The sequence below is a fragment of the Maribacter corallii genome (genome assembly GCF_047345415.1).
Lineage (GTDB): Bacteria > Bacteroidota > Bacteroidia > Flavobacteriales > Flavobacteriaceae > Maribacter_C.
On the sequence record NZ_JBLFEP010000002.1, the window covers coordinates 690,895 to 748,565 of the forward strand.

A 57,671-nucleotide genomic window follows, 5' to 3' on the forward strand; every position below is an offset into this window, starting at 1 on the left:
ATTGGGGAAGTCATGAAGACACGGTAGGGAGTTCTGATTTATACGGAATCAAATACCCCTACACGGTGCACGAAGTATTCAAGAATTACCACGACACCATACTTTTAGTCGATAAAGGCCAAAAACAGGTAAGTAGCACCGTTGGTCATGATTTAATGCACGCGCATCCTTTTGCGCAAAATCGTTTCGACCAAGCGCACGAAAACCTGACGAAGTTAAAAACGATATTGGTCGAAGGCAATCTTCCTGAGTTTGTGAAAATAGTGGAAAGTGAGGCCTTGACCTTGCATGCGATGATGATGACCAGCTTACCTTATTTCATTTTAATGAAGCCAAATACCCTAGCTATTATCAATAAAATATGGGCATTTAGGGAATCCTCGAATACGAATGTCTGTTTTACATTGGACGCAGGAGCCAACGTACATGTGCTGTATCCGCAGAATGAACATGAAGTAGTCTACCAATTTATTAAGGATGAGTTGGTTGTATATTGTGAAAAGGGACAGTACCTTTGTGATCGAATAGGTTTTGGTGCGAAAAAAATTAATAGTTAAGAATGAATAATTAATAACGTTTTAGTTCGTTGTTCATGGGTGAAAACGTTGTTAAAACGAAAAGTTTTGAATTTGCAGTTGATATTGTAGATCTTTACAAAGAACTGGCTTCCAATCACAAAGAGTATGTGATGTCTAGACAGCTTTTGAAATCAGGAACATCAATTGGAGCTAATGTGAGAGAAGCTGAGTTTGGAGTGAGCAAACCGGACTTTATTAACAAAATGTCCATTGCCTTAAAAGAGGCAAACGAAACGGACTATTGGTTAGAATTATTGAATAGAACGGCTTTTATAGGAGAAAATACGTATCTTGAATACAAGCCAAAAATAAATGAGATTATTAAATTATTGGTCAGTATCGTGAAATCAGCGAAACAGTAGTTTTTAATTATTCATTATACTTTCTTAATTAACCCTATGAAAGGACCTTTATTTTATTCGAAAATCCTTCTCTTTGGAGAATATGGAATCATTAAAGATTCCAAAGGACTTTCCATTCCCTATAACTTTTTCAAAGGTGCTTTGAAGACAGAGGATTCCTCTTCGGAAAAAGCTAAGAGATCGAATGGCGCTTTACGCGAATTCGTCGGGTACCTAGAAATGATTCAAAAGAACAGTCCGGATTTGGTGACGTTTGATTTTGAAACCTTGAAGCGTGATGTGAATGACGGTATGTACTTTGATAGTTCAATTCCGCAAGGTTATGGCGTAGGTAGTAGTGGGGCGCTTGTTGCTGCCATCTACGACAAATATGCTACGGACAAGATTACGGTCTTGGAAAACCTTACTCGTGAAAAACTATTGAAATTGAAAAAGATTTTCGGTAAAATGGAGTCTTTCTTTCACGGCAAGTCTTCCGGTTTAGATCCCTTGAACAGTTATTTAAGTCTTCCTATTCTGATTAATTCGCAAGACAATATTGAATCCACAAGTATACCCTCGCAAAACACAAAGGGTAAAGGTGCTGTATTCTTATTGGATAGTGGTATCACCGGTGAAACAGCCCCCATGGTCCAGATTTTCATGGAAAAAATGAAGCAAGAAGGCTTTCGTTCCATGCTAAAGAACCAATTTATAAAGCATACCGATGCCTGCGTCGAAGATTTTGTAAATGGAAATGTAAAATCGCTCTTCGGAAACTTAAAGCAGCTCTCACATATCGTTTTGGATAATTTCAAACCAATGATTCCTAAGAAGTTCCACCAATTGTGGAAACAGGGTATCGAGTCGAATGACTACTATCTCAAGTTATGCGGTTCAGGCGGTGGAGGCTATATTTTAGGATTTACACAAGATATCGACAAAGCGAAATCGATTCTGAAGGACTACCAATTAGAGGTGGTGTACAACTTCTAGTACAACCGTATCACAATGCTTAATAGAAAGAACAAGCTCTTACTTTTAAAGTTATTGAGTTTGTTTTCCGTCGTAAGGGGATATAATATTCTAATGATCGCCCTGGCGCAATATTTGGCATCGATCTATATTCTTTCGCCCGATCTACCCTTGCGAAAAGTAGTTTTTGATCTCAACCTTTTCTTTATTGTCCTCTCCTCGGCCATGGTCGTTGCCAGCGGTTATATCATCAATAACTTTTATGATGCCGAAAAAGATCTGATCAATAAACCAAAGAAAAGCATGTTGGACCGATTGGTCAGTCAGCGTTTTAAATTGACCACATATTTTATACTGAACCTTTTGGCGGTTATTGCGGCTAGTTATGTTTCATTTCGAGCCGTCTTCTTTTTCTCGGCCTATGTCTTTGGTATTTGGTTGTATTCCCATAAGCTAAAAAGAGTTCCTTTTATGGGTAATGTGGTCTCCGCTACATTGGCTATTGCCCCTTTCTTTGCGGTTTTCGTGTACTACAAGAACTTCCAGACCGTAATCTTCGTTCACGCAGTGTTCCTATTCTTATTGATATTGGTTCGTGAGATGGTCAAAGATCTGGAAAATATTGCCGGTGATATGGCCCAAAACTATAAAACGATACCCATTTTATATGGCCCGCGTTTTTCCAAAATGGGCATTAGTATTTTGGTGGTGCTTACATTGATTCCCTCGGTCATGTTGTTCCTATATTTTGATGTGGGCTACATGTATCTGTATTTTGTGGGTTGTATTGGTCTTTTGATCATGTTTTTGATGATGCTTTGGAGGGCCAAGACCAAATTGCACTATGTTGGCCTTCATAATATTTTGAAGTTCATCATTATACTGGGCGTATTCAGTATTCTTTTAATAGACATAGATTTAATCTTAAAACGGTTTCAACAATGGAACATCATTTAAAAGTGGCCTTGGCCCAAATTTCACCGGTTTGGTTGGATAGATCTGCGACCCTACAAAAAATAGAAACATCGATTCAAACGGCCGGAAAAGAAGGAGCTGAATTGATTGTTTTTGGCGAGGCCTTACTGCCGGGTTATCCATTTTGGTTGGCTTTGACGGAGGGAGCCGCGTGGGACAAAAAGGTAAATAAAGAGCTTCATGCACACTACGTTCGTAATTCCGTTCAGATTGAGGCAGGAGAATTGGATTCGATCTGTGCCCTTGCCAAAGAGCACCATATTGCAATCTACTTGGGAATGATGGAACGTGCCAAAAATCGAGGTGGTCATAGTATTTATGCCTCTTTGGTCTATATTGACCAAAAAGGGGAGATAAAATCCGTTCATAGAAAATTACAACCTACCTATGACGAGCGATTGACTTGGGCTCCAGGTGATGGTAATGGCCTACAGGTGCATCCTTTAAAACAATTTACGGTCGGTGGCCTGAATTGCTGGGAAAACTGGATGCCCCTACCGCGCGCGGCACTTTATGGACAAGGAGAAAATCTACATGTTGCCGTTTGGCCCGGAAGCGACCACAATACTAAGGATATCACGCGCTTTATTGCCCGAGAATCCAGGAGTTTCGTGATTTCCGTTTCCTCTTTGATGAAGAAAACCGACTTTCCGAAAGCTACGCCGCATTTGGAAGCGATACTCGCCAAGGCTCCTGATGTACTTGCCAATGGTGGGTCGTGTATTGCAGGGCCCGATGGAGAATGGATAGTGGAGCCCGTAATTCACGAGGAGGGTCTCATTTATCATGAACTTGATTTTAACCGGGTGTATGAAGAGCGACAGAATTTTGACTGCGTGGGTCACTACTCAAGGCCTGATGTGACCAAATTGGTAGTCAATCGTGAACGTCAGTCTACGGTGGAGTTCGCCAAATGAAATTGCTGCAGCAGTCCTATTCGATAAGTGAATTGGTGACCTCAATGCCGGTGTCGGCGTGCATGGAGATACTTGGATAGACTGGATACCAGCTCCCTCCAATATTATCGATAATGGTCGAATTGTCGATGCGAATGTTTCCTGAATGATCATTGCTTACAAAAAAGATGGACGAGCCATGGGCGTTCACTTCATTCTGTTGCAGTATGGAGCCCAAAACAGTAAGAGTCATCGTATTTCCATCGTTGTAAATAGCGCCGCCACTGCCACCTCCAGGAGTTCCTTCTTGTGCTGGGTTCGCGCCATTACCGGTTGCCGTGTTATGCGAAAATAGACTATTGATGATTGTCCATGATACTCCGATACTACTGATAGCACCCCCGTTAGAACCTGAGTTGCCGTAACCTGCTGCACCACCGAAGGTGCTATTTACGATGTATACCGGCAAATTGTTGAATTGACTAAAGACCCTTATTGCCCCGCCACCGACGTCCGGTCCTAAACTGGAACATATATTGTTGAAAAAACGACAATTTACGGCCTTGAATCTACCACCTCTTACCCATATGGCCCCACCTCCGTCATATATGGTCTCATTGGTCGAATTACCGTCTGCGAAAGTCAAGTTTTGAACAGTGAGCCTTGGATGATCTTGATTTTGACAATGATCGGTTGTCCAGCCTTGATCTTGGTCACAAGTGTTCATATACAATATTCTGGTCGTGCCACCACCAGTTAGCGTTACCAAGCCACCACCATCGATGACGACCTCGGTATTCGCCGCATTGACCACTTTTGCAGGCCTATTCATAAGAATGTTCACCGGGTCTGGGCCACAATTGAAGGTGATTTTACCCCCTAGGGCTACGGCATCGACAACTGCATCACAATCACAACTTTCGGGAGTACCGTCACCAATGATCGTGTCTGAGTTAGTCACGTCTTCAAGACCAGCTTCGGGGGGAATTGGAGAGTCACCCTCGGGATTACCTGCTCCAGGGCCATTTTCAGGATTCACCAAGGGGTTGAATACTGCTACATTTTCCATGGGGGCATCGTCGGAGCAACCGAACGTCACAAGACACAAAAAGACTATACATGCTAAATTTAGGCAACGACATACGGTAGGTAAAAACGTTTTCATGAGCTAGGTAATTGGTGCACTTAGCTAACGTAATTGTTCCTGAATAATTGCGAGGTGCAGTCCGTGAATGGCTTGAGCAAATGGGGTTGCACTTAGGAAAACTCCTTTCTTTTATACTTTTTTCTGAATGACAGCGGTGTGGTCTTTGTTTTCGCTTTGAATACTCTCGAGAAGTAAGCATAGTCTTCAAATCCGAGTATTTCGGCAATCTTTGCTAGGGAATTATTGGAGTGTACAATGAGTCGTTTCGCCTCAAGAAGTATGCGTTCGCTGATAAGTTCCGTTGTGGTTTTGTTTAGGGTGCTTTTAGTGATACGGTTCAAGTGTTTTTTGGTAATGTGGAGTTGGTCCGCATAAAATTTGGCGGATTTTTCGTTTCTGTAATTCTTTTCTATCGCGGCTTCCAGCCTTCCTAGTGTGTCAAGGTATGTCGTTGATTTTACGATTTCATGTGCTTCAAAAGTAGTATAACATCGGGTTAAATCGATATAAATGAGACGTGTTAGGCTGGCCAATCGTTCCTTTTTATAGGAGAAGTGCTGATGGTATTCTGCGTTTATTTCTCGAAATCTGGCTAGGATGTGTCGAAGTTCCCTAGATTTTAGTTGTAGATGTGGAGGATTTTCAATGGAGTAGTAGAATGGAAATTGTCGCAGTTTGGCATTTGAAAAACCAACTTCAAAAAATTCCTCCGTATGAAAAAAAATAAAGCCCTGCGGTTCACTGTTGAATTTCCAAAAATGAGTCTGACCCGGTTTTAGGAAAAATACACTTCCCGGCCTCACGGGATAGCTTGTAAAATCGATTTCATGCACACCACTTCCTTCTGAAAAAACAACGCAGAGGAAAAAGTCATGTCGGTGCGGAATAGTCACTAGGTCTTTGTTTTTCCTTAAGTGCAACCGTAGGTCATTGCTGTAAAAATCGGCAGTCGACTCTTCCGCTTCGAATTGTTGGATATTTAGAATCGGGATTAAGGCCAAATCGTTAAATTATGTCCTAAAAGTACAAAAAATAGAGATTATTGTATGAGAAAAGAGAATAATGCTATTCCTAACTTTGCCTATGTTTTAGCAGTTTTTCTAATCAGAATAAGGGAATATTAGAATAAAAAGGAATCTAAATAGAAAGTTATGAAGATTTTGAAAGGCACAAAATTAAACAGCATACTAAACGGCACATGTCCTGTTTGTCAAAAAGAGAGTATGTATCTCAAGGGTAATCCATACCGACTTGCAAGTACCTTGAAAATGAAGGAAAGGTGTGGCCATTGTAACACAAAGTACAAGATAGAACCTTCTTTCTTTTATGGGGCAATGTATGTGAGTTATCCGGTCGGTCTCAGTTTCGCTACCCCCACCTTTTTGCTGTCGTATCTTTTTTTTGACCTCAGTTTGATCACTACGTATGTAATCATCGTATTTGTGATGGTCATTTCCTTACCTATAATTCTGAGAGTCTCCAGAAATATTTGGATTAATTTTTTCATGAATTATCGAAAGACTAGTATAGACAGGGGGTAATAAAGGGGTTGAACCGCACCTTTCTCAAAGAATCTACATATGTATGCTTCAATTCGTTTCCGAAAGCTTTTTAAGTAGGGCTTCGTCCAATTTTAAATTCCCATTCGCCAACAACTCAGTGTACTGATCCAATGTGAATCTTTGGGTAATATGTTGCGGGCAATTCCAATCGTAAGCCTTAACGTTCATGACGATGAAACGTTCCACTTTTGCCGGATAATCGGCAGTAACCAATTTTTCATAAAGGGGATTATCTGACGCGGATATAATTTCCGTTTCGACCCAAATCTTTAACCGGCTACGAGTGCTGTAATCCATGAGTATTAGGGCGGCTTTTTTGGTGTCTTTCAAATTTCCCGTGGAAATATATTGCCGGTTTCCCCGAAAGTCAGCGAAAGCGATTTGTGTTGGGGAAAGAACCTTGAGAAACCCTTTTGGACCCCCTCGATATTGTACATAAGGCCAGCCGTTTTCTCCTACGGTTGCCATATAGAACATATCCCTATCCGCAATAAATTGAATTTCACTGATATGCAATTCATTCACTTCCATTCCATCCATACGGCTATAACTAAGCCGTGAACCATTTTCTTCTTGAAGTTGCTTCACACTTTCAGTGAACGCGATATCAGTGAAATTTTTGATCATGCTCATGTAGTTATTCGAGAATTTGGCGAATCATTTGATTCGTGAATCCCCATTCGTTATCGTACCAAGCCAATACTTTAAGTAAATCGCCATCCACCACTTTGGTCAAAGAAAGGTCAGCGATCGAAGCATAGGGACTTTTGATAATATCCGTTGAAACCAGCGGGTCAAAAGTCGCTTTTAAGACTTTTCGGTACCGGGGTGTGGCCGCTTCTTCAACCAGTATTTTGTTGACTTCATCAACGGTGACCGGCCGTTCTGTAAGTATGGTCATATCGGATAATGAACCGGTAGCAACGGGAACACGAACCGCCATCCCGTCAAATTTACCTTTGAACTCCGGCATTGCTTTCGTGGTGGCTATTGCGGCCCCCGTAGTCGTAGGTATGATATTATTGATGGCGGACCTGCCCATACGGGGATTGCTTTTTGAAGGCGAGTCTACCGTACTATTTGAGCTCGTTGCGGCATGAATGGTCGTCATAATGGCCTTTTTAATACCGATACGGCGACCTAAAATTTCGATTATAGGACTTATGTTGTTCGTTGTACAACTAGCGCAGGAGAAGATATGCGTTTCTCCGTCTTCCGTATTTACCCCATGAACGACCGTAGGTACTTCGGCACTTTTCGATGGCCCTGAGAGCACAACGTTCTTGGCCCCGGCCAGAATATGTTTTTTCGCATCTTCATAGGTGGTGAAAATGCCGGTACTTTCTATAACCGTATCAATATGAAGCTTGTCCCAAGGTAGTTCTTCGGGATTCCTTTCTTGAAGGTACTGTAGCGGTACGCCACCCACGTTCAAAGACCCATCCTCGATACGTATTTCTTTATCATATTCACCATGTACACTATCGAATTGAAGTAAATATGCGATGTTCTCGATAGGTGCGATATCATTTACCGCCACTAGTTCCAACTCAGGTGTTTCCAATATGATTTTCAAGGAAGCGCGACCAATCCGCCCCATTCCGTTTATAGCTACTCTTTTTACGATTTTACTTGCCATTTTATTGTTTTGTTAGTTTAACTTTTTGTCTACTTCGTTTATCTGGATATCGTTTATACTTGCGAACCTTTTTTTCATTAATCCATGTTCGTCAAATTCCCAGTTCTCATTTCCATAGGCTCTGAACCATTGCCCCTCCTCATTGCTGTATTCATATTCAAAGCGTACCGCTATTCGATTGTCGGTATGCGCCCAATATTCTTTTTTTAACCTGTAGTTCAACTCGTGCTTCCATTTTACGGAAAGAAATTCTTGTATCTCTTTTCTTCCACGGATGAATTCAGACCTATTTCTCCATTCACTATCGGCCGTATAGGCCATTGAAATCTTAATCGGATCTTGACTGTTCCATGCATCTTCGGCCAACTTGATTTTTTGCTTGGCCGTTTCGATGGTGAAAGGCGGTAACGGATGTTTTTGTTCCATGATTTATTTTAATAAGGCTTCCACAATTTCTTTTGCCTTTTCAACGGGCCATTGCTTACGGTATAACTGACTTTCAATAATCGCGCTCTCGAATAATAGGTAGACATGGTCCGATAGTGCGGAACCCTTTAAAAGAACCGAAAAGTGGGTTCTCAATTCGGCTTTATGACGCTGAATTACACTTAAGATCTTAGTGTTGTCACTGGGGATTTCCGATAGGATATTTAGGAAACTACAGCCCCTAAAATCCTCCTTTTCATTCATTAGCATCAAAAAATCGAAAGCGGTCAACACCTCGTCCGAATCACTTGAAGCGATATGGGTCTTCAGCTGTTCTGACCAGTAAGCATGTCTCGCTTTGAGATAGGCAATACAAACGTCTTCTTTTGACTTGAAGTTGTAATAAAAACTTCCTTTGGCCACTTTGGCCTCTTCAATGATTTGATTGATTCCCGTGGCGTTGTATCCTTGCCGATGAAAAAGGTCGGTAGCCGTAGTAATGATGCGTTCTTGTACTTTCATTTCGTGTGTTAATACGGTACAAAGATAGCTTAAATTTCTATTTTTAGACAGACTTGTCTAAAAATTAACAGAAGATTATTAATGTCGTACATCAGCAACGCTTTACTACCTTTGCCAACAAACGGAATTAATGGGCAGATCAGATTCAAATAACGGGGATAGAAAGTCAGGAAGGCAAGGGGGTACTTTTCGAAAGAAAAATTCTGCGAGGGTAAATGCACGGGTCAATAAAAAGGTAGCACCTAAAAGTTCGAATTCGAATGAAATCCGTTTGAACCGATATGTGGCTAATTCAGGGGTGTGTTCCCGTCGTGAGGCCGATATTTATATCGCTGCCGGAAACGTTACGGTAAACGGAAAGCCTATAACGGAAATGGGCTACAAGGTGAAGCTCGGTGATGATGTGCGTTTTGATGGCCGCCGTCTCAATCCCATTAAAAGAGAATATGTATTGCTCAACAAGCCCAAGGATTTTACAACTTCAGGGCGAGATGAACACGGAAGGCGTACGGCTCGAAGTCTCGTTTCAAAAGCCTCAAAAGCAGAGCTGAAACCCATAGGAAAATTGGACAAGAACACGACGGGGCTCATTATCTTTACCAATGACGGGGAAATGGCCAAACGTCTGAACAGCCCTAAAAACGGACTTCGAAAAATTTATCATATTGAGCTGAACAAAAATTTACGAAGTGCCGATTTGAAACGCATTCAAGAGGGGCTCCCCATAGACGACCGTATTGTGCGGGTTCAAGATGTCAGCTTTGTCGATAACGCTCCAAAAAACCAAGTTGGGATGGAACTTTCAAGTTCTCGGAATAACATTGTACGCAGGCTCTTTGAAGAATTGGAGTATGAAGTGGTAAAATTGGATCGAGTCGTCTATGCGGGTTTGACCAAAAAAGATCTCCCTAGAGGACATTGGCGTTTTTTGACCGAACAGGAAGTGATCAATCTCTCGATGATCAAGTAGGTTTTGTTATACCAAGCCCGTTATTGCCGCAGCCAAGCCAATGATGAACGCTATGGCGCACAAGCCTATGGCAAAGGCATAGGTTCTCATCAGTTCGGCATTGGTCGAAGTGTTCTCACTAACGTGGTTGTGTAAAAAAGGAACGCCTATGACGGTTCCGAAAATGAGAAAAAGAGTAAAGGGCAATGCCTGTATAAAAGTAGCGGGTTTTTTGTTCCTTTTCGCCGTTGCCGCCCTAGCTGCGTAATGACATACGATGGGGTAGGCAATCATGATTCCTCCGAAGTTTACGAATTCGCGAGCGGCATTTATCAGATACTTGTAATCGGTAATTGCATTTTGGGTTTCAGCGATATATTCTATCAATATGGCCCCGATATTAAAAAGAATAAAAAAGATCAGTACCATAAAGGCGATATGGAACCATTTTCGGCCTATTCCAAGTTGTGTGTCGGTAACCTTGGCAACTACGATCCTCGACCAAGCCAGCCAAATCAAAACAATTAGGGCTACTAGGATGATGTGCATTCCTAAAATGATATTGAATGCGTGGGCCTGCCCAGTTGAAGGATCTGAAATGTTGCCCAAGCTAATGGTCAGTATCGTATAGGTCAAAAACAGGAATAAAGGCCCTAGCACCAAAAAAAAGGCAAGTTTTTTTGGCGAAATAGAAAGAATATAGTCTTGAATTTTTTGCATTGTTTGGCCATTATACACCTATGATATTTTTAGTCCGTAGCATACCCTTTACCAAAACGATAGCTCAACATCAAGCCGTGAATGTTGGGTAAAACAGAATCTTTCAGGGCCATATTGTAGTGATAGATCAATCGGAAGTTCTTAATTAAATAAATGCCGGCCAAAAGGTTTACCGATGAATTACTACGATATCCCGCCCCAAGCTCGAATCGATTTCTATAGCTTACAGAAACATTGGTATCTATTTGTAACGGAGCTCCTTTTTCGCTCTTGATCAATACACTTGGCTTCAACATAAAATCTTCAAAACGATTATTATAAAAACGATAACCAAAATAGCCATAAATCGGACTTTCCAACTGTAGATTATCATCGCTAGCGAAACGGTCACCCAATACATTCGGTGTGGAGACACCGGCATAAAATCGAGCATGATTGAACAGAAAACCAACACCCACCGTAGGTATCGTAGCGTTGATATTCTGACTGAACCTCGGATCGTCCGAAATGCCAAGGTCCAATAAATTATCTTGATATTGTTGAATTCCTGCGGTAATACCGAAAGACAGCGTACCTGGCTGGTATATTTGCCAATATGGTCGGTCATCCTTGAAATCGAAAAAGATTTTATATGAATAGGCCGCAAAGGCACTTGTTGAGGTAGTTACCCCGATTTCATCACGGACAAAGCCTGCCCCAAGACCTACCTTACCTTCGTTTAAAGGGGTGTGAAAACTCAAGCTTAGGTTTCTCGGGCTACCTTCAAAAGAACTGAAGCCTGTATTGCTTGCTGTCATTTCGGTGTCGGGTAGGAGTCCGGCATAAGCGGAATTAATAATAAACGGATTGAAGTTGTATTCCGGAAAAACAGCGGTTTGTTGACCGAAAGTTGAATGGCATGTTAAGAGTGACAGCAGAACACCTAGTGCCAGCGTGCCAATTTTGTTGGTTTTCTTCATTGGTTTAGCGCTTGATTACTACGTATCCTTTGGTTTTCTTTAAAATGGTCTCCCCTTCAATTTGAATATCGAAGAAGTAGGTGCCCGACGGCAGTTTGCCTGCACCCATTTTAGTCTTGAGATTCGCATCGCCACGGAATACTGCAGCGCTGTTGTCGTAATTCTCTATGCTAAAAACCGCGTCGCCCCAGCGGTTATAGATAATCACTATATTTTCAGGGTAATACTCGATGTTTTCAATATGCCAGTATTCATTGATACCGTCACCATCAGGCGAGAAACCGTATTTGGTATTGTCTTCGGGAACCAGAGTAGTAAACGATTGTTCTTCACATTGCGTCGCATCCCCTGCACTATTATAGGGAACGATACTCACAAATATTTCCGTGTCAAAAGGAAACTCGCTATTATGATTGTAGCTTGTGGTCAAACCAAGGTCGAGATTATCAACAATATCAGTACCCCCAAGACTCGTTCCTATGGAAATACGATAGCCATCTGTTTTTTCGACTTCGGTCCAACTGATACCGCTGTCAAGCGGCACATCGATTTCGGCATTGAACGGGCTATTGAGAACGGCACATTCGGGTGCGATGATTTCCGTTTCAAAACTGTTGGAAGTACATCCAATCGCATCACCGGAAGTATTGTACGGTGTAACGGTCACATAAATGAGACTTTCAGAAGGAAGGTCTTCCGCAAAGGTATAGTTTGTCAATGAGGCCACATCTTCGTCGTTAACGATATCCGCACCATTTGGCGAGGTACCTACCGAAATGCGATATCCATCGGCATCAAAGCTGGCATCCCATGAAATATCGGTAGCGACGGAAACTTGAGTAGCATTGTTTATAGGTGAAGCCAAGTTTGTACAATTCGGAAGCGGTCTGATGGTAAAGCTTTCCGGAACACATCCGATAGCATCACCAACTTCGTTGTAGGGCACTATTGTGACCGTTACGACTTCTCCTTGGTCGAAGTCATTTGGAAACACATAGGTGGTGCCGGCAAAGTCAAAATCTGTGATATTATTGATGGTAGTGTTGCTTCCGCTGATCGTCAGCTTATAGCCATCGGCATCTGGAATCTCGGTCCAAGTGATTTCGTTCACATCGGCAATAACGGCATCATTTACAGGTGTAGTAAGGGTCGTACACATGGGAACGGATTCAATAGTGAAACTCGTTGGGCTACACCCGATGGCATCCCCGATATCATTATAGGCTACAATGGTCACTTCTACATTTTCACCTTGCTCAAAATCATTCGGTAGATCAATAGTTGTACCAGTGACATCGAAGGTTTGATTATTTCCCGTACTCACACTTGCGTTTACGGTAACCCTGTATCCATTGGCATCGCTTACGGCATTCCAGTTCAGGTCGGTTTCGACAGGTACACCGACTGCACCGTTGGTCGGCGCGATGAGGGTAGTACAGTTCGGAACCGGTTTTATGGCAAAGCTCTCATCTGCGCAGCTTAGAGCATCTCCCACTTCATTGTAAGGAATAATAGTCACCGTAACTATTTCGCCCTGCTCGAAATCATCGGGGAAATTATAGGTATTCCCGGAGGTAATGAGCACATCGGTAATGTTGTTCGCAGTACTGGTACTGCCGTTGACACTTAATCGATACCCTGTAGCATCGCTTACCGTGGTCCATGATATATCGGTATCCACTGCGACGTCAACGGCTCCGTCGCCAGGAATAATCAAGCTATTACATGAGGGTACTGCCCTAATGCTTATGTTTTCCGCGGAACATCCAAAGGCATCGCCTTGGATATTATAAGGCACCAAGGTTACGGCTACCGTTTCTCCTTGTTCAAAATCGTTGGTGAAGGTATAGGTCGTGCCCGATGGAATATCCAGGTCGGTGACATTGTTGGCCGTGCTGCTACCTCCGACGACGGTCAGTTTGTATCCGTCCGCCCCGGTACTCGCATTCCATTCAATCGTCGGCCGAAGCCCAAGATCGGTCGTAGCACTGGAAAGACTGGTGCATGGCGGTACAGGTGGGGGTACAATGGTGAAACTTTCGGAAGCGCAACCGGGGGCAGTCCCCAAATTGTTCCTTGGGATAATGGTTACGGCCACGACATCCCCAAGCTCAAAATCATTTGAAAAGGAATAACTGGTGCCCGAAGTGACGACAAAGGTTCCGTCATTAGCAGTACTACCGGACGCCGCAATCGTAATCTCATAACTATCGGCAGTTGCACTGGCATTCCAGGTAATACTCGGCACATCGATTGCAACATTGGTCTCTAGGTTCGCTGGTGAGACCAAGGTAGTGCAGGAAGGTGGTCCTTCGGTAGTGAAGCTTTCCTCGGTACATCCTGTTGCATCTCCGTTGCCATTATAAGCGGTAATATTGACATAAATGGTCGCGTTTTCGGGTAAATCGGCTACAAAATCATGAGTGGTCATAGTTCCGACGTCGCCAGAGAAAATGTCGGTTCCTCCAGAGGAAGTTCCCACGGTAAGGCGATACCCATCTGCGGTGCCCGATCCGTTCCAACTCAGATTGGTGTCAACGGCAATATTCGTCGATCCGTTGATCGGCGCGCTTAAGAGCGTGCATGATGGGGGGCTGGTAGAATCCCCTGTTCTAAAGGTTTCTTCGGTACAGTTTATTGCGTCGCCCTCGTCATTATAGGGAATAATGGTTACATAGTATAATCTACTTTCCAAAAGATCGACAGGGATATCATAGGTGGTCATGTTACCCACGTCAACATTGTTGACAACCTCTATACCTCCTGATGTGGTACCCACTACAACAAGATAGCCCGTGGCATTTGCAACCGCCGTCCAACTCAAATTGGTGTCGATGGCAATATCGGTAGCATTGTCCACTGGTGTGGTCAGGTTGGTACATATTGGAGGTACCGGAATCAATTCGGTATGGAAACGTTCTTCGGTACACAAAGAGGCATCCCCCTGGTCGTTATATGCGGTTATGGCAACAAAAATATCGCTGTCTTCAGGAAGGTCGGTGGCAAAGTCGTAAGTAATTACGTTTCCAACATCCACATCATCTAGAATATCATTACCTCCTGTAGTCGTACCCACGGTCAATCGGTACCCATCGGCATTTGAAATCGGGTTCCAGTTGAGGTCAGTAGTGACAAGCACGTTGGTCGCATTATGTAAGGGGTCGGTTAAAGAGGTACAATCAGGGGTGGTTGCTGGATCACCGGAAATTGTGAAACTCTCTTGGATGCATGACCCAGGATCACCTTCATCATTAAAGGGGGTCAACCTTACATAAACTGTATCACCGGTATTAAAATCAACGGCGAATTCATAGAAGGTTTCATCGTTAATGGTTTCGTTATTGACAATATCACTTCCCCCTGGTGTGGTTCCAACAGTCAAACGATATCCTCGCGCATATTGCACGGCCTCCCAGGTAATATTGGTGTTCACCGGCACATCGGTCGCTCCATCTAAAGGTGAAACCAATTGGGTGCAGACCGGAATGGGACAATCTCGAACGTCTAGACTAAAAGTCCACCCGAACGTATCTATCATTGATTGTCGTTCTTCAAGGGCATCACAGTAGGGGAGTCCTTCTGCACCTAAATTAATACCACTAATGGGGGTTTGTTCGGACCAAGCAATAAGGGTATTGTCATAATTCTCCCTGGTCAATGCCGTGTTGTCGAGCATATCGGTCATGTTAGAGATGCCACTGATATTCCAATCCCCTAAATATTGATTCAGGGCGGAGGCATTTTGAAAGGCCGATTGCATGCTTACGTTACCCAGGTCCCATTGATCCAAAGGCTGATTGAAGGTGCTGGCATTTTGGAACATGCCATCCATATTGTTTACGCCGGATACACGCCAGTTGTTTACCGATTGATTGAAGGTTGTCGCCCCAGCAAACATCTCTTCCATGGTATCGGCGCCCCTTACATTCCACGCATTAATATCCTGATTAAAGGAAGTAGCGTCCTTGAACATTTTTTCCATAGTGGTTACCGAAGCGGTGTTCCAAGAACCGAGTGGTTGGTTGAAAGAAGTCGCCTCTTCGAACATCGATTCCATTGTGGTGACGAAGGAGGTGTTCCAGGAGTCGATGGCTTGATCGAATAAAGAAGCACCATTGAACATTTCTTGCATCGTAAGTACTTCCCCGGTATTCCAATTCTGCATGGACTGATTGAAAGCGACAGCATCTTTGAACATCGATTCCATATTGGTGACCGAACCGACATTCCAATTACCGACTTGACCATTGAATGCTGAAGCCTCTTCGAACATAGAATTCATTAGGGTTACAGAGGAAACGTCCCAAGAATTCAAGGGTTGATTAAATACTATTGCATCTTCGAACATTGAGGCCATATTGGCAACGGCACTGACATTCCAAGCGTTTAGGGGTTGATCGAAAACTTCCGCTCCTTGAAACATGGAAGACATATTGACCACTGAATTTACATCCCAATTGTTCATGGGTTGGTTATAGCCTTCCGCCCTATTGAACATTGAATTCATGTCGATGACGCTGGTGACATTCCAGTCATTGATGTTCTGATCAAAAGTTTCGGCATACGCGAACATCGAGGCCATATTGGTTACCAAGGATACATTCCAGTTGTTCAAAGGTCGATCAAAGGCCAAAGCATTTCGAAACATATTACCCATGTTGGTTACTTGGGAGACGTTCCATTGATTTAGGGGTTGGTCAAACACTTCTGCGTAACTGAACATGGCGAACATGTTAGTGACGTTACCTACATCCCAGCTGTCTATGGGTTGATTAAAGGCGGATGCCCTGTTGAACATTTCATTCATGTCGGCAACTTCACTTACATTCCAATTATCAAGGGGTTGGTTGAACTCTCTAGTGTTCGCGAACATTTGATACATGTTGGTTACCTTGCTTACGTCCCAGCCGTCAATAGGCTGATCGAATAGATAGGCAGTATTGAACATGCGCGAAGTATTGGTCACATTGCTCGTATTCCAGTTTCCAATGGGTTGATCGAATTCCTCACAGGCAAAAAACATTCCCGACATATTTTCGACATTACCAACGTTCCATTGGTCTAGCGGTTGGTTAAAAACCCTGGCTGCGATGAGCATATAACTCATATTGGTCACATTACTTACATCCCAACCGTTCATATTGCCGTTGAACAGGCGGCAACCGGCAAACATGCTGGCCATATTAGATACGTTGGTCAGGTCAGGTACGTCCGTGGCATTGTACTCCATATTTTCACAGTAGTAGAATGCTCTTTCCATAGACTGCCATTCTTGTGTACCCCACTGGTCTATGGAGATGAGTTTGTAGTTGTCCGTATGTGAGTAATCATGGTAGGGCGCAGGAAAGTTGCCGATAATGGATACCGTATAGACCCCTGGTGCTAAATAGGTATGTGTAATGTCACCTGTAACATGGTTGTCAAATTGATCATCGCCCCAATCAATGGAGTAATCATAAGGAAGATAGGCCGGGTATCCGGTATTTGCTTCGATTTTCAACTGATTTGCAGGGGTGGTATCAGAATCCACCAAGCTGGTGTCATAAGTGAGTTTAAACGCATCAGGACTATTCACCCAAGAAGGTACTACAATAAAGCTTTCCTCGGTACACCCGGTCGCACGCTCATTACTGCTATTATAGGGCACAATGGTCACGAAAACTTCGTCGCCGGGCTCTAGCAGATCATCACCGGCCAAATTTTCAAGGTCGAGTCCTACCGTATTGCCACCAGGAACATCATGGTCATTAAATGGAATGGATTCAACACCTCCTCGAATAATTCTAACGGTGACATAATACCCTGTGGCATTTGGGGTTTGGGCCCAGGTAAGGTTGGCACTGGCCGGTACGTTGGTATCCCCATCAACAGGGGAAACGAGATTGGTACATAGTACGAAGCTACAATTGACAATATCTCCGGTAATAGTCCAATTTGAGTTGTCAATGAGGTTCTGTCTTGCATTTAGACCATCACAATAGTTTAAGTTCGTTGCTCCAAGGTTTACATTGTTTTGAACGGTCTGTGCCTCCCAAGCAATTAAGACATTATCATAATTTGCTTGTGATAAACCTGAATTGGAAAGCATGTCGGTCATATTCGTGACATTACCAATGTTCCAAGTAGCTAAGTTTTGGTCAAAGGCACTTGCATTTTGAAACAGATTGCCCATGTTCGAAACGGCGGCTGTATTCCAACTGTTCAAGGGCTGATCGAAGACCGGGTTTAGGGCGAACATACCCCTCATTGTAGTCACTTGTTCGACGTTCCAACCATTAAGCGGTTGGTTGAAAACCAAAGCTCCGTAGAACATGAGGCTCATATCCGTTACATTTCCTACGTTCCAGCCACTGATATCTTGATTGAACACCTCGGCGTTTTGAAACATCGCACTCATGTTGGTCACATTGTCGACGTTCCATCCGGTGATGTCTTGGTTGAAAACTGGGGCTCTCTCGAACATATGGGCCATACTGGTCACGTTGTTTACGACCCAATTATCTAAGGTTTGATTGAAATCCCTCGTATATCGGAACATGTAGCTCATATCGGTTACATTGGAAACATCCCATCCATTTAAGGGTTGATTGAAGGGCGTGTTTGATGAAGGCCATCCATCGAACATTCCTTGCATGTTCGTCACGGCACTCACATTCCACGCGTTTACCGGCCTGTTAAAATTGGGCATTCTTGCGAGCATATAGCTCATATCAGTAACCTTGGAAACATTCCATGCCTCAATGGGTTGGTCGAATTGGGCTTGATAGAACATGCGCGACATATTGGTCACATTGCTCACGTTCCAATTGGCGATCGGATGATTGAATGCGCTTCCGGCGAGCATTTCCGACATGTCCGTAACATTATCGACCACCCAGTTGTTCAAAGGTTGATTATAGCTACCCGTATATCTAAAAGTACCGATCATGTTGGTCACGTTGGACACATTCCAACTATTGATATTTTGATTGAACCTACTGGCTTCTGAAAAGAGATATTCCATTGTTGTAACGGCCGAAGTATTCCAATTATCCAGCGGTTCGTTGAATCGCCCTGCCCTATGAAAAGTATGTGACATGTCAGTAATTGCAGACGTATCCCATGTATCCAAAGGCCGGTTAAAAGTTGATGCTTCCTCAAAAAGTCCTGATATATCGGTTATGGAGCTTACGTCCCAACCATTCATAATACCATTAAAGGATGTTGCTTTTCTGAACATGTTCTTTAAAGAGGTCACCTGTGAAAGATCCGGCGCCCCAATGGCATCGAAGTTGACATTTTCACAGCCGTGAAAGGCATCTTCCATCGTTTGCCACTGAATGGTACCCCAATCCAAAATCTCAATGATTTTATTTCTATCACCACCATCGTTGAAGTGGATTGCAGGGAAGGTGCCACTGATCATAATGGTATAGGTGCCCGGAGCGGCATAGGTATGTGTGATGTTGCCGGTTTGATTCGTATCCGATGTACCATCTCCCCAATCAACGTTATAATTATACGTGTAAGCCGAGTTGATAGGAATGGTGATCTGATTGAGGGCTGAAGAGCCCGTACTTGTATTGGAGGTATCCCAAATCGAGTTAAATGATTGAGCGAAAACACTTGTACCTAAAAATAAGAGTACAAAAAAAGATAGCAGTTTTTGGGTCATGGTTGGTGTAGGTTATGAGACTTGAGCTTTTATAACGAGGTCAAGTACCATAGATTGTGTTAAAAGAGTACCATTCTAACGAGTGGAACCCTTTTTAGGAAGTACATGGAAGGCTGTGAAACTAGATTTTGCTGCGGAATTCTGAAGGGGTTTGGCCGGTATGCTTTTTAAAAACGCGGAAAAATGAGGTCTTGCTTTTAAAGCCTGAATCAAAGGCAATCGCAATTAACTTGACGTCTTTGTAGTTGATACTTTTCATCAATTTTTGTGCTTCGATTACCCGATAGGAATTCATGAAGTTATAGAAGTTCTGTTCGAAACTATAGTGCAATACTTCAGAAAAATGATGGGTGCTGATTCCGATTTGCCCGGCCAGGTCAGACTGATTGAGGTTCGGATTAAGATAGGGTTTCTCCGATTCCATAAAGTCGAGGATTTTCTTTTTGAATTCCTGTCTGGTGCTAGGGGTAAGTGAAGAGTTTTTATAAGGTGTTACCTGACTGTTTTCTTCAGGTTCTTTGCCTGATGATATGTTCACAGCTCCATTTTTATCCTCATTGAGGGTTTGTTGGAGACCTATATATTGTGCCCTTAACTTGGTTGTTTCGATTTCGATGGCCTTTTTTCTTTTGATAAAGAAAAACAACAGTCCGGTTAAGACAAGAAATAGCATTGTTCCTCCAATGAGTATTTGCTTTCTTTTATTTGAAAAAGCCAAAAGTTGTTGGTTGTTTTGGCTCAGTTTCTCGTCTTTTAGTACAATGTCTTTTTTTAGATCGGCATTTGAGGCCTCTTTTTTATCTTGTAAATACCTGTCTCGCAAGAGTGCATATTCTTTTTGAGCGGTATGGGATGCCTTGAAGTCCTTTTTTTGTTCATGTACCCTTGCCAGATATTCTTGGCCATACATTTCAATCTCCAAAAGCCCTTTATCTTGGGCCAGATTAACGCAGCCTTTTAAATAGTCCAAAGCAGTGTCGAGCTCGTCAACATGGTAGTTCGCAATACCCATGTTGAGCAATAGCCAACCTCTTTTTTTGGTGGGCTTCTTAGATATGGGTAATTTCAAGGCTTCCTTTCCCATTTCCAGGGCCTTGTCATATTCTTTGATGTTCAGGTAGACATCGATAATGCTATTGAAGGAAGATGCCAAAGTAATCTCATTTTTGGTTTCCTCCCCAAGAAATTTCGCCCTATTGGCATATTCCAAGGTCTTTTCATAGTTTTTCAATTCATGGTAGTTATTGGCTAATCCTATCAGTGCGGCTGCCTTTACATGGTCCGAGTTTTCGGTACGCTCCGCCACAGCGAGCACTTTTTCCATGGTCGCTATCGCCTTGTCGTAAGAACCGATATTGTTATAGGTGTTGCCCATATTGACCAATACTACCGTTTTGGACCGAAAATCTTCTGGAATTTTTTCACATTGTGCTAGCGCTTCATGATACAATTCAATGGATTTTAACCTAGAACTACGATTATTGTGAAAAACAGCCTGGTTCACCAGGGCCAAGACATGCATTTTGGTCAGTCCGTTTGCTTTTGCAACCAATAGTAGCGAATCACTGTAGGCCTTATGCAACTGGTAATCGCCATTGGCATAGTGTTGCTGAAGTAATTTTAGGTAGTGTTCCGCTAGTTTGTTGCTGGAAAGATCAATCGTGCTGTCATTGGTTATCTGGGCCGATGTGGCTTGCAACGAAAAAAACAGACAAACGAAGAATAGAATCGGTTTGGTCATTTGTATAGGGGAATTAGGTAAAATTAAAGAAACAATCGTTTGAATACAAAAGTCGATTGTTTGACACCCATTTTCTTCCCTGTAAACCGTGAAAATCAAACAGAAGAGCCAACCCCCTCATTCTTAAAAATCATTATTTTTTATGCTCCCTGAATAGAAGCCAAAGATTTGGATCGAGTTGCATAGAGGAGGGCTTTGAACTTACTTCTATTTCAAAAGTGGATGATTTACCGTTCATTTGAACGGTTGAAATGGCGGATTTCCCATTTTCATTGATTTCGACTTCAAGTGGAAAATCGAATATATGGTGTTCTTGTGTTTGCTCTAGGTTTAAAAAGACCTTTCCTTTTTCATAGGTCCAATCCCATTTGAGTTCTGGATAGCCTTTGGTGAAGATCCATTGTTTGAAAAAGCGGTCAAGATTTTTTCCGGATACTTTCTCCATCACACTTCTGAAATCAACCGTCATGGCATTTGAGTTTCGAAATTGCTTATAGTATGCGCGTATGCCGCTCCAGAAGGTGTCATCGCCGAGTTGGTGGCGTAGCATGTTCAATACCCAGCCTCCTTTTTGGTAGGTGTTGGTGCTTAATACTTTCATAGGGTCGGTAATGCTAGGGTCGACAATGGGCGACGGATTTTTTTCGTAATAGGCGATGATTTGGTCTCGGTCTAGCGCGAGTTCCTCTAGGCGTTTATCATTGCCGTACACACTTTCTTGATATAGAATGGCAAAGTAGGTGGCAAACCCTTCGCTGAGCCAAACGTGGTTCCAGTCGTTTTCGGAGGCCGAATTGCCAAACCATTGGTGTGCGATTTCGTGGGCGATGAGGCCTTCGACCTCATTTTTTCCGGTTACGGAATTTTCAAAATAAGCTATGGTACCTGCATTCTCTAAACCACCCCATTGGGTCTTGGCCTGCATATTGGCCAGCTTGGCATACGAATAGGGTCCAATGCGGTCAATGAAGTATTCCATAACCTTGGTGGCCACACCATAATCGGAAAAACCATCCAATCGATTTTCCGGATATACCCAGGCTGAAATGGGAATGCCCTCCACTTCTCCCAAAAGTCTATTGGCAAATTTGGTTACCCCAATGGTCACTACTTTCATGGCCACCGGTGCAGGTTCTTTATAAACCGTAAGTTTGTACCCATTGTCTAAATTGCTCTCTTCTATTTTTTTTCCTGTAGCGACCACATCATAGTGATCGGGTGCCGTAATGTGAAATTCTACACTGGCTTTATCGGACGGATGATCCACAGACGGCAACCAGTGTCTTGCAAGATTGGGCCAATTGTCACCAAAGAAAGAACGCTCGCCAAATTTTGTGGTATCGATGACCAAACCCCGTTCTGGAATACCCTGGTATTTGATCGTATATGTTCTCTGTTTTGAAGGCCCGGGAGATGGAATGATTTTGATTTTATTCCCGGCAAACGTATACGCTACTTTGACCGAATCTTCGAAAACCCCTTTCAGGGTCATTCCAAATGTTTCCGATTTTGCGATGAGGTCAAGGGCGAATTCGTTGACTTCATTTTTGAAATCAACCGTTAGTTCCGCTTCACCATCAATGGTATTACTTTGGTCGCTTAACTTGAGGTCAAAGACATAGGCCTGCACATCAGCTGAACTGTTTCGTTGATAGGTGTCTTGAGCTATTGTGGCTAAGGGAGACATAAGTACTGTGAACACCATAAATTTGAGACAAGCACTAGTTAAGTTTTTCATTTTTCCCGTTGTATATGGATTAAGAACTCATAAATCTACTTCGAATATACTTTATATGGCGAGATTTGCGTTGGATGCACGGGGTAATAGCTTTAAAAGATAGCCCAACATGACTAAAACAAGCTTGATTTTACTGGTTTTCACCTTTTTTTTCGGAATAGTCGGCGCTTATGTGATGTACTTCTCAAGTGTTGGTGCGGATGGATTGAGCAATTTCATCCCGCTTGTTTTTGTGGGAGTTCTCTTTGTCTGCTTTTTACTTGCGTTCATACTAAGTCTATTTTTGAATCAAAGCCCGTCTGGAAGGAAAAAATGGCTTTTAGGAGGTATCATCGCCCTCCCAATTTTAGGGTTACTATCGGTAGTAGGAGTGTTTGGGTATTTTACATTCGACTATAATTCGAGATATGCCACTCAAGTTGAGGAAAGTAAATCGGTTTTGGAGACCCTTAGATTTGAGGATAAGGATTTTGGTGTGGCATTCACGCATATTTCCGGTAGGGTGAGTACCTTCGAAAATGGCATGCCGATTCCAACGGGTATTACACCTGAAGTCCAAAACGGAATGCTGGTCGTTCCCTCAGACAACGAGACCTATCTAGAACCGGATGTGCTTATCAGCCTTGAGATACCTTCGACTAAAAAAGTATCTGGGTTTTTAGAGGACTTGAAAAAGAAGCTAGAACTTACTGATATTGGATTTGAGGAGGTTTCTTTGAAATCCTTCCCGAGATTGCCTTCTTCTACCGAGCTTTGGGTAGCCCAAGAACCGCAAGTTTCTTATCAAGACCGCCTAAAATTAGTAACCCATTTTTTGCCCGAACGAACTGACTTTCCTGATCTTATTTATTTTATAAAATCCCAAGAAAGGCCTGAACGGCTATGGGTTTTAGTGGTGTCAGGAAAAGTATTCAGCGCCCCGGCGTCCGTGGAAAAATTAAGTACTACGAACTTTGAAGATAGAAATCTCTGGTTTCACACACTTCGCTTTGTCCAATAGAATCCGATTCGCTCAAGAAGCAATTATTGCTTTGTTTTAAGATCAATAACGTTTGACTTCAATACCGTTATCTTCGGCATAGGCCATAGCAATAATCATAAGCTTTTCATGTAGCGATTCCAATTTAGGCACGTTTTCGTCATCAAATTGTTCCATCAAGGCCGCGATTTCGGCTTTTGGAGCTTGACGATCGATCAATTTGGCGATTTCAATATAGTCGGTTTCGTACTTTTTTTTGGCAAAATCATAGACCTCGAGAGAAGCTTCTATCATCGCCTCGGTGTCTTCGGTCGGCTTGAGGTCCTTCACTTTTTTAATATCTTTCTCGATATCCGGTAACAAGAAATTGAGAATGTGTTCTTCAACGCTGCTGGTCTTTTCTAATTCTTCATTCTTGATGGTAAAGAGCATGTCGCCATCTTTTTCGGCTATCATTCTTTTGAGTCGTGCACTACCAAAGTCTCTTAATTTGTTCGTGTTTAGCGTTGTTCTGTCAAAGTAGTTCTCTGGGGTGTCAAAGGAGCAAGATGAAATCGCGATTAAGGCCGTAAAAAGAAGAAGTATTTTTCTCATGAATCTAATATCAAAGATTTTCATGACAAAGATGAACAAATTACAGAAGAGTGATTTCACGGTTTTCCGTGAAATTTGGTCTATACTACACTAGAATAATAAGGCCATCTTCTTTTTGATTTCTTCCAGGCACAAATTCCCCAAACTACCCTCATGTGAATGTTTGATATTTCGTTTCGGACTAAAGGTGCCTGCTTGAATTTCCTGACCCATTTGTTTGTAGGCATCTCGAAATGGCATGCCCTCTTGTACCAGTTCGTTTAGGGTGTCTACACTAAATAGATAATCATATTTCGGATCCTCAATGATGTTTTCATTGACCCTAATTTCCCTCAAGCTGAACGTAAGTATTTCCAAACAGGCTTTCATATCTTGAATTGCAGGAACTATGATTTCTTTCACCAATTGCAGATCGCGATGGTATCCGCTAGGAAGGTTATTGATCACCAGTGTCAATTGATTCGGTACGGCCTGTAGTTTGTTGCATTTGGCACGGATCAACTCAAAAACATCCGGATTCTTTTTGTGTGGCATAATGCTCGAGCCCGTGGTCAACTCATCTGGAAACGAGATGAAATCGAAATTCTGGCTCATATACAAACAAATATCCATGGACAGTTTTGAAAGGGTAGCGGCAATATTAGCTATACCAAAGGCCGTCGCTTTTTCAACTTTTCCACGACTCATTTGAGCAGCGACCACATTGAATTTCATGGTTTCGAAACCCATTTCCTCGGTGGTATGACTTCTGTCGATCGGAAAGGAACTTCCATAACCTGCTGCACTCCCCAGTGGATTTTGATCAGCTACCTTATAGGCCGCCTCGATAAAGTATAGGTCATCGATCAGACTCTCGGCATAAGCCGAAAACCACAATCCGAAAGACGAGGGCATGGCGATTTGTAAATGGGTATACCCGGGTAACAGCACTCTTTTGTATTTATCCGCTAAATTCAGTAATAAGTCGAACAGTGTTTTCGTCTGCGCTTTGATTTCAGTGAGTTCGTCTTTTAGGTAGAGATGCATGGCGACAAGTACTTGGTCGTTTCGGGAGCGAGCGGTATGTATTTTTTTTCCGGTATCGCCCAAAGCCAAAGTCAATTGAAATTCGATCTTGGAGTGCATGTCCTCGAAATTATCTTCGATAGTGAATGTGCCCTCCTCGGCCTTTGCGATCATTTTGTCCAATTCGACAACCAAGGCTTCTGTTTCCTCAGTCGTCAATAATCCGATCTTACCCAACATTTTTGCATGAGCCTTCGAGGCGATGATGTCATATTTTGCCAAATGCAAATCGAGCTCACGATCATTGCCGACCGTAAAAAGGTCTATTTTTTTATCTGTGCTGAATCCTTTATCCCAGAGTTTCATAAGTTCAATTTCAATTTCAAACTCAAATACAAATACAAGGGTTTTGAGCTTGTGTTTGAGTATTGCGTTTGTGTTTATTTTTCATCTCGTCGCACCAATGTGGACTATCGTTTTCAAGTTCAAGTATCAAATGCAAATACAGAGGTTTTGAGTTTGACTTTGAATCTTGTGTTTGTATTTATTTTTTTAAAAACCCCTCCAATAGTTGAATATACAGATCGATGCCTTCCTCGATTTCGTGCACGTAAATATACTCATCTGCGGAATGTGATCGCCTACTATCTCCAGGTCCTAGTTTTAAAGACTGACAAGTCAAGGCTGCCTGATCGGAGAGGGTAGGTGAACCATAGGTTTTGCGGCCTAATGCGATACCTGATTGTACCAAAGGATGGTCTTTGTCTATTCTGGAAGAGTTTAATTTTAGTCCGCGTTCTTGCAGTTCGCAAGGGGCTTCCGATTTTAATAAGTCGGCTATCTCTTGGTTGGAATACGCATCATTGACCCTTACATCAATAACCAATTCCACCTGTGATGGTACTACATTATGTTGACTCCCGGCTTTGATTTGGGTCACGGTCATTTTTACCTCACCGAGTGCCTCAGAGGTCTTATCGAAACGGTACTGCTTGAACCATTCCAAGACTGCTATGGTATTGTAAATGGCATTGTCGTCGTTCGGATGTGCCGCATGTGAAGGGGTTCCCTTGACTACAGCATCAAAAACAATGAGTCCTTTTTCGGCAATGGCCAGATCCATTAGGGTCGGTTCGCCTACAATGGCTACGTCGATTTTAGGAAGGTGGGGCAGTAATCCCCTTAGGCTATTTTTTCCGGCGTTCTCCTCTTCCATAGAAGCCACCATTAGAATATTATGGCTGAGGTCTTCCCTGTCATAAAAATGCGTGAAAGTCGCGAGTAGAGAAACCAAACAGCCCCCAGCATCATTGCTGCCCAGACCATAGAGTCTTCCCTCTTCGATATGTGGATGAAAGGGGTCTTTGGTATAGGCTTGGTTGGGTTTGACTGTGTCATGATGTGAGTTGAGCAAAAGCGTGGGCTTGGTATTGCTCCAGTACTTATTTTTGGCGAAGACGTTGTTCTGCATCCGTTCAAACGGAATGTCAAAGCTTTTGAGCCAGTCTTGAATCGCGTCGGCGGTCTGGTCTTCTTCGGAGGAAAAAGATTGTATTGAAATCAATTGTTTCAGGAGTTGTAAGGCCTTTTCCGTTCGCTCGTTCTGTGTCATACTATAAGGTAATCGTCGTAAAAATTTCGTCTTTTGTAGTTAACATAGAGGGATGCCCTATGCATACCTTGCCCACATTTTTCTTCAGCGCATGAAAACAATTCGTCAGTTTCGGAAGCATTCCTTCCGCTATAATGTCATCATTTAATAGCTGTTGGTATTTTTTTGAATCGATATGTGTGATGACCGAATCTTCCTTATTGATATCCATGAGCACCCCTTTTTTTTCAAAGCAATAGAACAGGGTCGTGCTGTAAATACCACTTAGACCAATGGCGAGTTCCGAGGCAATAGTGTCGGCGTTCGTATTCAATAGTTGTCCCTTGCCATCATGGGTCATGGCACAAAACACAGGGGTCAGACCACGCTCCAACAAGGTTGAGACCAATGGGCTATTTACACCGTCTACATCTCCGGCAAAACCATAGTCGATATCTTTTACAGGGCGTTTATGGGCTTGTATGGCATTGCCGTCTACACCACTTAATCCTATGGCGTCACAGCCATTAGCTTGCAATTTGGCAACAATGTTTTTGTTGGTCAAGCCGGCATACACCATCGTGATGACTTCAAGAGTCTGGGCATCGGTGATTCTTCGCCCCCCGACCAACTTCGATTCAATACCCAATTTTGTCGCCAATTGTGTAGCGAGTTTGCCCCCGCCATGGACTAAGATCTTGGGGTCTTTTAACGAAGCGAATAGCCGCAAGAACGCGACCAGTTCGGTTCGATTCTCGATGATATTACCTCCTATTTTTATAATGGATAGTTCTTGTGCCATGTTATGTGTTTAGTATTCCCCCGTCAATGTTCATTGCAGTTCCTGTTATCCATGAAGCTTCCTCGGAAGCCAGAAATAAGACCAGATTGGCAATATCCTCAGGTTGTCCAAGTCGTTTCATCAAAGTGGCCTTAGCTGCATCTTCCACCGCACTTGCCGGATTTTCAAAGGCTTTTGCCGAGTCCCATATCAAGGGCGTATCCACGGGCCCGGGGCAGATGGCATTGACTCGAACTTGGGGGGCGTATTCTACGGCCATTTGTTTCATCAAAGCTAGCGCACCGGCTTTTGAAGCACAGTAGGCCGGGTGGCTGGGGAAACTTTTGTATGCCGCAATGGAGGCATTGATAATCATATTCCCTTTAGTTTTTGCTAAATAGGGAAGGGCAGCTTTTGAAAGATAGAATAGGGAGCTCAGATTGGTGTCTAGGGTAGATTGCCAACTTTCAATGGGCAAATCGGTGACACTGCCAAGCCCTAAGGCACCTGCGTTCATTGATACAATATCAAGACTGCCGAATGTTTCAAGGGCTACATCAACTAGTTTTGTATTGTATGCTACATCTTTGACATCACCAGCAACGAAAACCGAATCGCTAAATGTATTTGACAAGGCGTCACCCCGTTTCTCATTTCTTCCGGATAAAACTAGTTTTGCCCCTTCGGCATGAAATCGTTCAGCGATCGCTTTACCCATTCCGCTAGTTGCCCCGGTTATGATACATATTTTACCTTTTAGTTTCAAACTCATCTTATTTGGTTTCCAATATTTTTTTTAAAACCAATTGTGCCGCATAGGTTCGGTTGTTGGCTTGCTCAATGACCAATGATTGTGCGCCATCTAAAACGGCATCTTCAACGACCACGTTTCTTCGTACGGGTAGGCAGTGCATGAACTTGGCGTCTCCCAGTTTTTTAGATGTCATCATCCACTCCGGGTCTTGACTCAATATTTTTCCGTATTCGGTATAGCTGCTCCAGTTCTTTACATATACAAAGTCAGCATTATGAAGGGCTTTTTTTTGGTCATATTCGATGGGAATTCCTTGCGTAATAGCCGGATTCAACTCATATCCCTTTGGATGCGTAATGACAAAGTCCGCTTCTTGTAATGCCATCATTTCCACAAAGGAATTTGCGACGGCATGTGGCAAGGCCTTCGGATGCGGTGCCCAAGAGAGAACTACCTTTGGGCGCGATTTTATTCGATGTTCCTCTAACGTAATAGCATCGGCCAGCGCCTGTAATGGGTGCCCCACGGAACTTTCCATGTTCACCACAGGAATAGACGCGTATTTCATGAAGCCGTTGAGGACTATCTCCGCTTCGTCCTTTTCTTTATCCGCGAGCGAAGCGAATGCCCGAATGGCTACGATGTCACAGAATTGTGAAACTACCTGGGCCGCCTCCTTAATATGTTCCGATTTGCCCTGGTCCATAACCACACCATCCCCGAATTCCAACTGCCAACCTTCGCTTCCAAAATTCATCACCAGTACGTCCATTCCCAGATTCAATGCTGCTTTTTGAGTGCTCAAACGCGTTCTAAGACTATTGTTGAAGAACAAGAGGCAAATTGTTTTTCCGCCACCTAGATGCTTATGGGCCGTCGGGTCTTTTTTCAGCTGTTGCGCTTCATCAACCCATGCTGGTAAGGTGTCGATATCCTGTATCGAGAGGTAGTGTTTCATGCTTTTATTTTGGTGTGTTTTGAGATGCCGTTTAAGGCGTCGGTAATGAAGTGGTCTTTTAACCCGTTGACGATCCAGGTTTCTATTGATGCTTTTTGCGCGATTGTCGCCGCTTCTACTTTCGATTGCATTCCGCCTGTACCGTGTGACGATTTCCCGGAATGTACCTCCTGTTCCAAGTCCGTGATCTGTGAAATATCCGTAATCGTCTGAAATTCCCCATTCTTGAAGGATGATTTGGTATAGATGCCGTCGGTATTGGTAGCGATCAATAGTAGATCTACCTGTAATAACGCCGCGGTCAGCGCCGCTAATTTGTCATTGTCTCCAAATTGTATTTCATCTGTGGAAACCGTATCGTTCTCATTGATAATTGGAATGAAATTATTGGCCACCAAGATATTTATGGTGTTCTTGATGTTTTCTTGGGATTCCGGTTTCTCAAAGTCGGAGTACGACAACAGGCACTGGGAAGTGAACAGCCCAAGCTCCCTGAAGTTTTCTTGAAAAATACGCATCAAGTGCGGTTGTCCGATTGCTGCTAAGGCTTGTTTTATATTGATTTCTTGACCATTATGTTCCAGTTTTACGAACTGCTTTGCCGCGGCGATTGCCCCTGAACTAACAATGATGAATTCATAGGAGTCCTTGAGTTCGGCGATCTGTCGGCCGATATCCTCGATCTTTCCCCGAGAAATCTGGTTGGTTTCCTTGGTCAACGTATTCGAGCCGATTTTCAGTAAGATTCTCTTCTTGGCCATGATTATCTGATTTGTCCGCTGCCGGTTACATACCACTTGTTGGTCACTAAATGTTGGAGGCCGATCGGGCCTCTTTGGTGTAATTTATCGGTGCTAATGGCAAGTTCGCCACCTAGGCCGAATTGGCTTCCATCCGTAAATCGCGTGGAAGCATTGTGGTATACGGCGGCACAGTCCACATTGTTCATAAAGTGTGCCGCAGTTTCTTCGTTCCCCGTAATTATAGAGGCCGAATGGCCGCCGCTAAACTTGTTTATTTTAGCTATGGCCTCATTCAATTCCGCGGTTTGTCCGATAACAATTTTATAGTCGAGAAATTCTTCATACCAAATACTTTCTTCTGAAATAGGATTGGTTCCGGCAAGACCTAACAAAGCTTCGTCCGTAAATATTTCGACATTACTCTTTTTTAATTCTTGAACCAATTGTTGTAGAAATTGATGTTTTCGATCCAGATTGGAGGCTATGAGCACCTTGTCCAAGGCATTGCACGCCGATATTTTAGCAGTTTTCGCATTGACGATAACTTCTAAGGCCATATTCAAATCGGCTTCGGCATCAACGTAGACAAAATTGTTGCCACGTCCGCTGACAATGACCGGACATTGCGCATACTGCTTTACGAAGGCAATCAATTTTTCACCACCCCGCGGAACGATTAAATCCAATTTTTGGGAAGGCCGAACTAGAAAATTCTGGGTTTCGCTTCTAGTGAATTGCAGGTAGCTGACCCAATCGGTATCACAGTGATGTGTTTGTAGGGCCTGATGCCATAGATCGACTAGAATCAAATTGCTGTGCAACGCTTCTTTTCCTCCTTTCAATAAAATGCTATTACCTGACTTGAAGGCTATTCCTGCTGCTTCGATGGTCACGTCAGGCCGCGATTCATAAATGATAAGAATGGTCCCAAAGGGTGCCGTTTTGTTGCTGATGTGTATTCCGTTTTCGTGGGTCGTAGCAAATCGTTCGATACCCAAAGGGTCAGGTTCCGAGGCCAATTGTTTTAAGGACGCGATCATACCATCGATTTTGGCCTGGTCGACTTTTAGGCGGTCTTTCATCGCGATATCGCCACCGGAATAGTTCTCTAGGTCCATTTGATTGGCCTTGATGATGTCTGTCTGCCTCTCGGCGACCAAGGTTGCCATAGTGGTCAAAACCGCGTTGCGTTGTGTACTGTTCAATTGCTTTCTCACTGTAATGCTATTTTTAAGGCATCAAAAAAGATGTCAATATCCCCTTGGGTGATATTGAGCGCTGGTAAAATCCGTAACACATATTTGTCCTTTGCCCCTCCGGTGAATAGCTGATGCTCGTAAATTAGTTTTTTCCTAAGTTCAGCGACTTCGAAATCAAATTCCAATCCGAGCATGAGTCCGCGCCCCTTTACCCGTTTTACCTGTGGAATTTCGGCCGCTTTTTGATGAAAATAATCTCCTAATTGTGCTGCATTGGCTATCAGCTGCTCTTTTTCCAAGACTTCCAGTACGGCCAGGGTTGCAACACAGGCCAAATGATTTCCGCCAAAAGTGGTTCCTAAAAGGCCATAGGAGGCCTTGATATCCTCATGAATCAAAATTCCACCAACGGGAAAGCCATTACCCATCCCTTTGGCAATGCTTATAATATCGGGCTGGATACCGTGATGTTGAAATCCGAAGAACTGACCACTTCTTCCAAAACCTGACTGTACTTCATCGGCGATCAGTACGACCTTGTGTTTTTTACATAGCGCCGCGACTTCGCGATAGAATTCCGTTGCGGGTTCATCTAATCCGCCGACGCCTTGGATAGCCTCTAAAATGACACCACATACATCGCCTTTTTCTATTTCCACTGTAAAGGAAGAACTGTCATTGAACGGCAGTATGGTTACTTTTTGCTGCTTGTTCAGGGGAGCGTTGATCTTTTCGTTGTCGGTAGCCGCTACTGCTGCGGAGGTTCTCCCATGAAATCCGTTCTTAAAGGCGATAACCCTCTTTTTTCCGGTATGGAAGGAGGCCATTTTCAGAGCGTTTTCGTTGGCTTCGGCTCCCGAATTGCAGAGAAAGAGGTTGTAGTTTTGGCAACTTGAAAGCATACCTAGTTTTTTGGCAAGCTCTTGCTGTAATGGGTTTTTCACGGCGTTGCTATAGAACCCGATTTTATCCAGTTGTTCCTTTAACCGGGCGACATAATGCGGATGTGAGTGCCCTATGGAAATAACCGCATGGCCCCCATAATAATCTAGGTATTCTTGACCCTTGTCATCAGTAACAACAATGCCCTTGGCCGAAACCGGGGTTACCTCGTAAAGGGGGTATACATCGAATAAATTCATAGTTTTTAATTCAAGTTCAATACTGGGTTGCATATTTTCGTATCCTAGAGCTGACGATCCCTTATTTTACTGATTTTCTCAAAAGAGGCAATAATCCCCTGGATCAAGGAAGAACTCAATCCTTGGTGTTCCATTTCGTTCAATCCCTGAATAGTACATCCTTTGGGTGTGGTTACCCGGTCGATTTCCGCCTCTGGATGACTGCCTGATTCTATTAATAGTCCGGCAGCACCATTACAAGTATGCATTGCCAGTTCTTGTGCTTCTTTTGCATCAAACCCCAATTGGATGGCTCCTTGGGTGGTAGCACGCATCAAACGCATCCAAAAGGCAATACCACTGGCACAGATAACTGTAGCGGCTTGCATCTGTTGTTCGGGGATTTCCATCGTATGCCCCATGCGATTGAAAATTGCCTTTGCCAAATCGATTCTGCTTTTACCCTTTTCATTGCTACACATACAAGTCATCGATTTCCCAATAGAAATTGCTGTGTTGGGCATACTTCTTACGATGTGGTGCTTCGCGCCGATAATGCCTTCTATCTTCGCAATGCTAAATCCGGTTATCGTAGAGATAATGACATGCTTTGCCTTCAGCAAATCTTTGATGTCGACAAGGATTGCCTCGAACTGACTGGGTTGAACCGCAAAAATCAGAACGTTGGAGTTTTTTACCGCCTCTCTATTGTCGGAGGTGATGATGACGTTTCCATACTGCTCAAATTGGTAGATTTCACCCGGATTTCTTTTGGTGAGGTAGATATAGTTCGACCCCTTGGAATTAAGTATTCCTTTCGCAATGGATGAACCAAGATTTCCTGCTCCTATAATGGCTATTTTCATATTTTCTATTTCTTTAATTCCTTTTTAGTAAACCCCTGCCTTCAATTTCAACCCTTCACTTTGGGCAATACCGAACATCAGGTTCATGTTCTGCACGGCCTGCCCTGACGCGCCCTTCAATAGGTTATCGATGGCAGAGGTCATTAGAAGCGTGTCATTGTGCTTGTGTAAATGTATGTGACATTGATTTGTGTTCACTACTTGTTTTAAATGGATGGGTGCCGATGTGATTTGAGTGAATTCAGCTTCGGAATAAAAATCTTGGAATAATTGAATGGCCTTATCCTCTGATTCTTCGAACCGTGTATAGACCGTTGCAAGAATGCCTCTAGTAAAATTCCCCCGGTTTGGAAGGAAAAATAATTCCCCGGTTTCGTCTTGCAAAGAGGTTATGCTTTGCTTGATTTCGGCCAAATGCTGATGTGTAAAGGGTTTATACCAGCTCACATTGTTGTTACGCCAACTGAAATGGGTAGTTCCGCTTGGACTTACACCCGCACCGGTGCTACCAGTGACGGCATTGATATGAACCTCATTTTCGAGATGACCCGCTTTGGCCAATGGAAGTAATGCCAATTGAATCGCAGTGGCAAAACATCCGGGATTTGCGATATAACTTGCCTTTTGAATGGCTTCTTTGTTCAATTCGGGCAAACCGTAGACAAATGGTTTGCCGTCTAAGATGGAGTCTTCCCGCAATCTAAAATCGTTGCTTAAGTCAATGATTTTTGTAGTCCTCGAGAACGAGTTACTCTTTAGGAATTTGGTCGAGTTTCCATGTCCAAGACATAGGAATACGACATCTACTTCTGGATTTACCTTACCGGTAAAGTCCATGTCGGTGGTGCCCAATAGATCAGGATGCGCCGATGAAATCGGTTTTCCGGCTCTTGTAGTGCTGAAGACAAAGTCTATTGTGGCGCTTGGGTGATTCAGTAGTATTCGAATCAACTCCCCTCCCGTATAACCGGAACCGCCTATGATACCTGCTTTGATCATTTTGTTCTCTTTCTTAAATCGTTTGTCTTTTAGAATGCATTCTCAAGTTGGATTAACATGGGTGTATATTTTTCCTGAATTCGAGAGAATTTTAATAAAGCCCTTTGCTTCATCGGCTGTCCAACCCTTGTTCATTTCGCCATAGCTCCCAAAAGAAGCGTTCATCAAATCGTGTTCAGAGCTGATTCCGTGCAATCGGAATTGGAATGGGTACAGACCAACAAAAACATTTCCGGAAACTGTATTTTGGGCATCCGTCAGAAAAGCCTCGATGTTTCGCATGACGGGGTCCAAATAGTTGCCCTCGTGCAATAACATACCGTAGAAATTCCCTTGCTGTTCCTTTTGATATTGCTGCCATTTTGAGAGGGTATGTTTTTCCAATAGGTGATGTGCCTTAATAATAATAAGGGCTGCTGCGGCCTCGAAACCGACTCGTCCTTTAATACCGATGATCGTATCACCAACATGAATGTCCCGGCCAATAGCATATTTACAAGCCAGTGCTTCCAACTTTTCAATATTGGCCACGGGCGTATCCTTGACGCCGTCAATAGCGACTAGTTCTCCTTTTTCAAAGGTGAGTTGCACTTCGGAAGGTTCTTTTTTTTCAAGTTGGCTGGGGTAAGCGGAATCAGGTAACGGTTTTTCTGAAGTCAAGGTCTCTTCCCCACCGACCGAGGTTCCCCAAAGTCCTTTGTTGATGGAATATTTTGCTTTTTCCCAAGAATAAGTCACCCCATTTTGTTTGAGGTATTCGATTTCCTCCTCCCGGGCTAATTTGTTATCCCTGATAGGTGTAATAATACTGATTTCAGGCGCGATAATCTGAAAGATCATATCGAATCGCACTTGGTCATTACCAGCCCCGGTACTTCCATGAGCGATATATTCGGCCCCGACCTTTTTGGCATAATTGACAATTTCAATGGCCTGTACAATGCGCTCCGCACTTACGGAAAGCGGATACGTATTGTTTTTTAAGACATTCCCGAAGATGAGGTATTTGACCACCTTATCATAAAACGTCTGTACAGCATCAATGGAGGTATAGGAAGTCGCCCCTAGCTGCAGTGCCTTTTCTTTGATCGATTTGATTTCTTCGGACGAAAATCCACCGGTATTCACGCTTACGGCATGAACTTCAAATCCTTTTTCTTGACTTAGGTATTTGGCACAGTAGCTTGTATCCAATCCGCCACTATAGGCAAGTACTAATTTCTTCATAATGGTATTTCTCTAGCTGTCTGTTCAAGTCTGAGCTATCGGCAGGTGAAGTGCTATGCGTAACGCGTCTCGACTCCGCTTGATGTGACAGGGTTATTTGTTCTTTTTCTTTAGGAATAAACTCTCCTTTATACTTTTTAATCGTTTGAATGCTTTACCGTTCACTTTCTTTTCTTTCTCTTTTGCTTTCGTGGTGGGGTCATATAACATGCCGGTACACAAACACATCTTTTGTTCGGTTCGGGTCAAAACATCAAAATTTTTGCAGGTTTGACAGCCTTTCCAAAATTCAGGGTCATCGGTAAGCTCAGAGAATGTGACCGGTTTGTAGCCTAACTCGTAGTTGATTTTCATGACGGCCAACCCGGTCGTAATACCAAAGATCTTGGCATCCGGAAATTTTTCCGTAGATAACTCAAATATCTTTTGCTTGATTTTTTTTGCCAAACCTTGCGCCCTGTAATCCGGGTGTACAATGAGGCCCGAGTTGGCAACGTACTTGTCATGCCCCCATACTTCAATGTAGCAGAAGCCGGCGAATTTATCCTTATCCAAAGCGATTACGGCATTACCGTTTTCCATTTTTTTGAGGATGTACTCCGGTGTGCGTTTGGCAATACCCGTACCGCGTACCTTTGCCGAATCGGCAATGGTATCGCAGATGATTTGAGCGAATTTAAAATGTGATTGATTGGCAACAACAATATTCATTGCTGAGGTATTTTACTGAAATTTCGAACTGTTTTTACGGTTTTTGCGGAACTGGACTCACCTAATTCCATAACATGTGTAGTACCCTTACGGGCGACGGCGACGGGGAGCGAATGGACGTACTTGGGCATTAGGGCCCACAGGAAGTAATATGTTGTGCTGTTCGTTCATTACGAAGTAAATGTACAAATTATATTGAATTAACCTAGAAGGACATGTTTTTTTTACAAAAACTTCACGTTTTGTTACGATAAGCTATTAATTCATAAATCAAAAAGGCAAATACTACACTATACTCAAGCGCAAGTAGCCAAAGGTTTTCTTTGAAATCAGCCAACGAATACGCAAAATAGCTGAGAATTATAGTGGCCGACCAGACCAGGGCGAAGCGATATGTTGTAAAGATGGTCAGGGTTACAAGAAAGACGACGTACCAAGGATGTACAGTAGCAGTAGTAAAATAGTACACTGTCAATACCCATAACATGGAGGATATTAGAATCGCCGGATTTTGATTTCTTCTCAAAAAAGTAAAGAGCAAAACAGTCACAATGGTCAGCAGCGGGGTTATTTTCCCGTAGGTCTTGATGAGTTCCCAAGGTTTGGCATCAAACTGAATGGCGATTTGTTTAATGCCATTGTAAATACCGGCATTGAATTCAAAATTGGAAAACCACAACCCGATGGTCTTTGAATAGTTAGTGATGAATTCTGTCGAATAGAAGGGAGCAAAGAGCAAAACGGAAGCAATGCCGATAATTATATAAAAGCCTATCGCTTTCTTGAATTTGAAATGTTTTAAAAATAAAGGAAGGAATAATAAGGGCACCAACTTCACTGAAATGGAGCAGGCGTAAAGCACGGCTGCCCATTGCCATTTTTGAACGGAAAGCAGGTATAACGACCAAACAAAAAAGAAGAGCATCACCCCCTCAAAGTGCAGGTTGCCGGTTAATTCCAAAATAATCAAGGGATTTAAAAAATACCAGAAAATCAGGTGTGGCGACTGATTGAGGTTCTTTAAAAGCTTGCGCCCAAAATAGAAAATACCAACATCGGCCAATATGATGATGCCTCGTAAGGCCATTGTGGTGCCCAAAACACTTTTGCCACCGAGAAGTGCGGCCAAACCAAAGAGCAGTTGATTCAATGGCGGGTAGTTGCTGAAATGTCTTGCACTCAAACTGCCCATGCCCTCATAGAGCTCTTGGGCATTCGAAATGACCAGGTCAGGTCGATCGATCAGGGTGTTTGGAATGTTCAGGTATGGATTCACAAAGTGACGTACCAGCTCACCATCCCAAATGAAACGATAAAAGTCTTGCGAGAGGTTGGGTTCTGCTATGAAAAATACCAAGCGACAAAGGATACCTACACCCAAAAGGAACTTAAAATTCCACTTTTCAAATTGGATCAATTTGTAGCACAAAAAAAATAGGGCCGCAAATAGGGAGATGAGTTTTATAAAGTCCGTTCGCTCCAAATGATAGGCGAAGGTGTAATATAAACCAAGACTTACTAGCGCCAGAAGAATGGATACCCTATGGAGATTCCAGTATGTGAGTATTCTTTTGGGCATTTTTAGTCAGTTAGTTAGGCCTGACTAAAATAGAATATTTGTGGAGAACATTAAGCTCTTGCCGTCAGCGACTTGAAGAAAACATATCCAAATCCTAAGAATAACATGAAATGAAATGGAAAGAGCCCAAAATCATTTAGCGGAATCGCGCTGTACATGCCGAATAGAAAATAACCCATTAAGCCAAACTCCAGAATCATATTTGGAGATAGTTTTTTAGCGAGGTATTTATTGCCCTTCCAGCTTTCGGTCAAACTATTGATATTGAATTTAGGGGTTCGCACAAACTCGCTACGTTTGCCCATGTGACCTTCTAAAACGGCAATCGAATTGTGCAGTGAAAATCCTAGTGCTACCGAAAAGAAAGTAAAGAACAATTTGATATAGTCCACAAAATTGTCAAAGCTGCTGCCCTGAATACTCTTATAGGTGAACCAATAGCAAATGAACAGGATGATCGTACTCAAAACGAAAAAGCTCAAGGTTGTGAATACCCAGTCCAAATGAGGAAAAATAGCCTTGATGTACATCGCGGGAATACTAAGTAAGGAAACTAAGAAAACGCACAAGAACATTGAACTGTTCAGTAAGTGCATTACCCCGTGAAATTTTGTTTTGAACGAAATATTCTTGGCGGCTAGTACGCTCCAAACGGTCTTTCTGAAATTTTCGGCCCCACCCTTGTTCCAGCGGAATTGTTGCGAGCGTGCCGCACTGATCACCACGGGAAGTTCGGCTGGCGTCTCAACATCTTCCAGGTACTTGAATTTCCAGTTCTTTAATTGTGCTCGGTAGCTCAAGTCCAAATCTTCGGTCAAGGTATCGCCCTCCCAGTTTCCAGCATCGAGAATGCACTCTTTTCGCCAGATACCGGCAGTTCCGTTAAAATTGATGAAGTGACCTTTTGAGTTTCTTCCCACTTGCTCCAGTGTGAAATGGGCATCCAAAGCAAAAGCCTGTATTTTGGTCAACGTGGAATAATCTCTGTTGATATGGCCCCATCGCGTCTGTACGACACCGATTTCAGGATCCTTGAAATAAATTACGGTCTTTTTCAACCAATCACCGTCAGGAAGGAAGTCTGCATCAAAAATGGCCACAAATTCACCCTTAGCGATTTCTAAACCATCTTTAAGCGCACCGGCCTTGAAACCTTGTCGATTTTCTCGGCGTATATGCGTAATGTCCAAACCGGTATTCCTGAGCGCTTCTACATGTTTGGCCGTATCGATAACCGTGTCATCCGTAGAATCGTCCAAGACCTGTATCTCCAACTTGCTTTTAGGATATTCTATTTTGGCGATATTTTCAAGCAAGCGATCCATCACATATTCCTCATTATATACCGGAAGCTGAATGGTCACATGCGGAATTTCCTTGGGATCGAGAAGATTGAATTTAGGGGCGGTTTCGTTTTGCCTTTTGTTGCCCAAATAATTTACCAATAAGTTCAATTGGGCTAGGCTGTAAAAGAATATGAGTAATAGTGCGAAACTATATACGGCAAGTATGATGTAAGTTATGATAAGTCCCATATTATTTCATGCTATACTTAAAAATCCAACCTAAAATTTTTATGCCTGCAAATATACTACCTTTTACGGTACCTGATACTTTTGAAACGCCAATTCTTTTCTTGTAACGTACTGGTACTTCGATGTATGACAACTTTTTCTTTAAAGCCTTCAATTGCATTTCCACGGTCCAACCATAGGTTTTATCCTCCATACGCAATTCAAGCAGTTTGTCATACTTTATAGCTCTAAACGGACCAAGGTCGGTAAATGTTGCCCTAAAAAAGAGCTTCATTAAAAAGGTAGCCAGCCAATTACCGAAAATCTGCTGCGGGGTCATACTGCCTTCTTCCCTTAGTCGCTTCACACGAGCACCGATTACAAAATCGAGGTCGTTCTTTATAATAGGACTTACGATTTTGGTGAGCTCTTCCGGATAATCCGAATAGTCTCCGTCAATAAATACGACAATATCAGGGGTTTTGGATTGTTGGGCTATGTAATCCATACCCTTTAAGCACGCATATCCATATCCTTTTCGTTCTTCTGTCAAAACCGTAGCACCCGCTTTTTCAGCGTTGATGACCGTGTCATCGGAAGAATTATTGTTTACCACGATAACCTCCGAAACTGTTTTGGGAATCTCGCTAATAACCGCCGTAATGGAGTCGGCTTCATTAAAAGCGGGAATAATTACCTTGATGTCAAAATCGGTTTCGGATGTTTTGGTCATTCTTATTTGAGATCGGAAAGTTTGTTTTCGCGCTTAAAACTACTGAAACTCGTCCACTTTTTTATTTTCTTTCCGTTCTGATATTTTTCGGCAGAGGTCAATTTCTCGTTTTCATATTGCAGGCAATAGCCATTTTTTCTTCCGTTACTCAGCTGACACTTGTGATTTACGGTACCCTGGGAATCAAAAAATAACCACCAGTCGGACATTTTGCCCTTTGAATAGTGTCCTTCCTGTTTCGGCTTTCCGTTTTCTTTATAAAAGTACCAATAAGCATGGCGTAGCCCTTTTCTATAATGTCCTTTTTCCGAAAGGTTCCCATTCCGATGATAGAACTTCCAATACCCTTCTTTTAGGCCATTTTTTAGCCAACCCTCTGCTTTGATCTTGCCATGCGGGTAATATTCTTTCTGGTACGAACGACTATCCTCGGAAGGATTTCCAGTATAAAGAAGAAAAATGACTAGGAAAGCTATTTTGGTAAACACCGTGACTGTTTAAGATTTTTGTCGAATGTCTTTTGGTAAACTAACATTAAAATCGGGTAAACTGAATTTATACTTTCAGTTCGATCCTGCCAGTAGACAGGCTGGAAGTGACAATGTGATTTTTCTTTTGTTCGTGTTGCCCATCGGATTTTTTCGATCCCGATCGGTTCTTCTATTTTTTATTCACCAACTCCATTAAATCCACATCATTGCCCAATAACACTTGCGTAGGGTTAATGCGTCCTGCTTCGGGCCCGTTTTCGAGTTTCAGCACCCCCCTTGGGCATACTGCTGAACAAACCCCACAGCCCACGCAGCTTGAACGAACTATATTTTCGCCTTTTTGCGCGTAAGCCCTAACATCGATGCCCTGTTCGCAATAGGTAGAACAATTACCGCAGGAGATACACTGCCCCCCATTGGTAGTAATTCTAAACCTTGATTTGAAACGCTGTACAAAACCCAGATAGGCAGCAAGTGGACACCCAAAGCGACACCAAACGCGATTGCCAAAAATGGGATAGAAACCGGTGCCGATGACTCCAGCGAAGACGGATCCTATGGCCAAGCTATAGGTATTTTGAATAGATTGCGTTTTGATACCCCAAACCGTGCCGGTTTCGGCAAAGAAACTGTACAGGGTCATACCTGTCATCACAACAGCAAAAACCAAAACACCATGAATCAGCCAACGTTCCACTTTCCAGGAAAACAACGATTTACTTGAATGTTGTCGATAAGGATCCCCTAGGGTTTCTGCAAGTCCACCACAGCCACAAACCCAAGAGCAGTACCATCTCTTTCCGAAAAAGTAGACCATGACGGGCACCACAATTAAGGTCAGGGCGACACCCCACACCAAAATAAACAGTCCGATTCCGCCACTATTCAACAGTGATTTCAAATTCCACTGGAAAAAGAAGTCATAATCGAGCGGGAAGGCATTCTTGAAATCATAGTAGGGCATCTGCAAGCGCACCATAATTTCAGGAATCAAAAATGCGAATACGATTTGAAAGAACAAGACCGAAGTCGTACGTACCATTTGATACATGTTGTGCCGGTATTTGATGTACATGCGGACGGCCATAACGCTCATCACCACACAATACATAAAACCATATACGAACCAATGTCCTGCGGGATTCCCACTCAACCCCTCACTGATGGGGTCGACTAGATAGGTCCAATTCACGGCATATTCTGATTTAAAATACAGAATGAGGTAGAAGCCGACCAAGAAAATGAACACCAACCACGCAATCCAACCCTGGTTGGTAGAACTTTCATGGTAGATGCCGTCATTTTTTATTCCTTTCTTTCCTAAGAGCACTACATTGGGAATAATGAAGAGCAATGCACCTATGATTCCCAGGCCAAACGTAAGTAGCCACATAAGCCCTTTATTTTCAGCAATAAAGCCAGAACTGGATTTTTTCCCTATGGCTGCCGCCATATCACTAGAACTGGTATAGATTTTCTTTTTGTACTCCTTATTTTTTACGTGTGCTGCATTGGCATTATCCAATGCGTTACCTACTAGCGGGGATAAGGATTGCATTCCTTGAAACTCTTGGCCTACCACATTTTTTTGAAGGTCTTCAATAAAGAGCTCGCTTTTGATCCGTTTTTCCGAGATAAGTTCATCAAAGGCGGCCTGATTGATTTGGTAGGTGCCAAGTAAGGGTAACGCGGTGAAAATCGCGAGGCCGATCAAGAAGATGACAAGCCCTATATTTTTGATTGTTTTCATTCTTCTAGATAATTAAGTAGTACTAAAAATTCGTTTCCAACTTTTTTTCTTCGGGCTTATGCTCGTCCCAAAATCCGAATTGAATTTCGCGGCGATTTTGGCCTCATACTGGGCATAGAATTCCGGATCGAAATTCGCATCCTTTAAAAACTCGATGACGTAATTGACATCTCGTTTTTCGGTCAGCCAACGATCGAAAATTTCGTGTCGCATGCGAATGCCAAAAGTATTGATGCCTAAGAATTGTTTGTCGTTCTTATCAAAGGCAATAGTGATACATATCTTCTCCTTGGCATCCCTCCAATGAAAATGTTGTTCATTTTCCTGCATCCCTCGTTCGCTGAATACCCAGCCGTAGGTTTGATATTCTAAATCCAAGAACTTGGCCGAATTGAACCAGTGCCCTGGTTTATAAGCCGTTCTATTTTCGCAAATGGTCTGGGCTACCGTCTCGCCCATCATACGGCCTGTATACCATACCGCTTCAATGGGTCTTCTTTGCCCAATACCTTCATGTTGCTCGGCGCAATCGCCAATAGCGTAGATATCCTTGATATTCGTTTCTAGGTGACGGTTCACCTTTACACCTCTTCCCAGTTCGATTCCCGAATCTTTCAAGAATTCGATATTTGGCGATACGCCTGCCGTAAGCCCGACCACCGAACATTCAATGGTATCTCCTTTGTCTGTGGTCACCGCTTTTGCCCGACCGTTTTCGTCTGCCAATATTTCTACCAAATTAGTGCCTAATCGTAAGTCGATATGATGCTCTAAGATGTGCTCGTTGATCATAGCGGACTCGCCAGCTGGTAAAACTCCGTTCCAAAAACTGGTTTCCCGCACTAGAAAGGTGACCGGTATTTTTCGACTTCGGAGCATTTCGGCCATTTCGATACCGATGAGTCCACCTCCAACGATGACCGCTCGCTTGCAGGTCTCTTTGTTCGGGGCATTTGCTTCAAGTTCATCGAGGTCTTGTTTGGAGTAGAGTCCTTGAACCCCAGGAAGATCTTGACCTGGCCATCCAAATTTATTGGGTTTTGAACCCGTAGCGATTATCAGTTTGTCATAGGTAATGTCGCCGCCATTTTCTAGTATCAGTTTTTTGTTCTGATGGTCTACCGTGTTCACATAGCCTTTGACCAGATCGATTCGATTCTTCTTCCAAAACCAATTCTCATAAGGCTGCGTGTGTTCGAACTTCATATGTCCCATATATACGTACATCAGTGCGGTACGGGAGAAGAAATAGTCGGTTTCCGCAGAGACGACAGTGATTTTTTTATCGGAATTTTTTCGAATATGTCGCGCGGCGGTTATGCCGGCAATTCCGTTACCTATAATAACAATATGTTCCATATGATTTTGTTGGTAAATGAAAATTAGGTCGTCGTGCAATGTAAGAACTTAATTGCTTTGCTTAATTTAGAAACAATTTAAATACAAACCTATTTTGTAAGGTTCCGATGGGATATTCGTACATGTAACGCCTTGATTTTTAAAATCTTAAAAAAACTATAAAAGTTAAGTTTTTTTGTAGGGTTACTCAAATGTGATCGACAGAGGTTGCAGTTTTACATCAGTATTAAATAACGACATAATGAAAAATACATCTTTAAATATCATTTTATTATTGACCGCTTCCCTTGCATGGGCTCAGAGTACGGCCGATTTTTTCGCCAAGTCTGACGCTTTCTTCAAAGAGAACGTCAAAAATGGCCGGGTCACCTATAAGGCTATAACAGAAAATCCCGCTACGTTGAACGAGTTGCTTGCCATGGCCAAGAGCATATCGGTGGCTAAGGAAAATGCAGCGGAGTACCAAGCATTTTGGATCAATGGGTATAATCTTTTGGTCATCGATGGAATTATAAAAAACTACCCTATTAAGTCTCCTTTGGATAAACCCGGGTTTTTCGATGGCACAAAAAATGAAATAGGAGGTGAACGAATAACCCTCAATGATATTGAAAATAAATTGCTGCGAAAGAACTTTCCTAAAGAGCCACGCTTTCACTTTGTTCTGGTCTGTGGTGGTTTGGGGTGCCCTCCAATTATTGATGAGGCTTATATGCCTTCGAAATTGGACAATCAGTTGGAGCGCCAGACGAAACTGGCGATTAATGATGCTAACTTTATTCGTGTGAATAAAAACAAGGTGCAGGTTTCCCAGATTTTTGAATGGTATCCTGGCGATTTTAAACAAGATGGAAAGAAATTGGTAGATTTCATCAACAAATATCGATCAGAGCAACTTCCTGAAAAAGCCAAAGTGTCTTATTATAATTATGACTGGACATTGAACGAGGCCAAATAACCACGAAAACGACAACGTATTTTAGTATTGAATTCCCACAATAGGGAGATTTCAACAGCAACAACTATATCAAATCCTATAAAGACTTTTAAAATGAAGACAATACCGAGTAACTTACTAATGCTAGCCGTCCTTTTTTCTGCAACGGTTATGTTCGCGCAAGACGATGCGAATGACAAAGAAATGGATGACGAGCCTGCACAGAGTAATATTCAGCAGTATACACCATCAAAACTTATCGGGAAGGGACAGGTAGATATCAAATGGTTCAACAATCTATACACGCAAACGAAAAGTACTTTTTCGGATGGTAAAGAACCCAGACAATCTTTTTTTACTTCCACTTTTGAATTCTACACAGGCGTAGGTCAGAATAAAAGGGTCAATCTTGGTTTTATAGCAAGATTACGATCAAATGTGATCAGTTCCCAAAATGACGAGCGAGGCGCTTTGGATGTGTTTAACTTTAGCGGAGATGATAACTCGAGGGCTGGACTTACCGCCTTCGCGCCATCGATTAAATTTGTTCCATTTCCTTCGGTGAGTAACTTCTCCATTCAGAGTTCTTTTTTCATTCCTCTAATTGATGAGGAAACAGAAAACGGTGTTTTTCTAGAACAGAAAGGTTCTGTATGGCAAAACCGATTGTTCTATGACTATACGTTTCCAGGAAACAAGTGGCAATTATTCACTGAACTGACAACCGAATTGAATTTTGGGGATAAAGATGAGAGTTTTGCCAACAATAGCCTGAATTTAAACCCAGGGGTCTTCCTGAGTTATTTCCCAAGTTCAAAGTTTACGATCTTGGCCTTGGCACAGCATTCGCAACGCCTTGATCTGGGCAATGATTTTGCGCAAGACTTTACCGCTATTGGCGGTGGTGCCAAGTATCAGTTGACCAAAGCGTTGAACCTCGAAGTGCTCTACACCAACTTTGTCAGAGGAAGCAATACAGGCTTAGGTCAAACATTTAACTTAGGCCTCAGAGGTATATTTTAGAACTATGAGGTAAAAAGCCTATTTTTGGAGTTCTTAATTGCTAATGAATGAGGACTTTAGGTTTTTTCTTATTATGTTTTTTACAGCTATCCTGCGCAAGCCAAATAACCCAAAAAATAAACGGGGTCAGTTTTGTTGCCGCTCCTGAGCGAGTAGAACAGGAACAGGTGAATGAATTACTGCAAGTGAACGCCAATCATGCGGCCGTGATGCCTTTTGGTTTTATTCGGGATATCAACTCACCTGAAATCATTCACAATACGGAAAGGCAATGGTTCGGTGAAACACTTCAAGGGGCTAAGCAGTATATTGAGCTTTTAAAGCAGAATGGGGTGGAAATTATGATAAAGCCTCAAATCTGGATTTGGAGGGGCGAGTTTACGGGAACCTTGAAAATGAAGTCGGAAAACGACTGGAAAATATTGGAAGGCTCTTATGATGATTTTATTCTGACCTATGCCCGCTTGGCTGAGGAAACAAAGGCGCCGATTTTTTGTATTGGCACCGAATTGGAGCAATTCGTGAAAAATAGACCGGCGTATTGGAAAGGGTTGATCAAAAAGATTAGAGCCGTATACAAAGGGAAATTGACATATGCGGCAAATTGGGATGAATACCCGCGAACTACGTTTTGGGAAGATTTGGATTTCATAGGAATCGATGCTTACTTTCCGTTGTCAGATGCGCGAACCCCATCGGTTGAACAATTACAAAAGGGATGGCAACCTTGGAAAGAGAAAATAGAGGCCTTATCAAAAGCCAGGAATAAACCTGTGCTCTTCACGGAGTTTGGCTATAGAAGCATGGATTATACAGCCAAGAAACCTTGGTTAGTGGATCAAAATGATGATAATGTAAACTTAGAGGCCCAAGTGAATGCCAAAAAGGCTATTTTTGCCGAATTTTGGACAGAAGACTGGTTTGCAGGAGGTTATGTTTGGAAGTGGTTTATCAATCACAAAAAATCTGGAGGAGATAAAGACAATAGGTTCACTCCGCAGAATAAACCGGCCCAAAAGGTCATCTCCGAAGTCTATAAAGCACATTGATATGAGTCGATTTTATCTACTTGTCATAATGATGGGTGTACTAATGGGGTGTTCTACCGATGCGCTTCAAGAAGATGTGAATATTCTTGAAAACTCCATTGCTAGTAAAGAGGTGGTGATCGATAATGTCATTGCCTGTGCCGCCTCCAACCCAAATGATGACACGATCAGCGTTTTCTTTTATCCACGAGCCGGGGCAACGAACATCCAGTATTTTGAAACTGAAAATACCAAGGTCGATAAAAGCGACTTGGACAACTATACGGCAGTGCTCAAACCGGTGCAAAATGTCTTTAATGGGTATCTTCAGAAGTTTGAAGTAACGGCCCTAGAAGAAAAATGGGCCATCGTCGCCTTCGATGAAGATGGTAAAACCCACCTTTCGAACCCTATACGTCTAAAACAGTTTACAAAACCTACGGAATACCTTCCACAGAATATTACGGTAGCAGCGGCTACAAGCACTCCGATTTTCACATGGGAAGATGGGAGCTATGACGATACCAAAATTTACTTTCAAGTACTATCCGATAGCCGAAACAATCTTATTTCAGGAACCTACACCTTTGAAAAAACATTTCAATTCTATAATCTTGAAAACGTAGTCCTCAACATTACGACAAACCCTCCAGGCCAACTCCGAAGCGGCAATTCATATGGAATTACATTGATGGGAGTCAGCGAGGATAATTGGGTAAACATGATTGCTGTACGGGATTTTTCCATTAATTGATTGCCTTAGCCAGTTAAAATCGAATTGACGGTGACCTGTGATTTCTTTGTTAGACCTAAAGAGTATCTTTGTCTCTTAGCTAACTAGTGAGACAATTCATGATTCGCTACAAATTCGTTTTTCTATTTTTATCGGCGGTGATGATGGGCTTTGCCCAAGAACCTCTCGTAGACGATCTCAAAATAAGCGGGGCGAAAAGAACCAAGGTTCAATTCTTGAAAAAACTCGTTCAAGTTGGCCCGGGATCGGTATTGGACTCTGTGCTAATGCAGCAAGATATGGAGCGTTTAAAGCGACTGCCTTCTATTTCGCATGCCTATTTTCAGGTGTTTTCAGCCGCAGATGGCAAACATAATGTCTTCTATCATATTGAAGAAAACTTCACTTTGATTCCATTTGCCAACTTGTTTAGTTCGAGCAATGATGATTTTGCCTTTAGAATCGGTTTGCAAGAGTTTAATTTATTGGGAAGAAATATTACCCTAGGAGGGTTTTATCAATTGGACGTTTTCAATAGTTATGGTCTTAGTATCAGAGCGCCTTATCTCTTTACCAACAAATTAGGGTTGGCCATTAACTATCACGATTTTACCACGCAAGAACCGGTGTTTTTTGATAATACCACAGCTGATTACAAGTATAACAATAACGGATTCGAGGCATTGGGCCTTTACGAGATCAATTTCAGGCATCGGGTTGAATTGGGCTTTAGTCTGTTTACCGAAGACTACACCTATCTTGCCGGTGCGACCAACCCCAACGTTCCTCAGGCCTTAAAGGTTGACAAGCATCTTTTCAAGTTGATCTACAATTACGATGACATCGAGTATTTCTATCAGTATCTATCTGGTTTTCGCAGCGCATTGAACTTTCAGTATGTAGGAAGTACGGATACGGCGCTTCCCGAATTTTTGATCGGATTTAATGACTTTGCCTATTTCCATAGAATTGGGGATAGGGGTAATTGGGCAAGTCGATTACGGCTTGGTCTGGCCAGCAATGTCGATACCCCATTCGCGCCCTTTACCGTAGATAATAATTTGAATATTCGTGGGGTCGGAAATACCATTGATAGAGGTACCGGAGCCATTGTATTCAATACGGAATACCGCCATACCCTAATTGATGAAAACTGGTTTGTACTGCAGGGCAATTTTTTTGTGGACGGTGGTTCATGGAGAAATCCGGGTGGCGGATTTGGTGACTTCGCAGATAGCCAGAACATTCGTATTTATCCCGGTGTTGGCTTGCGATTCATACACAAAAGAATATTCAACGCGATCTTTCGTATTGATTACGGCTATGGTATCACCAAAGATGCATCGCGGGGCTTGGTCTTCGGAATTGGACAGTATTTCTAAAGTATTACCGTACCTCTAGGACTTTCCAGTACTAGTTTTAGGCAAATCTGAGGTGATTTTTCCACTCTGAAATCAATGCCTAGCCCCGCAAAGACTTTGTTATAGGCTTTCGGGTTTGGATGTGTGCCATACAGTTCGATCAAGGTACAGCCCATATCAGGTAGCGCTTGATGCGGATGTATTTCCGAGCTACCCCAATCAATGCAAAAAGGAATCAGTTCTACTTCAGGTAGCGGTAAAGGCTTGCTCAATTCCCATTGCAAAAGGGCGCTATTTGCCATAGTTCTCGAACCTTCCATTATTCGGCCCATATCCGGGTGGTGTTTTTTCAATATCCTACTGTCGAGCTCAAGGTCGGTCGATTTTAAGGCCCAGCGCGTAAGTTGCTCTTTTGTTAAAACATCGACGCCCATCCATCTTGGTTTTTTGATCACTTTGTTGGTGTTGTCCGAAGCCAAGAGCTCTAAATAGATGCCACTATCCAAATTGATAAGCGCATTTTTAGTCCCGAAAGTCTGGTGGTAACCCCCAAAGATTGGCCGGATACCCAATCGCGTTTCAAAGTCATCCATTGATTTGTCCAAATCGAAAACCGTATATACCAGATGGTCGATAGACCGGCCCTTGTATCCGTTTGTATCCATGTCTCAAAGATATTCATCTTGCTTTTTGAATTGAGGCAGTTTCTCAAAATTACCGTTCATTCTCTGTTTCGAACTACAATCCCAGTTAGCGTAGGCATAACTTTGGGGCTCCAAAAAAGAACAATTAAAATTAGTTATGATGAAACGAGCATTGATTATAGGAGGTAGTAGCGGAATTGGAAAAGCCACGGGCGAGAAGTTATTAAGTGAAGGGGTCGAGGTACATGTGGTGGGTACCAACCCCAAGAAGCTGGAAAATTTTAAAAGTTCCAGTACGGGTGAGGTGACGATACATCAAGTAGATATTACCAAGAGTGGTGAAATGGCCGATTTAAACCATATTATAAATGGCTGGGACCGTTTGGACTATTTAGTAAACGCTTCTGGGATATTCAGACCAAAACCGTTCTTAGACCATACCATGGATGAATATGACAGCTATATGAATCTGAACCGGGGCTTCTTTTTTATTACCCAGGCCGCAGCCAAAAAAATGGCGGAAACGCAGGGAGGCGCAATCGTGAATGTGGGGTCAATGTGGGCCAAACAAGCTGTGAAAGCGACACCATCATCTGCCTACTCCATGCAGAAAGCTGGTCTTCATGCCTTGACTCAGCATTTGGCGATGGAGCTAGCGGATCATAAAGTAAGGGTCAATGCAGTTTCACCGGCAGTAGTGCAGACCCCTGTTTATGACAGTGTCTTCGGAAGTGAAGAGGCAGCCCATAATGCCCTACAAGGGTTCCATGGTTTTCACCCGATCGGTAGATATGGAAGGCCGGAAGATGTGGCAAACACCATTTGCTTTTTGCTATCGGATGAAGCTTCGTGGGTTACAGGTGCTATTTGGGATATCGATGGCGGTGTCATGGCCGGAAGAAATTAACCTTAAAGTACTACTTTCGTAGGCCGTCTATAGAAACAAAATCAGTGAAATACATCATTATCGGTGCTGGCCTTTCTGGCCTTGCCACGGCTTACGAACTATTCAGGGCTGGCGAAACGGATTTTCTGGTTTTGGAATCTCGAAATCGTATCGGAGGGAGGATTATGACATTTGAGAGCATTGATTTTGGGGCGACTTGGTTTCAAAACCTTCATGGGCAGGTTATTCGATTATTAAGGGAACTACAGCTCGATAAATTTCATCAGTACGCTCAAGGAAAAAGTGTGTTGGTATACAGTAGCATGGCTCCTGAGCATTATTTTGAAAGCGATCCGAATGCCCCCACCGCCTATCGCATAAAAGGCGGCTCCGATGCTATGATCCAGGCCTTGGCAAGGCATTTTCCTCAGAAAATTCAACTGGGAACGGCTGTGACGGGCATCATTGAAAGAGAAAATAGTTTAGTTATTGAAACAAATAGTGGAACATACTGTGCGGAAAAGGTCATTTGCACCATTCCGCCCAAGATTGCGCTGCGAGTGCGATGCACACCTGAACTTCCAGAAGCTCTAAAGCAGGTGATGGATAAAACCCACACGTGGATGAGCAATGCCATCAAGGTCGGATTGACCTTTGAAAGCCCCTTTTGGAGAGTCAAGAAATTATCTGGAACGATTATCGGTCAAGTCGGAGCGGTTACCGAACTTTATGATCATACCACTAAAGATGAAACGTATTTTGCGCTCATGGGTTTTGTCAACGAAGGCTTGCGTGATTGCAGTACTGAAGAACGGAAAAAGCGTATTCTGGAATACCTGTCGAAATACCTAGGCCCGGAGATTATGCATTTTAAGACCTATGAAGAGAAAGATTGGTCACAAGATGAACATACTTCTTGTGAGACCATCAAGTCGGTTTATATGAGTCCCGCCTATGGCAATCCCGTATTCGAAAAAATGTATTTTGGGAATAAATTGCTTTTTTCAGGTGCGGAAACTTCCCCTGTTCATGGAGGATATATGGATGGAGCTATTTATTCGGCAAGCCGTGCGGCGAAGAAAGTATTGGATTGATTTTTCGACTAAACGGTCCGTAAATGATTGCGGTTACCTATGAAAATATCTCCTCAACACATTGTACAGTACCATCTTCACAAGGCCCATCCGGAGAAATTGCAGTTTGAATTGTACGATTTGAATGCCTATCGAAAGGAAAGTGGTGAAAAAGCAGCGAAACCACATTCACATAGTTACTATCAGATTATTTGGTTTTTTGAATCTGGAGGTACCCATACGGTTGATTTTACACGCTTTGACATCAAAGCGAATACCATCTTGTTTATTTCAAAAGATCAAATACACGCGTTTGATGACACTGATGTCAAGGGTTGGCTTATCCACTTCAATGAAAGCTTTTTCATGCATAGCGAAGTCGATATCTTCTTGAAATATAGGATCTTTAATACACCCCTGAAATCTTCTTTGGAAATCACGGGAGAAAACCTGCAAATGGCTACTTCATATATTTCGCTCCTGAAAAAGGAACAGGCCCAAAACAATAGTTTTGGCAATGAGGAGGTGGTGCGCTACCTGCTCAAGTCATTCTTGATTAATCTTGAGCGCTTACACCGCAAAGGCCCGAATGAGCTGCTTGAGCTCAATAATCCGTATGAGCTGCGGTTTCTTCAGTTTAAGGAATTGTTGGAAGAGCACTACAAAAAAGGATTTTCCGTACGAGAGTATGCCGATGCCATGGGCATGTCAACAAAGACCTTGAGTACCATTACAAAAGCAGTAGTACACCGGCCACCATTAGTTTTGATTTCGGAAAGGTTGATTTTAGAGGCCAAAAGGCTATTGAAATTCACTCCCTTACAAATCAATGAAATTGCCTATAAGATAGGTTTTGAAGACGCTTCTAATTTTGGGAAGTTTTTTAAAAGAAAAGTAGGTCGATCACCAAAGGAGTATAGAAACTATCTTTCTGACTAAATTTAAATCCGCTTTCAACGTTTGATATATAGAGGCGCAACACTGTTGAAGAAATAGTTAACTAATTTTTTTTGCCCTATACGTCAATTCACTTGGGTTATTTAATTTTGTAAGCGTTAATTGGATTTTGGGCATTGTTTTTGAAGTTTGCCTTTTACATCAATATCTTAATGAAGGTAACACTATATTACAAAAAGGTTTTTGGTTTTTTAGGGCTATTTTGCCTGCTCGCCGGATTAAGGGCCCAAGATTCATTGGCCACGGTTACCGCCGAAAAAGGGGATGGAATTCTTTCCTTGCTCCGAAAACACGGAGTAAATCCTTATGATCATTACGATGACTTCATCGCCATGAATATGGATAATCTGAGAGACAGCGTTCATTTATATGCGGGTCGTACCTATCGCATTCCCTCCGTGAAACTAGATACGGTTCCTGTGGTTGATTCCATACAAAAACAGACTACGGAAATTAAGGAGGTAGTCGGTAAAGACTATGCCATTTTTGGGAAACGCCATGCTACGGTAGTTGCCAAAAGTGAAAAGTTAAAGGGGGCCGTGTATTACCTAGTTTCCGGTCACGGGGGGCCAGATCCCGGAGCAATGGCCGTCTATGCGGGCAAATCTTTGGCGGAAGATGAGTATGCCTATGATATTACCTTGCGCTTGGCCAAGGAATTATTGTCGCATGGCGCAATGGTGTATGTCATTATTCGAGACCCTAATGACGGCATTCGTGATGAACGAATTCTGAAAATAGATCATGACGAGTTGGCTTATGGTGGCAAGACCGTGCCCTTAAATCATTTGGCACGCCTCAAACAACGTGTTGATATTGTAAATGAACTCCATCGACAGAATCGGGGTAAGTTTCAACGATTGATCGTTACCCATGTGGATAGCCGCAGTAAAGGCCAAAATATCGATGTTTTCTTTTATCATCATGAAAAAAGCAAAAACGGAAAGAAGTTGGCGGAAAGCATTCACAAAACGTTTCGCAAAAAGTATAAAAAATACCAACCCAATAGAACGTACACGGGTACTTTTGGTGATCGAACGGAATTGTATCTCGTGAGAAAAACGCATCCGGCCATGGCATATATTGAAATTGGTAATATTCGAAACAAAAAGGACCAGAAACGTATTTTAGTTCCTGAAAATCGCCAAGCATTGGCCAAATGGATAAGCGAAGGGGTCATTCTTGACTTTGAGGGGGGCGAAATAGGGCGTATTCGCTAAATCGTTATTTTTCGCTTGTAATATTCATACAATTCTTCGGGCCCAGCGCCCAAATAGTTTTTCAAGTGGATCATCCCAAAATGGAACTGCAAAGCTACCTCGCCCCGTTCTTCATATCTTCTAGCCGAAGTGATAACATGCCTTGGCAAGATTTTGAAATCAGTGAGGTTGTAGAGTCTATCTGTAAATTCGTTGTCCTCATAGACCAAATAGTCCTCGTTAAAACCACCCGTTTTCTGAAAAAGAGTCTTAGTGATGTAGAGTGATTGATCACCTCCTCTGCAGACTTTGAAATTTAGTTTAGTGAACCAGGCGAAGAATGCCAAAAAACGACTCGAGCTATCGAACTTCATACGAAAGCAGCCCGCCGCATTACCTATTCGTACGGCATTTAAAATAGTCTCGTCAAAATTTTTCGGGGGTAACGTATCTACATGGAGAAAATACAGGGTGTTTCCCCTTGCCAGTTTCGAACCTATATTCATTTGTTTGGCCCTACCTTTCGATGATCGCACCACTTGAACTCCTAAACGAGAGGCGATAGCGACGGTGGCATCAGAACTGCCCCCGTCAACAACGATAATCTCTTCAATATTGGCCGGAGTACTGTTTTTTACCAGAAATTCGAGAACCGCACCAATACAGTTTTCCTCGTTTAGAACGGGGATGATAATGCTTATTCGGGGGTTCTGGGTCATCATTCAAAATAGCTTAGCAGCAACCACCGCCATTATAATGCCATGTGCTTTCGCTAATATGTATCTCATTGCTGGCTTCAGCTAAAGCTGCTGCAGTTTTGTCACAGACGGCAAGCGGTTGGTTTTGCATGAGCACATGCCCTTTCTTATCATCAAAATAGTCCTCATCACCATAGTAAATAGCGGTCTTACCAGTGAACATACAAGGCCCGTCTTCGGGCATCGGATCTTTAATGGCAGCGATTTCTATTGATTCGATAAACACAAGTTCGTCCGTTGGGTAGTGATTTGGCGATAACACACGATATGATTTTCTAGCCCTGATTTCTATAGTGCCAAAACCGGCATCGGTCAGCACCTTAACGTAGTCTTTTATGGGAATACTACCACTTAGGCAGAGTGCGCGTAGGCGGTCATCATTGCGCAAGGTCTCGTTCATCGGTTGTTCACAGGTGGGATCGCTCATCACCAGTCGTCCATGGGGTTTTAACACCCTGTACATTTCTGCTACTGCCTTTTTAAGATCTTCCATTTTGAAAATGTTGAAAAGACAGTTTTGGGCCGCTACATCAATGCTTTCGCTTTCTACCGGAAGGTTCAGCGCATCGCCTTTTACCAAGTGTACAAACTCACTTTTGAACCAATCGTTTTCGACTTCGGCAATTTTGAAATTTTCACGGGAAGCTTCGAGCATTTCGTCTACGACATCAACGCCGATAACGCCTCCTTTCTGTCGTGAGAAGTACGAGAATTGTAACAGCTCCATTCCTCCTCCAACCCCTACATACAAAACTTTAGGGTTGTTGATGAGGTCTTGGGCCGATACCGTACTACCGCAGCCATAGTTCATCTCTTGCATGATCTTGGGAATGGATAGCCCGGGAAATTGCCAGATTGGATTGGTGGTGCAGCATAATCCAACATCGGGGGTCAATGCGGCTTCTTTGTATAAATCGTTCGTTGCTTCTAGATAACTCATAATTTTAATGTAATTCGTATAAGTAGTGATATATGTTGCTTGAACATGACATCGCTTCCTACATCGGCATATTAGTTATATTTCTTTGATCAATTCCCTGAATAATTTGACCATTTTCGGTTCAGTATTTTCGGCAATCTCTATAATTTCTTGAATGTCAACCGGTTGTAGGTTGTCTGGATCGCATTCGTCCGTCAAAACCGAAACGGCTACAATGGGTAGTCGTAAATGATTGGCGACAATTACTTCTGGTACCGTACTCATTCCGACAGCATCGGCACCGATTATCTTCAACATGCGGTACTCGGCCCTTGTTTCCAACTGGGGTCCGACTACAGAGGCATACACCCCTTTTCGCAATGTAATGTGCTCTCTGCTGGCAATTTCTAGAAGTTTTGACCGCATTTCGCCATCATAAGGCTCCAGCATATCAACAAACCGATCACCGAATTGTGCCACATTTTTAAAGGCTAAGGGTGAGCTTCCTTGCAGATTGATATGATCTTCGATGAGCATCATATCTCCTTTTTTATAATCGAGATTGATGGCACCGGCGGCATTTGAGATAAATAATTTTTTGATGCCCAGTTGGTGCATGACCCGAATGGGGTAGGTGACATCCATGAGGTCATAGCCCTCGTACAAATGGAATCTACCCTGCATAACGACCACTTTCTTTCCTTCGAAATCACCATAGATGAGCTTTCCGGAATGGAACTCGACAGTCGCCAATGGAAAAAATGGAATGTGATTGTAGTGAGCGACGATAGGATTTTGAATTTCATCGGCCAATTTTCCTAATCCTGTACCGAGGACAATACCGATTTCAGGCTTGTCAAATCCTTTGTCGGTCAGGTAGGCGGTTGATTCTTGCAGTTGTTTTTCTGTCAATCTCATATCGTATCTAAATAAGGTTGAAATGCTTTGATGTCTTTGATATCCTCATAAAGATCGATATCATTTCTGGTTTCCAATAAGTGAATTTTTTTATCGTGGAGGTCGGTAAGGGTATCTTTGAGCACAGTGTCCGTACCCCAAGCTTTCTCTTGAAAGACCCCCTTTGTAAACGTGGTCATGCCCAGTAAATAATATCCTCCATCTTGGGCCGGACCAATAACCGTATCTTCCGTGGACAGGGCCTTGAAGGCCTGGTCGATGTCCGTGGTAGTAAGGTCGTACATATCGCTTCCAATGATGATAATACGCTCAAAACCATTTGCGAAACCTTCTTGGAAGGCCAGCGCCATTCGCGCACCCAAATCGGCACCCTGCTGTAACTTTTTGGTGAAAATGCCGGCATCCCAAATATCCTTTTCCCAAATCTCTTCTGAGTACCAAACTTGTTTTGCCGCTTTTACGTCTTTTGTTACCACTACCGTATGCTGCAATAGAAAATTGTAGATATCCAATGCTTTTTGATTACCGATAGTGGCGGCCAAACGGGTTTTGCATTTGCCTAATTCCGGATTTCTCGTAAAGATCAAGAGTAGATTTTTTGAGTCTTTGTCGTCGCGATCTACGACCACCTGCTCTTTCTTCTTATCGTTTTGGGGGATGCTGCTCATTTTACGGGATAATTTGACTTAGGGAAAAAACGGATTTAATGTATCTTTTTGGTATCGTATACTTTGATGCCGTTATTTAAGAGTTTTCCCCATTGTTTATTGAAGGTGTGTACACTGTCGGTTTCCGAATTATTTCGATAGACTGGCTTTCCTTGGTTTTTCCATTCAAAGATTCCGCCATACAGATTTTCGACATTGGTAAAACCTGCTTTTTGAAGCTTTTCACCAATGTCTTCGGATCTTACCCCTATAGAGCAATACACGACTATGGGCGCGTTCTTATCCGAAATCTTAGCTATAATAGTGTCTTCTTGAAAATCTTTGTACCCCACCCAAATGGCGTTTTTAAGATGGCTGATCTCGTATTCTTCTCGTTTACGGGTATCTAAAAACACCTTATCTGATTTTTCCTGTAGTTCATTTACGTAAATATAAGGTACGCTGCCTGAGTTCAGTTGTTTTAAAGTTCGCTCCAGCTTTTTTTGTCCAGCTGCCGAAAGCACAAAAGTGAACGTAACACATATTGCGAAAAAAAATCTCATCTTATTTCTGTAATGATAGGTGCAAAGATACTATTTTAGACAGGTCTTCTTAAAGAGAAGGATACGCGATACCTTAAAAATGATGAACATTTCAAAAATACTACGAGCCCTTCTGTTGCTGCTAGTTCTTGCATCGTGCAAAGAAAATAAGAAGACGGAAATTAGTACAACTGAGAAAAGTATGTCGGACTATTATACGGAAACTTACCGTCCTCAATTTCACTTTACGCCGGAGGAGAAATGGATGAA

Annotated in this window: 54 protein-coding genes (2 of these 54 only partly in view); 18 read left to right on the forward strand and 36 right to left on the reverse strand. The window is 42.8% G+C overall.

From position 1 onward, the window contains the following. The 5 genes in view from ACKWCA_RS08255 to ACKWCA_RS08275 are tightly spaced (at most 36 nt apart) and all read left to right on the forward strand, a layout consistent with a single transcriptional unit that may run on beyond the window. A protein-coding gene (locus tag ACKWCA_RS08255) for a diphosphomevalonate decarboxylase (RefSeq protein ID WP_413977702.1) crosses the window boundary here: on the forward strand, nucleotides 1–557 show its 3' portion. The gene continues 532 nt to the left of window position 1, outside the view; only the last 557 of its 1,089 coding nucleotides appear in the window; its start codon lies beyond the left edge, outside the window; the stop codon is at nucleotides 555–557. A 35-nt stretch (nucleotides 558–592) separates the two neighbouring features. Next, the gene (locus ACKWCA_RS08260; protein WP_413977703.1) at nucleotides 593–940 is read left to right on the forward strand and encodes a four helix bundle protein; all 348 of its coding nucleotides are present in this window, start codon (nucleotides 593–595) and stop codon (nucleotides 938–940) included. Nucleotides 941–976: 36 nt separating this feature from the next. Next, nucleotides 977–1,915, forward strand: a complete 939-nt coding sequence (locus ACKWCA_RS08265; RefSeq protein ID WP_413977704.1) for a mevalonate kinase family protein — start codon at nucleotides 977–979, stop codon at nucleotides 1,913–1,915. A 15-nt stretch (nucleotides 1,916–1,930) separates the two neighbouring features. Then, nucleotides 1,931–2,851, forward strand: coding sequence for a geranylgeranylglycerol-phosphate geranylgeranyltransferase (locus ACKWCA_RS08270; RefSeq protein ID WP_413977705.1), 921 nt, complete (start codon nucleotides 1,931–1,933; stop codon nucleotides 2,849–2,851). After that, a complete protein-coding gene (locus tag ACKWCA_RS08275; RefSeq protein ID WP_413977706.1) occupies nucleotides 2,836–3,786 on the forward strand; it encodes a carbon-nitrogen hydrolase family protein in 951 nt (316 codons plus the stop codon). Before ACKWCA_RS08270 ends, ACKWCA_RS08275 begins: the two co-directional genes overlap by 16 nt. Nucleotides 3,787–3,802: 16 nt before the next feature. Here ACKWCA_RS08275 and ACKWCA_RS08280 read toward each other — a convergent pair whose 3' ends face one another. Together ACKWCA_RS08280 and ACKWCA_RS08285 are read right to left on the reverse strand one after the other, a co-directional pair. Continuing rightward, entirely contained in the window at nucleotides 3,803–4,834 is a 1,032-nt protein-coding gene (locus tag ACKWCA_RS08280; protein WP_413977707.1) for a hypothetical protein, read from the reverse strand. A 188-nt stretch (nucleotides 4,835–5,022) separates the two neighbouring features. Next, nucleotides 5,023–5,913, reverse strand: coding sequence for a helix-turn-helix domain-containing protein (locus tag ACKWCA_RS08285; RefSeq protein WP_413977708.1), 891 nt, complete (start codon nucleotides 5,911–5,913; stop codon nucleotides 5,023–5,025). Nucleotides 5,914–6,180: 267 nt separating this feature from the next. Between ACKWCA_RS08285 and ACKWCA_RS08290 the strand changes: the two genes are divergently transcribed. After that, complete coding sequence (locus ACKWCA_RS08290) at nucleotides 6,181–6,453, forward strand: DUF983 domain-containing protein (RefSeq protein ID WP_413978031.1); 273 nt, start codon at nucleotides 6,181–6,183, stop codon at nucleotides 6,451–6,453. Between the two features lie 48 nt (nucleotides 6,454–6,501). On the opposite strand, the gene ACKWCA_RS08295 is transcribed toward ACKWCA_RS08290, so the two are convergent. From ACKWCA_RS08295 to ACKWCA_RS08310, 4 genes are read right to left on the reverse strand one after another with little or no spacing between them, the layout of a single operon-like run. Then, nucleotides 6,502–7,101: a pyridoxamine 5'-phosphate oxidase family protein gene (locus ACKWCA_RS08295; protein WP_413977709.1), complete on the reverse strand. Its 600-nt coding sequence runs from the start codon at nucleotides 7,099–7,101 to the stop codon at nucleotides 6,502–6,504. Nucleotides 7,102–7,111: 10 nt separating this feature from the next. Continuing rightward, nucleotides 7,112–8,113 carry a type I glyceraldehyde-3-phosphate dehydrogenase gene (locus ACKWCA_RS08300; RefSeq protein ID WP_413977710.1) on the reverse strand — a complete coding sequence of 334 codons (1,002 nt, stop codon included), beginning with the start codon at nucleotides 8,111–8,113 and terminating at the stop codon, nucleotides 7,112–7,114. 12 nt (nucleotides 8,114–8,125) lie between these two features. Beyond that, nucleotides 8,126–8,539 carry a DUF1348 family protein gene (locus ACKWCA_RS08305; protein ID WP_413977711.1) on the reverse strand — a complete coding sequence of 138 codons (414 nt, stop codon included), beginning with the start codon at nucleotides 8,537–8,539 and terminating at the stop codon, nucleotides 8,126–8,128. A gap of 3 nt (nucleotides 8,540–8,542) precedes the next feature. Further along, nucleotides 8,543–9,061, reverse strand: coding sequence for a TetR/AcrR family transcriptional regulator (locus ACKWCA_RS08310; protein WP_413977712.1), 519 nt, complete (start codon nucleotides 9,059–9,061; stop codon nucleotides 8,543–8,545). Between the two features lie 130 nt (nucleotides 9,062–9,191). On the opposite strand from ACKWCA_RS08310, the gene ACKWCA_RS08315 reads away from it, so the two are divergent. Further along, nucleotides 9,192–10,031: a pseudouridine synthase gene (locus ACKWCA_RS08315; RefSeq protein ID WP_413977713.1), complete on the forward strand. Its 840-nt coding sequence runs from the start codon at nucleotides 9,192–9,194 to the stop codon at nucleotides 10,029–10,031. Between the two features lie 6 nt (nucleotides 10,032–10,037). Here ACKWCA_RS08315 and ACKWCA_RS08320 read toward each other — a convergent pair whose 3' ends face one another. The 5 genes from ACKWCA_RS08320 to ACKWCA_RS08340 all read right to left on the reverse strand — a co-directional run bounded on the left by ACKWCA_RS08320 (nucleotide 10,038) and on the right by ACKWCA_RS08340 (nucleotide 22,822). Further along, nucleotides 10,038–10,730 (reverse strand): hypothetical protein, encoded by a 693-nt coding sequence (locus ACKWCA_RS08320; protein ID WP_413977714.1) that lies wholly within the window; start codon nucleotides 10,728–10,730, stop codon nucleotides 10,038–10,040. A 29-nt stretch (nucleotides 10,731–10,759) separates the two neighbouring features. Beyond that, entirely contained in the window at nucleotides 10,760–11,689 is a 930-nt protein-coding gene (locus tag ACKWCA_RS08325) for a PorP/SprF family type IX secretion system membrane protein (protein ID WP_413977715.1), read from the reverse strand. Between the two features lie 4 nt (nucleotides 11,690–11,693). Further along, nucleotides 11,694–19,343, reverse strand: a complete 7,650-nt coding sequence (locus ACKWCA_RS08330; protein ID WP_413977716.1) for a BspA family leucine-rich repeat surface protein — start codon at nucleotides 19,341–19,343, stop codon at nucleotides 11,694–11,696. Between the two features lie 121 nt (nucleotides 19,344–19,464). Next, nucleotides 19,465–21,084, reverse strand: a complete 1,620-nt coding sequence (locus ACKWCA_RS08335; RefSeq protein WP_413977717.1) for a tetratricopeptide repeat protein — start codon at nucleotides 21,082–21,084, stop codon at nucleotides 19,465–19,467. Between the two features lie 133 nt (nucleotides 21,085–21,217). After that, on the reverse strand, nucleotides 21,218–22,822 hold the full coding sequence (locus ACKWCA_RS08340) for a M1 family metallopeptidase (protein WP_413977718.1): 1,605 nt from the start codon (nucleotides 22,820–22,822) through the stop codon (nucleotides 21,218–21,220). A gap of 109 nt (nucleotides 22,823–22,931) precedes the next feature. On the opposite strand from ACKWCA_RS08340, the gene ACKWCA_RS08345 reads away from it, so the two are divergent. Continuing rightward, a complete protein-coding gene (locus ACKWCA_RS08345; RefSeq protein WP_413977719.1) occupies nucleotides 22,932–23,822 on the forward strand; it encodes a hypothetical protein in 891 nt (296 codons plus the stop codon). Nucleotides 23,823–23,864: 42 nt separating this feature from the next. On the opposite strand, the gene ACKWCA_RS08350 is transcribed toward ACKWCA_RS08345, so the two are convergent. The 19 genes from ACKWCA_RS08350 to ACKWCA_RS08440 form a co-directional block, all read right to left on the reverse strand. Then, on the reverse strand, nucleotides 23,865–24,395 hold the full coding sequence (locus ACKWCA_RS08350) for a hypothetical protein (RefSeq protein ID WP_413977720.1): 531 nt from the start codon (nucleotides 24,393–24,395) through the stop codon (nucleotides 23,865–23,867). A gap of 90 nt (nucleotides 24,396–24,485) precedes the next feature. Further along, nucleotides 24,486–25,766 carry an argininosuccinate lyase gene (argH, locus tag ACKWCA_RS08355; protein ID WP_413977721.1) on the reverse strand — a complete coding sequence of 427 codons (1,281 nt, stop codon included), beginning with the start codon at nucleotides 25,764–25,766 and terminating at the stop codon, nucleotides 24,486–24,488. A gap of 178 nt (nucleotides 25,767–25,944) precedes the next feature. Continuing rightward, on the reverse strand, nucleotides 25,945–27,012 hold the full coding sequence (locus tag ACKWCA_RS08360) for a M20 family metallo-hydrolase (protein ID WP_413977722.1): 1,068 nt from the start codon (nucleotides 27,010–27,012) through the stop codon (nucleotides 25,945–25,947). A 1-nt stretch (nucleotide 27,013) separates the two neighbouring features. Next, a complete protein-coding gene (gene argB, locus ACKWCA_RS08365; RefSeq protein WP_413977723.1) occupies nucleotides 27,014–27,793 on the reverse strand; it encodes an acetylglutamate kinase in 780 nt (259 codons plus the stop codon). Nucleotide 27,794: 1 nt separating this feature from the next. Next, nucleotides 27,795–28,544 (reverse strand): SDR family NAD(P)-dependent oxidoreductase, encoded by a 750-nt coding sequence (locus ACKWCA_RS08370; RefSeq protein ID WP_413977724.1) that lies wholly within the window; start codon nucleotides 28,542–28,544, stop codon nucleotides 27,795–27,797. A gap of 1 nt (nucleotide 28,545) precedes the next feature. After that, the gene (locus ACKWCA_RS08375; protein ID WP_413977725.1) at nucleotides 28,546–29,484 is read right to left on the reverse strand and encodes a Rossmann-fold NAD(P)-binding domain-containing protein; all 939 of its coding nucleotides are present in this window, start codon (nucleotides 29,482–29,484) and stop codon (nucleotides 28,546–28,548) included. Beyond that, complete coding sequence (gene proB, locus ACKWCA_RS08380) at nucleotides 29,481–30,245, reverse strand: glutamate 5-kinase (RefSeq protein ID WP_413977726.1); 765 nt, start codon at nucleotides 30,243–30,245, stop codon at nucleotides 29,481–29,483. Before proB ends, ACKWCA_RS08375 begins: the two co-directional genes overlap by 4 nt. A 2-nt stretch (nucleotides 30,246–30,247) precedes the next feature. Further along, a complete protein-coding gene (locus ACKWCA_RS08385; RefSeq protein WP_413977727.1) occupies nucleotides 30,248–31,444 on the reverse strand; it encodes a glutamate-5-semialdehyde dehydrogenase in 1,197 nt (398 codons plus the stop codon). Then, complete coding sequence (locus ACKWCA_RS08390) at nucleotides 31,441–32,568, reverse strand: aspartate aminotransferase family protein (RefSeq protein WP_413977728.1); 1,128 nt, start codon at nucleotides 32,566–32,568, stop codon at nucleotides 31,441–31,443. The genes ACKWCA_RS08385 and ACKWCA_RS08390 overlap by 4 nt, the downstream gene beginning before the upstream one ends. Nucleotides 32,569–32,612: 44 nt before the next feature. Then, nucleotides 32,613–33,413 carry a pyrroline-5-carboxylate reductase gene (gene proC / locus ACKWCA_RS08395; protein ID WP_413977729.1) on the reverse strand — a complete coding sequence of 267 codons (801 nt, stop codon included), beginning with the start codon at nucleotides 33,411–33,413 and terminating at the stop codon, nucleotides 32,613–32,615. A 24-nt stretch (nucleotides 33,414–33,437) separates the two neighbouring features. Continuing rightward, the gene (gene argC, locus ACKWCA_RS08400) at nucleotides 33,438–34,412 is read right to left on the reverse strand and encodes an N-acetyl-gamma-glutamyl-phosphate reductase (RefSeq protein ID WP_413977730.1); all 975 of its coding nucleotides are present in this window, start codon (nucleotides 34,410–34,412) and stop codon (nucleotides 33,438–33,440) included. Nucleotides 34,413–34,454: 42 nt separating this feature from the next. Further along, nucleotides 34,455–35,639, reverse strand: a complete 1,185-nt coding sequence (gene argG / locus ACKWCA_RS08405; protein WP_413977731.1) for an argininosuccinate synthase — start codon at nucleotides 35,637–35,639, stop codon at nucleotides 34,455–34,457. 93 nt (nucleotides 35,640–35,732) lie between these two features. Then, entirely contained in the window at nucleotides 35,733–36,350 is a 618-nt protein-coding gene (locus tag ACKWCA_RS08410; protein ID WP_413977732.1) for a GNAT family N-acetyltransferase, read from the reverse strand. Between the two features lie 235 nt (nucleotides 36,351–36,585). Beyond that, complete coding sequence (locus ACKWCA_RS08415; RefSeq protein WP_413977733.1) at nucleotides 36,586–37,929, reverse strand: mannosyltransferase; 1,344 nt, start codon at nucleotides 37,927–37,929, stop codon at nucleotides 36,586–36,588. Nucleotides 37,930–37,979: 50 nt separating this feature from the next. Then, nucleotides 37,980–39,464, reverse strand: coding sequence for a cellulose synthase family protein (locus ACKWCA_RS08420; protein WP_413977734.1), 1,485 nt, complete (start codon nucleotides 39,462–39,464; stop codon nucleotides 37,980–37,982). Nucleotide 39,465: 1 nt separating this feature from the next. Next, nucleotides 39,466–40,176 (reverse strand): glycosyltransferase family 2 protein, encoded by a 711-nt coding sequence (locus ACKWCA_RS08425; RefSeq protein WP_413977735.1) that lies wholly within the window; start codon nucleotides 40,174–40,176, stop codon nucleotides 39,466–39,468. Nucleotides 40,177–40,178: 2 nt separating this feature from the next. Further along, complete coding sequence (locus ACKWCA_RS08430; RefSeq protein WP_413977736.1) at nucleotides 40,179–40,664, reverse strand: toxin-antitoxin system YwqK family antitoxin; 486 nt, start codon at nucleotides 40,662–40,664, stop codon at nucleotides 40,179–40,181. Between the two features lie 172 nt (nucleotides 40,665–40,836). Further along, nucleotides 40,837–42,417 carry a 4Fe-4S binding protein gene (locus tag ACKWCA_RS08435; protein ID WP_413977737.1) on the reverse strand — a complete coding sequence of 527 codons (1,581 nt, stop codon included), beginning with the start codon at nucleotides 42,415–42,417 and terminating at the stop codon, nucleotides 40,837–40,839. 12 nt (nucleotides 42,418–42,429) lie between these two features. Then, the gene (locus tag ACKWCA_RS08440) at nucleotides 42,430–43,776 is read right to left on the reverse strand and encodes an NAD(P)/FAD-dependent oxidoreductase (RefSeq protein ID WP_413977738.1); all 1,347 of its coding nucleotides are present in this window, start codon (nucleotides 43,774–43,776) and stop codon (nucleotides 42,430–42,432) included. Nucleotides 43,777–44,017: 241 nt separating this feature from the next. On the opposite strand from ACKWCA_RS08440, the gene ACKWCA_RS08445 reads away from it, so the two are divergent. The 5 genes from ACKWCA_RS08445 to ACKWCA_RS08465 all read left to right on the forward strand — a co-directional run bounded on the left by ACKWCA_RS08445 (nucleotide 44,018) and on the right by ACKWCA_RS08465 (nucleotide 48,879). After that, a complete protein-coding gene (locus ACKWCA_RS08445; RefSeq protein ID WP_413977739.1) occupies nucleotides 44,018–44,734 on the forward strand; it encodes a DUF547 domain-containing protein in 717 nt (238 codons plus the stop codon). A 93-nt stretch (nucleotides 44,735–44,827) separates the two neighbouring features. Further along, a complete protein-coding gene (locus ACKWCA_RS08450; RefSeq protein WP_413977740.1) occupies nucleotides 44,828–45,736 on the forward strand; it encodes a hypothetical protein in 909 nt (302 codons plus the stop codon). 47 nt (nucleotides 45,737–45,783) lie between these two features. After that, entirely contained in the window at nucleotides 45,784–46,785 is a 1,002-nt protein-coding gene (locus ACKWCA_RS08455; RefSeq protein WP_413977741.1) for a glycoside hydrolase family 113, read from the forward strand. A gap of 1 nt (nucleotide 46,786) precedes the next feature. Beyond that, complete coding sequence (locus ACKWCA_RS08460) at nucleotides 46,787–47,518, forward strand: hypothetical protein (RefSeq protein ID WP_413977742.1); 732 nt, start codon at nucleotides 46,787–46,789, stop codon at nucleotides 47,516–47,518. A 98-nt stretch (nucleotides 47,519–47,616) separates the two neighbouring features. After that, on the forward strand, nucleotides 47,617–48,879 hold the full coding sequence (locus tag ACKWCA_RS08465) for a BamA/TamA family outer membrane protein (protein ID WP_413977743.1): 1,263 nt from the start codon (nucleotides 47,617–47,619) through the stop codon (nucleotides 48,877–48,879). Here ACKWCA_RS08465 and ACKWCA_RS08470 read toward each other — a convergent pair. Beyond that, a complete protein-coding gene (locus tag ACKWCA_RS08470) occupies nucleotides 48,876–49,523 on the reverse strand; it encodes a VOC family protein (protein WP_413977744.1) in 648 nt (215 codons plus the stop codon). The two genes, ACKWCA_RS08465 and ACKWCA_RS08470, sit on opposite strands and share 4 nt — an antisense overlap. Nucleotides 49,524–49,659: 136 nt before the next feature. On the opposite strand from ACKWCA_RS08470, the gene ACKWCA_RS08475 reads away from it, so the two are divergent. The 4 genes from ACKWCA_RS08475 (at nucleotide 49,660) to ACKWCA_RS08490 (ending at nucleotide 53,638) form a co-directional block, all read left to right on the forward strand. Then, a complete protein-coding gene (locus tag ACKWCA_RS08475; protein WP_413977745.1) occupies nucleotides 49,660–50,409 on the forward strand; it encodes an SDR family NAD(P)-dependent oxidoreductase in 750 nt (249 codons plus the stop codon). A gap of 44 nt (nucleotides 50,410–50,453) precedes the next feature. Continuing rightward, nucleotides 50,454–51,482 carry a flavin monoamine oxidase family protein gene (locus ACKWCA_RS08480; RefSeq protein WP_413977746.1) on the forward strand — a complete coding sequence of 343 codons (1,029 nt, stop codon included), beginning with the start codon at nucleotides 50,454–50,456 and terminating at the stop codon, nucleotides 51,480–51,482. 39 nt (nucleotides 51,483–51,521) lie between these two features. Continuing rightward, complete coding sequence (locus tag ACKWCA_RS08485) at nucleotides 51,522–52,400, forward strand: AraC family transcriptional regulator (protein WP_413977747.1); 879 nt, start codon at nucleotides 51,522–51,524, stop codon at nucleotides 52,398–52,400. A gap of 170 nt (nucleotides 52,401–52,570) precedes the next feature. Then, complete coding sequence (locus tag ACKWCA_RS08490; RefSeq protein WP_413977748.1) at nucleotides 52,571–53,638, forward strand: N-acetylmuramoyl-L-alanine amidase family protein; 1,068 nt, start codon at nucleotides 52,571–52,573, stop codon at nucleotides 53,636–53,638. Here the strand turns inward: ACKWCA_RS08490 and ACKWCA_RS08495 are convergent. From ACKWCA_RS08495 to ACKWCA_RS08515, 5 genes are all read right to left on the reverse strand, one after another. Beyond that, nucleotides 53,635–54,339, reverse strand: coding sequence for a TIGR04283 family arsenosugar biosynthesis glycosyltransferase (locus tag ACKWCA_RS08495; RefSeq protein ID WP_413977749.1), 705 nt, complete (start codon nucleotides 54,337–54,339; stop codon nucleotides 53,635–53,637). The genes ACKWCA_RS08490 and ACKWCA_RS08495 overlap by 4 nt on opposite strands. Before the next feature lie 10 nt (nucleotides 54,340–54,349). After that, on the reverse strand, nucleotides 54,350–55,315 hold the full coding sequence (gene arsM / locus ACKWCA_RS08500; RefSeq protein ID WP_413977750.1) for an arsenosugar biosynthesis arsenite methyltransferase ArsM: 966 nt from the start codon (nucleotides 55,313–55,315) through the stop codon (nucleotides 54,350–54,352). A gap of 75 nt (nucleotides 55,316–55,390) precedes the next feature. Continuing rightward, on the reverse strand, nucleotides 55,391–56,212 hold the full coding sequence (locus tag ACKWCA_RS08505) for a purine-nucleoside phosphorylase (RefSeq protein ID WP_413977751.1): 822 nt from the start codon (nucleotides 56,210–56,212) through the stop codon (nucleotides 55,391–55,393). Continuing rightward, a complete protein-coding gene (locus ACKWCA_RS08510) occupies nucleotides 56,209–56,880 on the reverse strand; it encodes a TIGR04282 family arsenosugar biosynthesis glycosyltransferase (RefSeq protein WP_413977752.1) in 672 nt (223 codons plus the stop codon). Before ACKWCA_RS08510 ends, ACKWCA_RS08505 begins: the two co-directional genes overlap by 4 nt. 35 nt (nucleotides 56,881–56,915) lie before the next feature. Further along, nucleotides 56,916–57,422 carry a rhodanese-like domain-containing protein gene (locus tag ACKWCA_RS08515; RefSeq protein ID WP_413977753.1) on the reverse strand — a complete coding sequence of 169 codons (507 nt, stop codon included), beginning with the start codon at nucleotides 57,420–57,422 and terminating at the stop codon, nucleotides 56,916–56,918. A 181-nt stretch (nucleotides 57,423–57,603) separates the two neighbouring features. Between ACKWCA_RS08515 and ACKWCA_RS08520 the strand changes: the two genes are divergently transcribed. Then, nucleotides 57,604–57,671, forward strand: partial view of a glycoside hydrolase family 32 protein gene (locus tag ACKWCA_RS08520; RefSeq protein ID WP_413977754.1) — the 5' end (the start) only. 1,432 nt of this gene lie beyond the right edge of the window; only the first 68 of its 1,500 coding nucleotides appear in the window; its start codon is at nucleotides 57,604–57,606; its stop codon lies off the right edge, out of view.

Bases quoted from the DNA above. Each gene is read 5' to 3' on its own strand.
- ACKWCA_RS08470 (WP_413977744.1), bottom strand. From the start codon at position 49,523: ATGGATACAAACGGATACAAGGGCCGGTCTATCGACCATCTGGTATAT.
- ACKWCA_RS08510 (WP_413977752.1), bottom strand. From the start codon at position 56,880: ATGAGCAGCATCCCCCAAAACGATAAGAAGAAAGAGCAGGTGGTCGTA.
- ACKWCA_RS08465 (WP_413977743.1), top strand. From the start codon at position 47,617: ATGATTCGCTACAAATTCGTTTTTCTATTTTTATCGGCGGTGATGATG.
- ACKWCA_RS08475 (WP_413977745.1), top strand. From the start codon at position 49,660: ATGATGAAACGAGCATTGATTATAGGAGGTAGTAGCGGAATTGGAAAA.
- ACKWCA_RS08445 (WP_413977739.1), top strand. From the start codon at position 44,018: ATGAAAAATACATCTTTAAATATCATTTTATTATTGACCGCTTCCCTT.
- ACKWCA_RS08275 (WP_413977706.1), top strand. From the start codon at position 2,836: ATGGAACATCATTTAAAAGTGGCCTTGGCCCAAATTTCACCGGTTTGG.
- ACKWCA_RS08455 (WP_413977741.1), top strand. From the start codon at position 45,784: ATGAGGACTTTAGGTTTTTTCTTATTATGTTTTTTACAGCTATCCTGC.
- ACKWCA_RS08340 (WP_413977718.1), bottom strand. From the start codon at position 22,822: ATGAAAAACTTAACTAGTGCTTGTCTCAAATTTATGGTGTTCACAGTA.
- ACKWCA_RS08440 (WP_413977738.1), bottom strand. From the start codon at position 43,776: ATGGAACATATTGTTATTATAGGTAACGGAATTGCCGGCATAACCGCC.
- ACKWCA_RS08490 (WP_413977748.1), top strand. From the start codon at position 52,571: ATGAAGGTAACACTATATTACAAAAAGGTTTTTGGTTTTTTAGGGCTA.
- ACKWCA_RS08325 (WP_413977715.1), bottom strand. From the start codon at position 11,689: ATGAAGAAAACCAACAAAATTGGCACGCTGGCACTAGGTGTTCTGCTG.
- ACKWCA_RS08410 (WP_413977732.1), bottom strand. From the start codon at position 36,350: ATGAATATTGTTGTTGCCAATCAATCACATTTTAAATTCGCTCAAATC.
- ACKWCA_RS08495 (WP_413977749.1), bottom strand. From the start codon at position 54,339: ATGATGACCCAGAACCCCCGAATAAGCATTATCATCCCCGTTCTAAAC.
- ACKWCA_RS08370 (WP_413977724.1), bottom strand. From the start codon at position 28,544: ATGAGTTTGAAACTAAAAGGTAAAATATGTATCATAACCGGGGCAACT.
- argH (WP_413977721.1), bottom strand. From the start codon at position 25,766: ATGAAACTCTGGGATAAAGGATTCAGCACAGATAAAAAAATAGACCTT.
- ACKWCA_RS08515 (WP_413977753.1), bottom strand. From the start codon at position 57,422: ATGAGATTTTTTTTCGCAATATGTGTTACGTTCACTTTTGTGCTTTCG.
- ACKWCA_RS08460 (WP_413977742.1), top strand. From the start codon at position 46,787: ATGAGTCGATTTTATCTACTTGTCATAATGATGGGTGTACTAATGGGG.
- ACKWCA_RS08330 (WP_413977716.1), bottom strand. From the start codon at position 19,343: ATGACCCAAAAACTGCTATCTTTTTTTGTACTCTTATTTTTAGGTACA.
- proB (WP_413977726.1), bottom strand. From the start codon at position 30,245: ATGGCCAAGAAGAGAATCTTACTGAAAATCGGCTCGAATACGTTGACC.
- ACKWCA_RS08280 (WP_413977707.1), bottom strand. From the start codon at position 4,834: ATGGAAAATGTAGCAGTATTCAACCCCTTGGTGAATCCTGAAAATGGC.
- ACKWCA_RS08260 (WP_413977703.1), top strand. From the start codon at position 593: ATGGGTGAAAACGTTGTTAAAACGAAAAGTTTTGAATTTGCAGTTGAT.
- ACKWCA_RS08320 (WP_413977714.1), bottom strand. From the start codon at position 10,730: ATGCAAAAAATTCAAGACTATATTCTTTCTATTTCGCCAAAAAAACTT.
- ACKWCA_RS08415 (WP_413977733.1), bottom strand. From the start codon at position 37,929: ATGCCCAAAAGAATACTCACATACTGGAATCTCCATAGGGTATCCATT.
- ACKWCA_RS08315 (WP_413977713.1), top strand. From the start codon at position 9,192: ATGGGCAGATCAGATTCAAATAACGGGGATAGAAAGTCAGGAAGGCAA.
- ACKWCA_RS08300 (WP_413977710.1), bottom strand. From the start codon at position 8,113: ATGGCAAGTAAAATCGTAAAAAGAGTAGCTATAAACGGAATGGGGCGG.
- ACKWCA_RS08390 (WP_413977728.1), bottom strand. From the start codon at position 32,568: ATGAATTTATTCGATGTATACCCCCTTTACGAGGTAACCCCGGTTTCG.
- ACKWCA_RS08350 (WP_413977720.1), bottom strand. From the start codon at position 24,395: ATGAGAAAAATACTTCTTCTTTTTACGGCCTTAATCGCGATTTCATCT.
- argB (WP_413977723.1), bottom strand. From the start codon at position 27,793: ATGGCACAAGAACTATCCATTATAAAAATAGGAGGTAATATCATCGAG.
- ACKWCA_RS08420 (WP_413977734.1), bottom strand. From the start codon at position 39,464: ATGGGACTTATCATAACTTACATCATACTTGCCGTATATAGTTTCGCA.
- ACKWCA_RS08360 (WP_413977722.1), bottom strand. From the start codon at position 27,012: ATGACACAGAACGAGCGAACGGAAAAGGCCTTACAACTCCTGAAACAA.
- ACKWCA_RS08295 (WP_413977709.1), bottom strand. From the start codon at position 7,101: ATGATCAAAAATTTCACTGATATCGCGTTCACTGAAAGTGTGAAGCAA.
- argC (WP_413977730.1), bottom strand. From the start codon at position 34,412: ATGATCAAAGCAGGTATCATAGGCGGTTCCGGTTATACGGGAGGGGAG.
- ACKWCA_RS08485 (WP_413977747.1), top strand. From the start codon at position 51,522: ATGAAAATATCTCCTCAACACATTGTACAGTACCATCTTCACAAGGCC.
- ACKWCA_RS08310 (WP_413977712.1), bottom strand. From the start codon at position 9,061: ATGAAAGTACAAGAACGCATCATTACTACGGCTACCGACCTTTTTCAT.
- ACKWCA_RS08505 (WP_413977751.1), bottom strand. From the start codon at position 56,212: ATGAGATTGACAGAAAAACAACTGCAAGAATCAACCGCCTACCTGACC.
- ACKWCA_RS08290 (WP_413978031.1), top strand. From the start codon at position 6,181: ATGAAGGAAAGGTGTGGCCATTGTAACACAAAGTACAAGATAGAACCT.
- ACKWCA_RS08335 (WP_413977717.1), bottom strand. From the start codon at position 21,084: ATGACCAAACCGATTCTATTCTTCGTTTGTCTGTTTTTTTCGTTGCAA.
- proC (WP_413977729.1), bottom strand. From the start codon at position 33,413: ATGAAAATAGCCATTATAGGAGCAGGAAATCTTGGTTCATCCATTGCG.
- ACKWCA_RS08305 (WP_413977711.1), bottom strand. From the start codon at position 8,539: ATGGAACAAAAACATCCGTTACCGCCTTTCACCATCGAAACGGCCAAG.
- argG (WP_413977731.1), bottom strand. From the start codon at position 35,639: ATGAAGAAATTAGTACTTGCCTATAGTGGCGGATTGGATACAAGCTAC.
- ACKWCA_RS08435 (WP_413977737.1), bottom strand. From the start codon at position 42,417: ATGAAAACAATCAAAAATATAGGGCTTGTCATCTTCTTGATCGGCCTC.
- ACKWCA_RS08450 (WP_413977740.1), top strand. From the start codon at position 44,828: ATGAAGACAATACCGAGTAACTTACTAATGCTAGCCGTCCTTTTTTCT.
- ACKWCA_RS08270 (WP_413977705.1), top strand. From the start codon at position 1,931: ATGCTTAATAGAAAGAACAAGCTCTTACTTTTAAAGTTATTGAGTTTG.
- ACKWCA_RS08375 (WP_413977725.1), bottom strand. From the start codon at position 29,484: ATGAAACACTACCTCTCGATACAGGATATCGACACCTTACCAGCATGG.
- ACKWCA_RS08425 (WP_413977735.1), bottom strand. From the start codon at position 40,176: ATGACCAAAACATCCGAAACCGATTTTGACATCAAGGTAATTATTCCC.
- ACKWCA_RS08345 (WP_413977719.1), top strand. From the start codon at position 22,932: ATGACTAAAACAAGCTTGATTTTACTGGTTTTCACCTTTTTTTTCGGA.
- ACKWCA_RS08265 (WP_413977704.1), top strand. From the start codon at position 977: ATGAAAGGACCTTTATTTTATTCGAAAATCCTTCTCTTTGGAGAATAT.
- arsM (WP_413977750.1), bottom strand. From the start codon at position 55,315: ATGAGTTATCTAGAAGCAACGAACGATTTATACAAAGAAGCCGCATTG.